Origin of the sequence: Rickettsia asembonensis, assembly GCF_000828125.2 — a bacterium.
GTDB lineage: Bacteria > Pseudomonadota > Alphaproteobacteria > Rickettsiales > Rickettsiaceae > Rickettsia > Rickettsia asembonensis.
In genome coordinates this window covers 1-57,671 of sequence record NZ_JWSW01000003.1, presented here as the reverse complement: position 1 = coordinate 57,671, position 57,671 = coordinate 1, and the positions used below count along the sequence as shown (strand labels likewise).

The window sequence follows — 57,671 nt, the reverse complement described above, 5'->3', positions numbered from 1 at the left end:
AGAAAAAGAATTAATTTATAAAAATGATAGATTTACTGATTGCGTAGTTGATGAAAATTTAAATTTAAGATTCGGTAGTTTACTAGATAAAGACGGAGCTGTTGAATATTATGAATTAAGAGACGGCGAACCTAAATTATATACTAAAATCTCAATGGAAGATTCTTTCAATACTTCTATACTCGGTTTTGATGCTAGCGGCGAAATTCTTTATATGCTTGAGGGGCGTAACCGCAATACTTCAGCCCTTAAGGCGATAACACTCGCTACAGGCAGAGAAGAAATATTAGCTGAAGATTCAAAAGCCGATATCAGCTTATTTACAGTTCATCCCACAAGGCAAACTCTGCAAGCAGTATCTATAGATTATGATAGAGTCTCATATAAAATATTAGATAAAGATATTGAAGATGATATTAAATATTTGCAAGCTCTCGATCTCGGTGATTTAATTATTAATAGTAGGACGCTAGACGATAAAATTTGGATCGTTGCTTATATGGCTGATAATGCACCGGTGAAATATTATAAATATGATAGGGCAAATAAAAAAGCCGAATTTTTATTTACTAATCGCAAAGAACTTGAGCAATATAATCTTACTAAGATGATACCGGTAATTATCAAGTCACGTGACGGACTTGATTTAGTTAGCTATATCACTTTTCCAAATGATGTAAAACTTGATAAAAATAATATTCCTGATAAAAAAGTACCGCTAATAATTAATGTTCACGGCGGTCCGTGGGTTCGTGATAGCTGGGGATACAATCCTGAGCATCAATGGCTTGCGAATCGTGGTTACGCAGTTTTAAGTATAAATTACCGTGGTTCTACCGGTTTTGGGAAAGATTTCTTAAACGCCGGTAATTTAGAATATGCCGGTAAAATGCACACCGATTTAATTGACGGTGTTAACTGGGCTATTAAGAATAATATAGTTGATTCTGATAAAGTTTGTATTATGGGCGGAAGTTATGGCGGTTATGCTACACTCGTCGGTCTTACCATGACCCCTGACATATTTGCTTGTGGTGTTGACGTTGTCGGTATGTCTAATTTATTAACTCATGTGCAATCTAAAGCTCCTTATATGACACCATTGTTAAGTATATATAAAACACGTATAGGACCTTGGGATACTGAAGAAGAAAAAGAGTTTTTAAGACAAAAATCACCCATTAATTTTGTTGATAATATCAAAAAGCCTTTATTTATAGCCCAAGGTGCTCACGATGTGAGAGTCGTACAGGCAGAATCAGAACAGATTGTAAATAGAATGAAAGCAAAGCATATACCGGTAGTTTATGCACTTTATAAAGACGAAGGACACGGCTTTGCAAAACCCGGTAATAGAATTTCATATTATGCTCTTGCCGAGCAGTTTTTAGCTAAGATTTTAAAAGGAAGAGCGGAAGCAATAGGAGATGACTTAAAGAATGCTAATCTTATTCTGAATGATAAAGAAAAAATTAGCGGTACAGAGGCAGAAAAGATTATAGATACGGCGGTTGGGAATTAAGAACAAACTATTATACTACGACTCGGTGTCATCCCGTGGCTTGTCCACTGGATCCAGTAAAAATATTAACATGTTCGCAAGTTGTTTTCTAGATACCGTGGACAAGCCACGGGATGACAATACAACCAATTTTGGGGGTATCATGCTACTTACAAATACTGAAAATTCTTACGGCTTAATTGCAAAACTTTTTCACTGGCTCATGAGTATTATAGTTATAGTAATGCTCATTGTCGGTTTCTCAATGGATAATTTCATAGAGCCTCCTTTAAAATGGCAACTATACGGGATACATGAAGCAACCGGTATAGTTGTTTTATCTTTAGTAATAATAAGGCTTTTATGGAAATTCTATAACGCTAATGTTTTGCTACCGGAAGATATGCCGAATTGGCAGAAAAAAGCTGCTAATATTAATATAAATTTGCTATATCTTTTAATGTTATTAATGCCAATAAGCGGCTTTTTTATGACCATCCTATCAAATCATCATATTGATTTTTACGGTTTGTTTACTATAAATTCTTTTGCTCAAGATTTACAATTTGCTAAAATCTTTAAGAAAATCCATAAAAAGGTTGCTTTGTTATTTACTGCTTTAATTATTTTGCATATACTAGCTGCGTTATATCACCATTTTATTAGAAAAGATAACGTACTTAAGAGGATGTGGAATGAGTAAAATGATGTCATCCCGTGGGCTTGTCCACAGGATCCAGTATAAAGCAAGATAAATCGAGCTTTTAATCTTTAAAATTTATTTTATTTGTATTTTTTAATTACTGGATCCCGTGGACAAGCCACGGGATGACAAATCGACAAAAAACTCTCTACTTTACAGTTTAAAGATTAATTATTATACTGTGCTTTAATTATTTAAATAAATTATTTAAAATGAATATTCATGAATATCAAGCAAAAGAGATTTTAAGAAAATACGGCGTACCTACTTCCACTGGACTCGTTGTTACGAAAACCGAAAAGATTAATGAAACCATAGATAAGTTAAATACGGAAGTATACGTGGTTAAAGCACAAATACATGCCGGCGGTAGAGGTAAAGCAGGCGGTGTTAAGGTTGTTAAGAGTAAAGAAGAAGCTAAGAAAGTTGCCCATGATATGTTTGGGATTAATTTAGTAACGCATCAAACAAGACCTCAAGGACAAAAAGTAAACCGTCTTTATATTGAATCAGGTTGTGATATTTTAAAAGAATATTATTTCAGTATCGTATTTGATAGATCAGCTAGCTGTATTACTTTCATAGCTTCTACCGAAGGAGGAGTTGATATTGAAGAAGTAGCAGAAAAAACTCCGGAAAAAATTGTTAAATTTTCTGTTGATCCTGCAACCGGTTTACAAGATTTTCATATGCGAGGCATAGCTTATGAGTTAGGCTTTAAGGATAACCAAGCAAAACAGATGAAAGAAATAGTAAAATCAGTCTATAATGCTTTTATTGAAACCGATGCAGCACAAATTGAAATCAACCCGTTAATTGTAAATAGCGACGGGAACTTATTAGCTTTAGATGCAAAAATTACTTTTGACGATAATGGCTTATTTAAGCATCCGAATATTACAGCAATGCGTGATCACGATGAAGAATATCCTTTAGAAACTAGAGCGGCAAACGCAGGACTTAGCTATGTAAAAATGGACGGTAATATCGGTTGTATGGTTAACGGTGCCGGTCTTGCTATGGCTACTATGGATATTATTAAGCTTTACGGTGCGTCACCTGCAAATTTCTTAGATGTTGGCGGTGGGGCTAATCGTGAGCGTGTAAAAGAAGCTTTAAAAATAATTTTATCCGATAAAGAAGTACAAGGAATTCTAGTTAATATTTTCGGCGGTATTATGCGTTGTGATATTATAGCGGAAGGGATTATTGCAGCAGCAAAAGACATAGGTATAAAAGTACCGTTAGTGGTTCGTTTAGCCGGTACAAACGTTGAAAAAGGGAAAGAAATTTTATCAAATTCCGGTTTAGAAATAATACCGGCCCATGATTTAGCAGATGCTGCAAATAAGATAGTCGAGGCTATTAGGTAGGTAAGCGTCATTGCGAGTGGGTATTGCCTACGTGGATACCAAAACCGTCATTGCGAGGAGCAAAGCAACGTGGCAATCCAGAAAAAGATTAAAAAAATTCTGTAAATCAGAATTTTTTACTGGATTGCTTCGTCAAATTACTTCGTAAATTTCCTCGCAATGACGATTATACAAAATAAAAACATAATACATATAAAACAAATTATTTAACATGGCAATATTAATAAATAAAAAAACAAAAGTTATCTGTCAGGGCTTTACTGGTTCACAAGGAACTTTTCACTCTGAACAAGCGATAGCTTACGGCACTAACATGGTTGGCGGTGTTACACCCGGCAAAGGCGGTCATACTCACCTTGATTTACCTGTATATAATACCGTACATGAAGCAAAAGCAAAAACTGGTGCAAATGCAAGCGTTATATATGTTCCGCCCGGCTTTGCCGCTGATTCGATATTAGAAGCAATCGATGCCGAAATCGAAGTAGTAGTATGTATAACGGAAGGAATTCCGGTACTTGATATGGTGAAAGTAAAACGTGCTTTAGTCGGTTCTAAAACTAGATTAATCGGTCCTAACTGCCCTGGAGTTATCACACCGGGTGAATGTAAAATCGGTATTATGCCTGGGCATATTCATAAAAGAGGAACGATAGGTATTGTTTCAAGATCAGGCACTCTAACTTATGAAGCAGTAGCACAGACAACAGCCGTAGGACTTGGACAATCTACATGTGTCGGTATAGGCGGTGATCCTGTTAACGGCACTAATTTTGTTGATTGTATTGATATGTTTTTGAAAGATGATGAAACAAAAGCAATTATTATGATTGGTGAAATTGGCGGTAATGCAGAAGAAGATGCAGCCGAGTTTATCAAGCAATCGAAAATCAAGAAACCTATTGTTAGCTTTATTGCAGGTATTACAGCACCTCCCGGTAAAAGAATGGGGCATGCCGGTGCTATTATTGCCGGAGGGAAAGGAAGTGCCGAAGATAAGCTTGAAGCTCTACAAAGTGCCGGCGTAACTATCACTAGATCCCCTGCCGATATCGGTAAAACTATGTTAGATTTACTGAATAAAGGCTAATCATTATACGAAGAGCTATTATTGCGTGGATCAATTTCACCTCTGTCATCCCGTGGCTTGACCACGGGATCTAGTTAAAATACTAAAATTATTAGTATTTCTTATTGTTTTTATGGACCATGTGGTTAAGGTTATAGTACCGGACATTTTTTTAAAAAATCTCGATGTCATCGTCACGAAAGCAGGGATCCATATTAAAAAAGCTTTACTTTACTGGATTCCCGCCTACGCGGGAATGACATAAAACAAGCCATGCAATAACACCAAGCCCCTACAAGTTCCTTAAGAACTCTTATTATCCCTAATTTCTTTAACTATATTTAGTAACTGTGAGAAATCTATTAACCCGGGTATTAATTTTGAATCAATTATATACGCAGGTACTCCTTGGATTCTAAGGCTTCTAGCTATTTTCATATTTTGAGTAATTAACTCTTTAATCTCATTGCTATCGGCAGTTTCTTCAATTTCCGTAGCATTTAAGCCATTCTCGGTTAATAATTCTTTTATAGATTCCTTAGAAACATCTCTTATTTTTATTAGTTCATCATGAACAGCTTTAAATTTACTTGGATTAACCTTATAAACGGCTAAAACTATTCTTACAAGATATTCGGAAGCATCTCCAAGGATAGGTAGCGGTCGTAATATAACTTTAACTTTTGGATCGTTTTGCAATAATTCGTTTATAGAAACATCGCCTTTTTTACAATAAGAACAATTGTAATCATAAAAAGCAATTATTATTATATCACCGTCTTTATTTCCTATAATAGGAAAGATTGTGCTATCTTCAATACCTAACTTATTATCTTTTAGATAGTTATTAACTTTAGTCTCATTTTCCTGTACTTTACGTTTTTGCAAGCCTTCTATTGATTCTATTATTATTTCCGGAGTTTTAAGCAAATAATCTTTGATTATTTCTTGGACTCTTTCCTCTTCACATTTCCTTGCATCCTCGCTTTGTTTAACCTCAACGGAAACCGGATTTGTAGAATAAGTTTTCATTGTTTTGAAAACAAATAAAACTCCTATAACAACTACAAATATAACCAATATTTTACCTATAATATGCTGCATAAATACCTATATTTAATTTTTATATTGTTTTTACTTTATTTCATTGTTACATGTCGATATGTCATTCCTAGCTAAAAGCGGGAATGACATAAAATGAGCTATGTAACAAAGACGGCTTGACATTCGGTGTAGCAAAATCCCTTACTTCTGTCTTATTAATCTGCTCTGATCTCTTTTCCAATCTTTTTCTTTAATTGATTCTCTTTTATCATGTAATTTCTTACCTTTAGCAATACCAAGCTCAACTTTCACTTTATTTTTTTTATTAAAATACATAGAAAGAGCTACTAGCGTATAGCCTTTTATTCTAATTCTACCGATAATTTTCTTTATCTCTTTAGTATGCAACAATAATTTACGAGGTCTACGAGTAGAATGATTAAATCTATTCGCTTTCTCATATTCCGCAATATGGCAGTTATACAAAAATACCTCATGCCCGGTATCTGCCGCATGGCTTTCCTCTATAGAAGCTTTGCCTTGACGCAAAGACTGTACTTCACTACCCTTTAATACAATACCTGCTTCTAATCTTTCTTCAATAAAATAATTAAAAAGGGCTTTCTTATTTTGTGCAATAACTTTCTTATACTCGGTCATAATTTTATGGATAGTGATGTTATAATGTTTTCAATTTGTTTTTTAGCACTATCGCTTGCTTCAGTTAATGGTAGTCTAATTTCATTTTCACATAAACCTAAATAATATGCAGCATATTTTATCGGAATCGGATTAGACTCTACAAATAATGCTTTATATAAAGGCAGTAATTTCTGATGGATTTCTAATGCTCCTTTAGTGTCATTCTTATTCCATTTCTCCAATAACTTTTTACACATATCAGGAGCAATATTAGAAGCTACGGAAGTCCACCCTACCCCACCTTGTGCGTTAAAAGCTAAGACTACTTCATCGTTACCGGTTAAAATGTTGAAATCCTTTTTAACTATTGCTCTAATCCGCAATGGACGTTCTAAATCTACGCTGCAATCTTTTAATGCTAAGATACGCGGTAGCTCGCTAAGTCTCAATATCGTCTCATCAGAAAAATCTACTCCGCTTCTAGTTGGAGCTGAATATAACATAATAGGTAGATTACACGCTTCATGTAATGCTTCAAAATGCTTATAAATCCCTTCATGAATAGGTTTTACATAAGATGGCGGACTAGCCATAAAACCATCAACCTTGATTTTTGTAGATTCCGCTGCAAGCTCTCTTGCATAAGCAGTATTATTTGATGAACATCCGCTTATTATAGGAATACGCTTATTAACGATTTCTACGCTAGTTTGCAGTAATAACTTATATTCTTCAAAGCTTAAGCTACTACCTTCTCCGGTTGAGCCTGCAATTAATACTGCATCGACTTCATGCTTTATTTGATGTTTTAAAATTCTCTCTAAAGCATATAAGTCTAACTTATTATCTTTAAAAGGTGTTATAGCTGCGGTAATTAAACCTTTAAATATATTGTTCATTGTTTTTTATTTTTTTATTAATTTGCCATTGCGAGCGACCATAAGCATTGTTGCATGTCTTGAAAAATCCGTTCGGTGTCACCCCGTGGCTTGACCACGGTATCCAGAAAACAACTAAAAAATACTAATATTATTAGTATTTTTAACTAGACCCCGTGGACAAGCCACGGGGTGACAATAGTAAAATCGAGCCACGCAATGACGCTTTTCCTACTCCCTAACAATACGCCCATATTCTTTTTTCAAACGATCTGCAATTTGATGATCATCGAAAGTAATCTTTTTATTGCCTAAATCTATAGAATCAATATTTTGCACCTCGATTGCCGTGCCTGTAACAAAACATCCGGTAAAATTCTCTATTTGCTCTAATTTCAAACGCTCTTCTTTTACTTTTAGACCTAAATCTTTTGCAATTTCAATAATAGTCTGTCTTGTTATACCGTTTAAAAATCTATCGGCAATTGGAGTATATAATGTTTTATCTTTAACAAAGAAAATATTTGTTGTAGTGCATTCAGCAATATATCCTTCATAATCAAGTAATAAGGCATCATCATAGCCAAGAGCTTTAGCTTCTTTTTTACTCGTTATTGCCATATTATATTGAGCGGCGGATTTAGATTGTACCGGGGTGCTATCAGGTATTGCTTTACGCCAGCGGCTTACATGCAAATTTATACCTTTCTCAAAAGACCTTGGCATTGATGGAATACCGGCAATCAAAAGATTAGTAGACAAATCAGGATTAGTAATATTTAGCGATTCGTCTCCACACCAAATAAGCGGTCTTATATATGCATCCTTAATATTATTTTGTTTTATTACAAGTTCATGAGCTTTTATTATCTCGTCCACACTATAAGGTACTTTCAAACCTAATGCTTCTGCTGACTTTATTAATCTTTCCGTATGTTCTTTTAACTTAAAAACTTTACCGTTATAAGCTCTCTCACCCCCAAATACCGATCCTGAATAATGCAGGCTATGAGTTAAAACATGAATCCTTGCGAATTGATAAGGAACTAAATCACCGTTAATCCAAACATGCCAAAAAATTTGTTCTAGTTTTATCATTGTCATTAACCTATATTTATATTAAAGTAGACATAATTTAAGATGTCATCCCGTGGCTTGACCACGGGATCTCAGGACTCAGTTTGTGATACAAGATCCCGTGGTCAAGCCACGGGATGACACATAAAAGACCAATTTTTCAAATTACAAAGAGTATACATGTATACATACAAAGCACATATTTTAATCGTTGATGATGATAGCAGAATATTAGCACTTTTAAAGCAGTTTTTAAATAAAAACGAGTTTTTAGTATCAACGGCAAGCTCAGTCATAGAAGCTAAAAATCTATTAAAAACTTCTAATTATGATTTAATTATTTTAGATATTATGTTACCTGAAATAACAGGAATTGATTTTGCTACTACTATAAGGGATGCCGGTAATAATATTCCTATAGTTATGCTTACTGCTTTATCGGAAGCCGATGACCGTGTTAAAGGACTTGAAGCCGGTGCCTCTGATTATATAACTAAACCTTTTGAACCGAGAGAATTATTACTTCGGATAAATAATTTAATTAATAATTATAATAACTTTAAAAAAGAAACGAATATAATTAAATTCGGCAATAATTTCTATAATTTTGATACAAAGGAATTCACTAAGAACGATCAAATTATATCTCTTAGCTCTACCGAACAAAAATTACTTGAGATATTAATAAAAAATTCCGGTAAATCTACTAGTCGTTTTGAGCTTTCAAAAATTATGGGCGGGCTTAGTATGCGTTCTATCGACGTACAAATTACAAGAATAAGAAGTAAACTAGAAGATAATCCAAAAGAGCCGAAATATTTAAAAACCGTGCGTAATGAGGGCTATGCACTTTATATCTAAATTATTACCAAGAACATTATTTGTACGATTTATGTTCATTATAATCATTCCGATTTTAATAGGGCAAATTGTTGCTATATTTTTGTTTTACGATCGTCATTGGTATAATGTTTCATATTATACTAGTACTATTATTATTAATGAAATAGAATCCCTGATTAAAGAACATAGAAATAATTCAAGAGAGATAACTCATTTATCGGAAAATTATCTTAATTTATCTTATCAATTTCAGCTTAATAAAAAGTTATCTATAAAACAACCTAAATTAAGCGAGCCTCTAACTATATTTAAAAATATTTTAGCTACAAAAATCCATGAAAAAAATATAGTTAAACTAAATAAAGAAAATAAAATCGAAGTATTTTTAGAATTAAAAGATGGAATATTATATATTACTTTTCCTGCAAAATTACTACTTAATCCTACAGTATATATATTTGTTTTATGGATTATATCTTTAACTGTTATATTACTTTCTGTTTCTATTATTTTCTCCAAAAATCAAATTAAATCAATAATCACTCTTGCGGATAGCATGGATAAATTTGGTCGAGGTGTTTTAAAAGGTAAAAATTTCAAACCTTCGGGAGCCTTAGAAATAAGAAAAGCAGGGCTTGCTTTTTTAAAAATGAAAGCCCGTATTGAAAAACAAATTACTAAAAGAACCACTATGCTTGCTATGATTTCGCATGACCTTAGAACTCCTTTAACAAGAATGAAGCTACAACTTGAATTGATGGAAGGAAGTGAAGAAATTAAAGGATTAAAACAAGATATATTAACTATGCAACAAATGATAAATTCTTATTTAGATTTTGCTAAAGGCGAAAGTACAGAAGAATTTGAAGAAATTTTATTATTACCTTGGATAGAACATTTTTTAAACAAATGGTCACATGTAGATATTGAATTTATAAAACTTAATAATATAGATAATTCAAAAGTACGAATTAAACCGAATTCTTTTGAAAGAGCCTTGTCTAATTTAATCGGTAACGCTATAAAATATGGAACTAAAATTAAAATATCTTTGACAGATAATCCATCTACCGTAGCTATAATTATTGAGGATAACGGTATCGGTATAGATGATACGGAAAAACACCTTGTATTTAAACCGTTTTATAGATCAGATAAAGCAAGACAGCTTGATAATGCAAGTAACGTAGGACTTGGGCTTGCTATTACTAAAGAAATAATAAACGATCATAAAAGCTCTATTTATTTAGAAGATAGCAAGGATTTAGGCGGGTTATCGGTAAGAATTGAAATACCTAAAATATGAATACTGATGTCATTTATGCGTGGACTGAAAAACGCACTCGATGTCATACCGTGGCTTGACCATGGTATCCAAAAACAACTAAAAATACGAATATATTAGTATTTTTAACTGGATCCAGCTACAAGCTCGCGGGATGACAACAGTGGAATTGTTCCACGCAACAATGCCCCGCGGGAATGACATAAATCGACCCATGCAGCAACATCTAAAATATAAAATAATGACTAACATAAAACATTTAGCAATAATAATGGACGGTAATGCTCGTTGGGCTGATCGGCATAACTTAACAAAATCTGAAGGACATAAGCTAGGTGCCGATAAAATTCGTGAATTACTGCCTGAGTTTATTAATCTTAATATACCTTATATAACTTTATATACTTTCTCTTCCGAAAATTGGCAACGTTCAAGCACGGAGGTAGATTTCTTAATAAAATTATTAAGTATTTATTTAAAAAATGAATTAAACAGTTTACATAAAAACGGCGTTAAAATAAAAGTAATAGGTAGGCTTAATTTATTAAGTAGCTCATTGCAAAAACAAATAAATAATGCTATAGAATTAACAAAAAATAATAATAAAATAACGCTTTGTATAGCTTTTAGTTATGGAAGTCGTCAAGAAATAGTTGATGCCTGCACAAAAATTATTGCAAGCGGTAAAAAAGAAATAAGTGAAAGCGATATAGGACACGCTTTATATGATCCTGAAATGCCGGATGTAGATTTATTAATAAGACCGGGCGGGGTTTATCGCATCAGTAATTTCTTGCTTTGGCAAGCAGCTTATGCTGAATTATATTTCTCACCCAAATATTGGCCCGATTTTAATAAAGATGATATAATAGAAGCTATAAATGATTACTCAAAAAGGAAAAGAACATTTGGCAAAAGATAAACAAAATATATATTTAAGAATCCTGTCCGGTATAGTTTTAGTGCCGTTATTTGTTGTAGCTATATTATGGTTTAAGACTTTATTCTATATTCTAATGATATTAGTGGGTATGGGAATGTTAAGTGAATGGTATAATATGACCTATTCTTCTATTCTTTATCTATTAATCGGTCTAATTATTATTCCGATTCCTATAAGCCTATTGATATTTTTAAGTATGGAAGATACCAATAGATGGCTTATTATGCTTTATTTTTGCATAATTTGGTCGGTAGATAGTTTTGCAATGATTGGCGGCAAAACTTTTAAAGGAACAAAACTTGCTCCAAAAATCAGTCCTAAAAAAACTTGGAGCGGTCTGATTACGGGAACATTATCAGCAGGTTTGGTTGCGGTATTAGTTAGTTTTATACCAAACTTTCATATTGAAAATTACTATTTTTCAAATAAAATTTATTTGTTTATAATTAGTTATATATTAGCATTAATAGCTCAATCAAGTGATCTATTTATTTCATATTTTAAGCGAAAATTTAATATTAAAGATAGCGGTCATATAATACCCGGTCATGGAGGAGTTTTGGATAGATTTGATAGTATTATTTTAACTGCTCCGGTATTATTTCTTATGAAGATATATTTATGATAATACATTTAAATAATCATTCTAAAAAAATAATTTTAAATATCTTTTTAGCTTTACTGCTTGGATATTTTGTTTTTCATTGCATATATGGTAACAAAGGGATTATTGCATATTTAAAAGTAAATAGGCAGCTTGAAAAAGCTTATGATGAACTAAAAGGCTTACGAGCAGAAAGAGTAGAACTTGAACATAACGTCAAATTACTCCGAACGGAATCGCTAAATAAGGATATGTTAGAAGAACAAGCAAAGAAAGTTTTAGGAGTAGCAGATCCTAAAGAACAGGTGTTTACAATAAAAGATACACCTAGTCAAAGGTAAACATCGTCATTGCGAGGAGGCAGACCGGTAAAACCTACGGTGTCACCCCGTGGCTTGACCACGGGGTCCAAAAATATAACTTAAAATACTAATAATTATTAGTATTTTTAACTGGATCCCGTGAATAAATCACGGGATGAGAATAGAAAATCGATCCACACAACAACATTATTGATTAAAAGGAATTGAACATAATTTATGAACATTAAAATTTATCAAGACGACCTACCTAATAATTTTGAACTTGAAGGGGATATTGCTATAGATACCGAGACAATGGGGTTAAATCTACATAGAGATAAACTCTGTTTGCTACAATTTAGTAACGGCAACGGTGAAGCCCATCTTGTTCATTTTGTAAATCAAGATTATACTGCTCCTAATTTAAAAGCATTATTGTTAGATAAAACTAGATGCAAGATATTTCATTTTGCTAGATTTGATTTAGCAGCTATAAAAAAATATTTGAGTATAGATTTAGAAAATATCTTTTGTACTAAAATATCTTCAAAGCTCGTTAGAACCTATACTGATAGCCATGGTCTTAAGGATTTATGTCGGGAGCTACTTTCCATAAATATTTCCAAACAACAACAATCTTCTTACTGGGGAGCTAAAAATTTATCTCTGGAACAACAAGAATACGCAGCAAAAGATGTGCTTTATTTGCATCAGTTAAAAGATATTTTACAAAAAATGCTACTTAGAGAAAATAGGCTTGAACTTGCCCAAGATATTTTACGCTTTTTACCGACAAGAGCTAATTTAGACCTTATAGGTTGGAATGAAATCGATATTTTCATGCATTAATTTAAATTAATATAAGTTAATAAAAAGATTAAATTATTAACTTAATAAATTGACTTCAAGTATAAAATCCTGCACACTATTTAAAGAGACTATATATAGTACCTTATGATTTTGACTCTATGTCTTTGCTGCAGAAAAGGCGTTGTTGCGTGTATCAGAAAACGCACTCGGTTTCATCCCGTGGCTTGACCACGGGATCCCAAAATATAACTTAAAATACTAATAATTATTAGTATTTTTAACTGGATCCCGTGAATAAATCACGGGATGACAGCGGTGGAATTGATACACGCAACAATGTCACGCGGGGATGACATTAATCGTAGAGTACTATAGCTAACCTCTTAGTAGCTAATTGATTTTTTAAATTACTTAGTCTACATAATTAATCACTAAAAAGTGGATCTATATGACTAAACAGACAAAACCAATAAAAAAACCACAAAAAGAAATAGTGGACTTAGATAACATTCCACTAGAAATGACTCTAAGTGATATAATAAAAAATAATTTTGAGAAACCTGATGTAACAGATTATGGAGTAGTAGAAGTTATAACACCGGAAAAACAAGATACTTTAAATGCTGTTAACGATTTTAAATTACTAAAACAAGAAGAAAGTACTTTAAATATTGATATTGTTGTCGCATTTTGTTGGTGGGCAGTAAATTATATAGTAAAATCATTAGTAGACAATATTTGTAATTACCTTGTAGAGAATCCACTCCATCATGACACTGTTGCATCATCACATCAAGAAAAACTAGCGGGTGCTGACTCTAAAATGGATGTTATGGCCGGGATACTAGCATGTTAAAAAAATAATGACAGACGTTCGGCATTGCGAACGAGCTTGCCTTGCATGGATCAGTTTGCCCACTGTCATACCGTGGCTTGTCCGATCTTGTTGCATGGCTTGTTTATGTCATTCCCGCGTAGGCGGGAATCCAGTAAAACCTACTATGTCACCCCGTGGCTTGACCACGGGGTCCACAGAAAAAAATTAACAAAGACTGGATACCGCGATCAAGTCGCGGTATGACACTAAATGTTACTGGATTCCCGCCTATGCGGGAATGACATCAAGGACATTTTTTGATTCACACAGGCACCTCTTCTCGCAATGACGGAAAAAAACATCAAACAATAATATTCACAATTTTACGAGGCACAAGAATAATCTTCTTAGGCTCTTTCCCTTCTAAAAACTTTTGTACCTTTGGCAGACTAACGGTAATTTGCTTTATTTCATCTTCACTTGCGGCAGTTTTAAACTCATAAGTATCACGGAGTTTGCCGTTAACCTGCACTGCCATAATATATGTATCTAACTCTAATATTGATTCATCAAATGCAGGAAAAGCTGAATTATATAACCACTCTTTATTGCCGAGCTTCTGCCAAATTTCTTCGGTAATATGGGGTATGAACGGGTTTAGTAGCTGAATTAAAATATTAAAGCTATGCCTTACCGTTTTTACATCGATCTTATCTTTAGATATTTCAGAGGATATAGCATTAGAAAGCTCACGCATACGTGCTATTGCTCTATTTAGAGCAAAATGCTTTATATCGTCTGCGACGTGCTTTATGGTAAAATGCACTAATCTATTGAGTTCCTTGTTAATTTCACTATTCACATCATCTGTTAAAGAAGCTATCGCCTCAAACATATGCTCAAGCTTATTAATAAAACGTGAGCAGCCTTCAATACCGCTTGCCGACCATTCTAGATCTTTCTCAGGCGGACTATCGGACAGTACAAAAAGCCTAATAGCATCAGCCCCATATTGCTCTTGCATCGTCTCAAGATCGATGAGATTCTTTTTAGACTTACTCATCTTTTCAATGCGTCCCTGCACTACTCTATTATTGCTTTCTTTATGAAAAAATTCATTACCTTTTTTAACTACTTCTTCAGGATATAACCAATTATTATGTTCATCTTTATAAGTAGCATGCAGCACCATCCCTTGAGTAAATAGCCCTTTAAAAGGCTTACGAACGCTTACATAATTCTGTTCGTTCATTACTTTTGTGAAAAACCTTGCATATAATAGATGCATTACTGCATGTTCTATACCGCCTATATATTTATCCACCGGTAGCCAATAATCACAAGCTTTTTTATCGGTCATCTCTGTAGCATTGCTATTGCAATATCTCGTAAAATACCAAGATGACTCGAAAAATGTATCAAAAGTATCAGTTTCACGAATAGCCGACTTATCGCATTTTGGACAATTAACATGTTTCCAACTAGGATGATGATCAAGCGGATTACCGTGACCGTCAAAACTAACATCATCAGGTAACGTAACGGGTAAGTCTTTGTAAGGTACGGGAACTATGCCGCAAGCTTCGCATTGAATCATAGGAATAGGACATCCCCAAAAACGTTGACGAGAAATTCCCCAATCTTTTAGACGATAATTTACACTGCGTTTACCTATGCCTAGTTTCTCAAATTCATCGATTACTTTTTGTTTTGCTTCATTACTAGTTAAGCCGTTTAGAAAATCTGAGTTAACCAAAATTCTATCTTCCGTATAAGCGGTCTTTTGTACATCAATATCCGTTTCAATTACCTGCTTAATAGGCAAATTCATTTTAACAGCTAATTCATGGTCACGTTCGTCATGAGCAGGACAACCAAAAACAGCACCAGTGCCGTAATCCATTAACACAAAATTCGTAATAATAACCGGTAAAACTATATTTGAATCGAAAGGATGAATGACATAAAGACCGGTAAAGACTCCCTCTTTTTCATCCTTTTCTAGTTTGCTACTTCCTGTAATATGCGAACATTTAGTTATAAAACTCAATATTTCAGGTGTCTTAGAAATTAATTTCTCTATTATCGGATGATTAAAGGCAATTCCTATAAAACCAGCTCCGAAAATAGTTTCAGGTTTGGTTGAGAATATTTCTATAGTATTATCTTCATTATCCTTAATTTTGAAATGAAAGTTGGCACCTATCGATTTACCTATCCATTTCTCTTGCATAGAGCGAACGGCTTCAGGCCATTCTTTTAAATTCTGAATTTCATTTAATAACTCTTCGGCATAATCGGTGATTTTTAAGAACCATTGCTTTAAATAACGTTTCTCAACAATTGCACCTGAACGCCAACCACGCCCATCTACAACTTGCTCATTTGCAAGAACGGTATTATCAACCGGATCCCAATTAACAAGCGATTCTTTTTGATAAGCAAGGTTTCTCTCATAAAGCTCTAAAAAGAATTTCTGCTCATGTTTATAATACTGCGGATCACAACTATTTATCTCTCTAGACCAATCATAAGAAAAGCCCATAGATTTTAGCTGCTTTTTCATATTCTCAATATTAGAATAAGTCCAATCTTTCGGATGAGAATTATTTTTTATTGCGGCATTTTCGGCAGGTAGCCCGAAAGCATCCCAGCCCATCGGATGAAGCACATTAAAACCTTGCATAGTCATAAACCTTGCAATAACATCACCTATAGAATAGTTGCGTACGTGACCTACATGGATTTTACCGGAAGGATAAGGCAACATTTCAAGTACGTAATATTTTGGCTTGCTACTCTCGTTTGATACCTCAAAAGCTTTCTCATCGTGCCAAATTTGTTGCCATTTTTGTTCTATTTGATTCATATTTTTTTATTTGTTATGTCTTTATTAGTGTCATCCCGTGGCTTGACCACGGTATCCAGTCCTTTTTTTTTACTTTATTTTATTTTTTTTGGATACCGTGGTCAAGCTACGGGATGACACCGAATGCGTTTTTCAATCCATGCGGGCAATGCCGGTTTGACACCGAGAGGAATATTACCTAGCACTATTAATATATATATCTCTAGCTTTTCTTAAAATTTTATCTTCAAGCGTGATAGCAAGATTTGAGGTGTTTTCATTAAGTACCCATTGTTTATTTTTAAGCATTTCTTCAAATACTTTCACTTCAATTGAATCAGGGCTTATTACATCGTCTTTGATAAATATATTGATTTTAAATCGAAAATTAGGATTAGAGCGTGGGCTATACCATTCCGTAATAATCACACCGCCGTTTGAGTCAGCTGATGCAAGAGGAGCAAAACTTATAGTCTCTAATGCTGCTTGCCAAAGATATTTATTAACCGAGCCTCCTACAGCTTTAGTAGATTCGTTTTTTACCCTGCCCGGTCTAAAAACTAATCCTTCTTCACCTGCTATAGAACCTACTTCGTCCCATTTCTGCTCTCGTTCTGTTTTTGGATAATCATCCGCTAAGATACTAGTACTTATTGCACTAAGTATAATTACAAAAAATAATCCGATAATTTTTTTCATAACCAATATTTTAATTAGGGTGCTTGAGGGAAATAATAGAGAAGCTTTGGCTATTAGTCAAAAATTATTTGAACTAATTGTATGTCATTCTCACCGCCTTTTATGTCATTCCTATACCCCTCTATGTCATTCATAGCTAGAAGCGGGAATCTTTCGTTGTCATACCGCGACTTGATCGCGGTATCCAGCTAAAAATACTAAAATTATTAATACTTTAAGTGTTTTTTTGGATCCCATGGTCAAGCCACGGGATGACACCGAGTGTGCTTTTTGATCCACGCAACAATGCCTTGCATGAATGACATATAACTACTCTACACCTTAACTGGCATGACGACAAAAATATCTTTAGGATTCTCAGGAAATTTAATAAGTACCGGTGCTGAAACATCTGAAAAATATAGTTCTACTAAATCCGACTTCACGGCTTTTAAGACATCTTCCAAATATTGCGGATTAAAGCCTATAGCTAAAGACTCATCACTATTATATTCATAAAAACTTTCCTTACCTTGTGAAGAATTAATAACCTCTTTTGCGTTACCTCTTGCTTCACCGATGGCACTAATCTCTAAGGTTTCACGAGATAACGATAATTTTACCGCTCTAAATTTTTCAACGGTTATTATCGCTATCCTTTCTATACTATCTGCAAATATTTTTCTATTAATTACTAATTTTGAGCTGCTGCTTTCCGGAATAAAAGCACTATAATCAGGGAAAGTACCGTCTATAAGCTTTGATAGCATAATAGTATTTTCGTTACATATAAATTTAATCTTATTGCTACTTAATAAAATTTCTATATCTTCATTTATATTTTTAGGATCTTTAACTATTTTTAAAATTTCCTCTGCACTTTTTTGCGGTAATATAACTCCAAAATTCTTTATTTGTTTTTCTAATGTTACCCATGAAATCGAAAGCCTATGCCCATCGGTACTTGCCGAACAAAACTCTTTGTCTTTTATGTGTAAATAAACACCGTTTAAATTATAACGAGTTTCATCTAAAGAAATCGAAAATTTTGTCGATTCGATTATTTTAGCAAAATCCATGCAGGAAATTTTAAAACTTGCTTCAGGATTAATACTATCCATTGGAGGAAAAGAACTAACCGGCAAAGTGAATAAATTAAATTTACAATTTTTTCCTTTGATTTCAAGTCCCGTTGTACCGAGATCTGTTAATGTAAGCTCGGAATCCGGAAGTTTTCGGACTATATCATTTAGAGTTTTCGTAGAAACGGTAAATTCACCTTCACTTACTACCTGTACTGCTATTTTTTGACTTAAGTACAAATCCATATTAGTAGAACTAAGCTCTAGATTACCGTCTTTTGCCGATAATTTAATGTTTGCATATTCAGGTATTACATTACGTTTTTCAACAACGGAACTTGCAAACCCTAGGGACTGAACTAACGTTTTTGTTTCAACTATTAATTTTAACATATTGTTATTCTCTTAATGTTCCTTGAAATTTTTGCGAGATGGCAGTAACTAAATCTTTACTGAACGAATTTAAATCAGTATCAGATAATGTCCGATCATCTGCTTGTAGCTCTATTTTAACCGCTATAGATTTTTTACCTTCAGGTAATTTATCACCACTATAAATATCAAATAATATAACTGATTTGACAAGCTTTTTATTAAAATTATTTATATATGATATTATTTCACCAACTCTATGATCTTGATCAACAATGAATGCGTAATCTCTAAAATTAGCTTGGAAATCCGATACTGCAAATTCGTCTCTTTTACCGAATTTAGCTTTTATCAACGACAAATTTGTAATATTTAGCTCGAATGCAAATATTTCCTGATTAATATCGTAATATTTCAAGATTTTAGGGTGTATCTGTCCAAAATGACCTAATAAATTTTTACCAAGCCCTATATTTACTGCTCTAGTTGGATGATAATATTGTGGCAACGCTGTCCCATTTGTTGCTATACATTTATCTATAGATAGTCCTGCATAATCCACTACTAGCTCTAAATCGCCTTTAAGATCAAAAACATCATAGCCTCGTCCAAGTGAATGAGGATTTTTATTATTATATGAACCGCTTATAATTGCCGTTAAATAAGTTACTTCCGTATTTAAATCTATAAAACTCGGTCCAACTTCAAAAAAAGCCATATCTTTTATAGAGCGTGCTAGATTTTTACTTATTATACTTAACAAATTCGGCAGTATAGTAGGACGCATATAATTGTCTCCTATGCTAATAGGATTAAGCAAAAATAACTCTTCTTTTAATTCAGCAAATAACTTTGCATCTTCACTACTCATAAAAGAGTTAGTTACTACCTCATCATAGCCTTTGCTTGCTAATATCCTTTTAAAACTAGATATTCTTTTATACTCTCTTAGCTTATTATTATCTTGGTCTAGTTCGGGTAGTTTTATACTCTCTATTTTATCATAACCGTAAATACGAGCGATTTCTTCAGCTATATCTTCTAAAATAGTTATATCATGACGCCAAGAGGGAGCTATTACCTTTATAATCTCACCTTTAACATCCGTAATAAATCCTAGTTCATTTAATATAGCTTCTATCTCTTTGATATTTAATTTAATTCCCGTAATTTTTTCTAAATAGTATGCTGAAAAATCTAAAGGTTTTTTTTGAGGCTCTTTCTCACCGAATTTCACTACTTCCGATACTTCACCATTTCCGCATATTGATAAAATAAGATTAGTAGCTATGTCTAAAGATTTTTCCGTAAAATTTCTATCGATATTACGCTCATTACGATATCTAGCATCCGTATCAATTTGAAATCTTCGCCCGCTAGCTGCAACCATTTTAGCATTAAAACATGCAACTTCCAGTATTATATTAGTCGTACTATCAGTACAACTACTCTTAGCCCCGCCAATGACACCGGCAAGACCTTGGATACCGCTTTCATCTTTTATAGCTAAATCATTTTCGGTAAGTAAATATTCTTTGCCGTTTAGAGCGTGGAATCGATCAGTGTCATCCCGCAATCCGGTTTCCTTGTCATCCCGCGGCTTGACCGCGGGATCCATAGAATAACTTACCGCATTAGTAATTTCATTGGATCCCGCGGTCAAGCCGCGGGATGACAATTGCCCTTCCTTGCAATGGCGTGCTACACTAATTCCCCCTTTTATCTTATCCGCATCATAAGCATGCATCGGCTGCCCAAAGCTATAAGAAATATAATTTGTTACATCCACTAAGCTTGAAATAGTTTTTACCCCGACATTTTTTAATAATTTCTGTAACCAATAAGGACTTGGTTTATTTTCTAAATTTCTTATTTCTCTAAAAGTAAATAAAGGGCAGGCTTCTTTGTCTTGCACGTTAAGCTTCATTTTAGAAGTAAATGTACTCTTTATTTCTGGAATTTCTAGCTCTTTAAGTGTTCCTATTCCTTTAGCTGCTAAATCTCTTGCAATGCCGTAAACTCCAAGTGCATCACCACGATTAGGAGTAACGTTAATAACAAATATAGGATCATCTAAACCGTAATATTTAGTAAAATTCTCTCCAACTACAGCATCTTCAGATAGCTCTATAATCCCTTCAGACTCTGAAGCTAGCAGTAATTCTTCTTCAGAGCAAAGCATACCACAGCTTTTTTCGCCTCTAATAATAGATTCCTTAATTTTAAACTTACCGTTTGGTATTTCTATTCCGATATTTGCAAGTACTACTTTTATACCTGCTCTTGCATTACTCGCACCGCAAACTATTTGTCGCATACCGCTTTTAGTCTCAACATCACAAAGTTTTAACTTATCGGCTGACGGGTGAGGTTTAGTACTTGCTATATATGCTACTTCAAACTTTTGTAGTTCTGCCGCTTTATCTATTACCTCTTCTACTTCAAGACCAATAGCTGTTAGGGCTTCGGCAATTTCAATAACTGTGCTAGAAGTCTCTAAAAATTGTTTTAACCATGATAATGTAAATTTCATTTCGTAAGCCCTCCTGCTAAATTCGGTATATCAAAGCTCCCAAAATTATAATGTTTAAGCCAACGCATATCTCCCTCAAAAAATTGTCTTAAATCTTTGATATTATATTTTAGCATTGCAAAACGCTCTACCCCAAGCCCAAAAGCAAAACCTTGATACTCGCTACTATCGATACCGACATTTTTAAGCACGTTGGGATGAGTCATCCCACAACCGAGTACCTCAAGCCATTTATCGTTTTTATTCATCCGAATATCAACTTCGGCAGAAGGTTCTGTAAAGGGGAAAAAGCTAGGTCTAAAACGTAGTTCAACATTAGAATTTTCAAAAAAGCTTTTTATAAATTCCGTGATAACATATTTTAAATGTCCCATATTGATATTTTTATCCACAACTAGCCCTTCTATTTGATGAAACATCGGCGTATGCGTCATATCTGAATCAGACCTATAAGTCCTACCCGGAGCTATAAATCTAAAAGGCGGTTTGCCGTTTTTCATCGCCCTAATCTCTACTGTTGAAGTATGAGTACGAAGTAACAATGGTTTATTATTTTCCTGACCTTTTAAATAAAAAGTATCATGCATTTGCCTTGCCGGATGATCATCCTCAAAATTAAGAGCAGTAAAATTATGAAAATCATCTTCAATATTCGGTCCGTCATAGATAGTAAAACCAAACTGCGAAAATACTTGTATTAACTCCTCCATACATTGTGTTATTGGATGAATAGAGCCTTGCTTATATCTTCTTGCAGGGATTGTTAAATCAATTTTATCGGCAGCAAGTTTTAAATTTAGTTCCTGCTCCTCTAAAATTTCTTCTTTTGCTTTTATTATATTCTGTATTTTATCTTTTAATTTATTGATTTTTAAGCCAAATTCTTTACGTTCTTGTTCATTTAAACTACCTAGTTTTTTAAGCTCACCGGTCACTATACCGTTTTTGCCTAAAAACTCTACTTTATATTCTTGTAGATCTTTTAAGTTTTGTACTAATAAGATTTTTTCCTCAGCAAGTCTTAATATTGTTTCTATATTTTCCATGATTATTTTTTGTTTGTTTTATGTTAACACTGTCATCCCATAGCTTGTCCACGGGATCCAGTAATAAAAAATACAGCTATAAAAAGCTCGATTTATCTCGCTTTATGCTGGATCACGTGGACAAGCCACGGGATGACACAGAGGACGTTTTTTGATCGACGCGGCAATCTCAGGAATTAGTATTATTTCATGAGATTGCCACGTCGCCTACGGCTCCTCGTAATGACGAGGTGGTTAAATCAACATACACTTCATATAATTCTCTTCTACCCCCACCAACTTCGCTTTAAATATCTGCCCTATTTCTAAAGGTTTATCTAACTTCACCGGAATAAAATTCTCGGTATGGGCGATATTATTATTCTCTACCAATAACTCTAATTTCTGACCTATATGCTTCTTAAAGAACTCAGATAACTGATTCTGCCCCTCTTGTCTTAGAATTTCAGCTCTTTCTTTCCTTATAGCTTTCGGTACTTGCGGCATACGTGCTGCAGGTGTTCCTTCTCTTTCCGAATAAGGAAAAACATGTAAATATTGTAATTCCGCTTCTGAAATTAATTTTCTTGTATTTTCAAACATTTCAGGAGTTTCAGTCGGGAAACCTGCTATAATATCAGCTCCAAACGATACTTCCGGTCTTATAGCCCGCAACTTTCGACAAAACTCTATTACATTTGCCCTATTATGACGTCTTTTCATACGTTTTAATATCATATCATCGCCTGCTTGCAAGCTAATATGAAAATGCGGCATTATTCTCTCACTATAAGCTATAAGCTCAAAAAGTTCATCATCTATTTCTGCAACATCTATTGAAGATAAACGAAGCCTTTTTAGTTCAGGCACTAAATTTAAAACTCGTTTAATCATTTGTGCAAATGTTGGGCTTCCTGGTAAATCTGAACCGTAAGCCGTAACGTCAACACCGGTAAAAACTACTTCTTTAAAGCCGTTTAGTACTAAATGCTTTACCTGCTCTGCTATAGCTCCTATCGGTACTGATCTACTTTTACCTCTACCGTAAGGGATAATACAGAAAGTACAAAAATGATCACAACCGTTTTGTACCTGAATAAAAGCACGAGATTTACCGTCAAAGCTACTTACTAAATGACCTGCCGTCTCTTTCACCGACATTATATCGTTAACTGCTATTTTTTCATCCGTAATTTGGTAATAGCTAGGCAATAACTTCTCTTCATTACCTATAACTTTGTCAACTTCCGGCATATTACCATACATTTGTGGACTTGTTTGAGCGCTACAACCGGTAACGATAATTTTTAAATCAGGATTATTTTTTTTAGCCTTGCGGATAGCTTGTCTTGCTTGTTTCTCAGCTGCTTTAGTTACTGCACAAGTATTGAATATTGCTACATTATCGATACCCGATAATTCCAAATTTTTTCGTATTATCTCACTTTCGTAAATATTAAGTCTACAGCCGAATGTTACTACTTCTTGTCTTAAATTATTGCTCACAATAATATTTCCCACGTGCTACAAGCGTAGCTGCTCCTTGCATTATTATATTACCGTTTTCTTCTTTCATAGTAAGGCTGCCATGCTTAAATACTAACATACTCGGTGAATGGATAAAACCGAGCTTTAAACCGGCAGCAAAACTACCGCAAGCCCCACTTCCGCAAGCAAGAGTTAATCCTGCCCCTCGCTCCCAAACGGATAAATAGATTTTATTATCTTTTACTTCAGCAAAATTAACGTTTACCCCATCTGCGAATAATTCCTTAGCCTGTAATTTTTCACCGACGATTTTTTGATCTTGAGGTTCTAACTTACTAAAAATAACCAAATGTGGATTACCTATATCAACGCAAATAGTTTCCTTTAAATCAATCATATAACGCTCTGCGAGTTCCCAAATTTTATCACGGCTTGGCATCCAAGCTTCATTAAAACTAACACTTCCTACATTAACACTAATATTATTTTCATCCTCCACATTACATAGCAATTTTTTATTGCCTACCATTACAGTAATATCTTTCTTTCCCGTATCAAGATAAATTAACTTGGCTAAACATCTTGTAGCATTACCGCATAATTTAGCACTAGAGCCGTCTATATTATAGATAATCATCTCATAAAAATCATCATGCTCTTCATAAATAATAAACTGATCACAACCTATACCCATATGACGATCAGCCATATTTTTTGCTAACTGCGATAAATCATATGAACTTAATAAATCTCGTTCGTTAACAACAACAAAATCATTACCGAGACCATGCATTTTTACAAAGTTAATTTTACTAATCATAATGTTTTACATATTAGGAAATTGTATTATAGCAAATTTCTTGGAATTTGCTATAATGAAGTGATGATATATAAAAATATAGACTATTATGCTAATTTCACGTTTCTTAGACCCTAAAAATAACTACGCATTTTTAAAAATTTTCGGTACAGAAAAAAACAAGGATATACTTATTCATTTTCTAAATGATATTTTGGGTTATACGGGAGAAGAAATAATTACCGAAGTTACTTTTTTAAAAACTAACCAAGATCCTGATATTGCAGCTTATAGACAATCTATAGTAGATGTATTGTGCAAAGATAAACACGGTACTCAATTCATCGTAGAGATGCAAGTAAGTAAACATCCGGGCTTTGAGAAAAGAGCTCAACTTTATGCGGCAAAAGCCTATTCAAGGCAAATACTCAAAGAGGATGAGAATCATAAGAAAATGGCAGTATACGCAAAACTCCGAGGAGTAATATTCTTAGCTATTGCCGATTTTATTTTATTTCCCGATAAAAAAGATTGGAGATCAAATCATAGGCTTCTTGATACCAAGACTTACGAGAACGACTTACAAGATTTTTATTTTATTTTTTTAGAACTTGAGAAATTTAATAAAGAATTAGATCAATTAGAGAATCTTCAAGAAAAATGGGCATATTTCTTTAAACATGCACATGAAAGCACTCTAGAAGAAATGGAGAGTTTAATAGGTCATGATTTTATTATTAAAAAAGCTTTTTATGCTTTAGATCAAGCTAGTTGGTCTGAAGAAGAGTTAAATACTTATGAAAAAATGATAAAAACCGAAATGGATAATTTAGCCGTAGAAGAACAAAAAATTATGGATGCCGAAGCTAAAGGAGAAGCAAGAGGAGAGACCAAAGGAGAAGCCAGGCAAAAAATTTCTATGGCTAAAAAAATGTTAGCAAAAAATAGACCTTTAGATGAAATTATGGAATTTACCGATTTAACAGAAGAAGAAATCGAAAAGTTAAAGTAATGAAGATACTTAATATTATGCTAAGTCGTGATCTTGGCGGAATTCAACAAGCATTTTTAGATTATAATGCAGCTCTTGAAATGCAAAAAATTGAGGTTATAAATATCACTTCTTACAAAGCAAAAATAAATTCTTTTCTACATAAGACAAGTTTTAAACTACCTAACTTAGTACCGATTGATCCGTTATCGGTACTTATTCTTAAATATATAATCTACAAAATTAAACCCAATATAATTATAGCACACGGTAATAGAGCAATAAATTTTAGTAAATTTGCTAAATCACAAAATATAAAATTAATCGGTATCGCTCATAATTATAGTTTAAAAGGACTACGTAAATGTGATTTTATTATTGCCTTGACGCATCATATGAAAAAATTTTTACTAAAAAATAACTTTGCCGAATCTAGGATATGCACCTTACCGAATATGATAAATATTTCTAAAGACTTTACTCCAAATAAAACATATAGAAAACCTATCGTAATTGGTGTACTAGCAAGATTTGTAGCTAAAAAAGGTGTTGATGTTTTTATTAATGCTATAAAAATTTTAAAAGAAAAAAAATATGATATTAAAGTTGTTATAGGTGGAAGCGGTGAAGAAAAAGATAATTTAATTGCTTTAGCACGTAAACTTAATTTACAAGATCAAATATCATTTACGGGATGGGTTAATGATAGAGATAATTTTTTTAAACAAATAGATATTTTTTGTTTACCGTCTCTTCATGAACCGTTTGGAATTATAGTGCTTGAAGCAATGGAGGCAAGCATTCCTATCGTTAGTACAGATACTGAAGGACCTGCAGAAATCTTAAGCGACATGCAAGACGGGCTTATTTGTAAAGCCGGCTCTGCTGAAGATTTAGCAGAAAAAATCGCCTATCTAATAGATAACCCTATAAAAGCAAAGGAATTTTCTAAAAACGCCTATCTTACTCTCAAACAAAATTATAATATTAAAGTTATTTCTGAAAAGTTAGCAACATTATTACACAGTTACAAAAATAGTTAGTTGAAAAAACAATAGTCTATATTGACATAGTAGTTTAAAAATTCATAATTAAAATTAAGTAATGTTAATTTATTTTATGAACCTACTAAAGAATTTTATGTCATTCCTGCAAAGGCTAGGCATTGCTGTACAAAATCGTCATTGCGAGCGACCAAAGAAAGGGAGCGTGGCAATCCAGAAAAATAATAAAAATGTTAAAAATTAGCATTTTTAACTGGATTGCTTCGTCGAAACTTACAGTTTCTTCTCGCAATGACGATGAAAATCAATCCACACAACAATGCCCTTATAGAAATAACATACCTGCTATATCAATTTTTATATTCCTGTTATGTAGTTGTAGTACTAAACAAAATAATACTATCCCTAACCTCCCATTACCTACTACTTGGAATAATTATTCTATAGCACAGAAAGATAATACATCCTCCAAGTGGTGGTTGCAATTTAACGACACAATGTTAAATGAGCTAATTAAAGAATCATTAGACAATAACTCCGATATTGAACTAGCAATGAGTAATGTGCTAGCAGCAAAAGCTCAACTTAACCTTGTTAATTCTTATAGATTTCCACAAATCAATTTACAGGGAGGAGCAAATCGAACAAAAAATAGCAAGGAAACAAAAGCACCGAATTAGCCAAAATTTTCTAATAATTTTGGGCTAGCAAGCGTGCTTAATTATGAACTGGATTTATGGGTGGCAGCTGCAAACGCTAGCGAATCGGCTAAAAAAACTTTCCTTGCAAGCGAGTATAGCAAGGCAGCGGTACGTTTATCGGTTATAAGTAACGTCACTATAAGTTACTTTAACCTTTTAGCATTAGACAAACAAATCTATCTAACTGAAAAGCTAATTGAGGCTCAAACGGAAATTTATAAATTAAATCAGAAATTATATAATCTTGGTGTGGGTGATTTAATATCGGTTAGTGAAGCTGCTTCCGAGCTTGCACTTACTAATTTATCATTACCGCCTTTAAAACAACAAAGACATGAGCAGGAAACCGCTTTGAAAATTTTAGTAGGTAGGACTCCTGAAAATATAGTAAACGGCTTAATTTATCGTAATAAACCAATAGATTACTTTCCTGCTATACCGGTATCACCTAAAATATTACCGTCAGAACTTTTAGAGCAAAGACCGGATATTAAAGCAGCAGAGCAGAATTTACTAGCAGCAGATGCAAACTTAAAAGCAATAAAAGCTACTTATTTTCCGCAAATTTCTTTAATAGGTTTATTAGGATTCGGTAGCAATAAACTTAATACTCTATTTACTAACTCAGCTGAGACTTGGCAGGTGGGCGGCAACATAGCAGGACCTATTTTTGATTTTGGCAAAACTAGAGCTAATGTACAAATTGCCGAAAGTGTTAAAGAACAATATATAGCACAATATAAATCAGTAGTACGCACAGCTTTTTAGGAAGTTATGGATGCTTTATCGTTTGAACAAACATCAAACAGTAATTTTCATATTTGGCAACAAAATGAAGCAGCTTTAACATCTATATTTAAGCTTGCTGATCAGCGTTATAAACGAGGTAATATAGATTACTTAACAGTGCTTACAGCTAAACAAAACGTACTACAAAACGAAATTGACGGGGTGGCTATAAAACTTTCACAGCTAAGTTCTATGGTTAATATTTTCCATACACTCGGAGGGGAGTGGTAGTACAAGCAACGTCATTGCGAGCGTTCACCGACTTTGTTGCAGGAATCGAAAAATGCACTCGGTGTCATACCGTGGCTTGACTGGTCTTGTTGCATGGCTCAGTTTTTCGTCATTACAAGAAAGCATTGTTGCGTGGATCAATTTTACCTCTATCATCCCACGAGCTTGTAGCGGGTTCCAGTTAAAAATACTAAAATTATTAGTATTTTTTATTGTTTTTATGGACCCCGTGGTCAAGCCACAGGGTGACACCGTAGGTTTTACCAGTCCACACAACAATGCCTCCTTGCAATGACGATTTGGTAGCCATGCAACAAGGCTAGCACTTTACAGGAATGATTATATTATATCGAACAAGCATTACTGCCGTTATCATCATCTTCACGGATAAATTTTTGCTTTACTTTAGAATTATTATTATACGGCTTACTATTTTTTACCGGTGGATAATTTACAGGTTCATAATTTGTAACGGGCGGTGCATAATTTTGGTTTACGGTAGCATTTGGACAAGTATATTTTGATATATCACGCTTAGTTTCTCTAAGCATTGCTTTTATCTGATTTAATTCCTCTTGCATCTTTTTTTCTTTATCGCTATCGTCTTTTCTAACTTTTTTATTCGCTCTACTTAAAGTCATATCATCATCGGATTCAGCGAAGCCGGATTCTGCTTTTTGCCTTGCTATATCCCTTTTAATCATCTTAAGATACATTTCACGATTTCTCTTTACAGGATCGATTCTTTCTCCTCTTAAAGGACTATCGCTATCATAGTCATCATCATCGTCGTTATCATAATCAAGATTATCTTCTACTATATTCTTTTTAGCCAAAGTAATATATTTATTATTATATACAGGTTTTCTTTTGCCGCCTTTAGCACCTTTACTATCAACTAATCTATTATTTGCGGATCTTTGAAAATAGCTTCTAAAATTATCGGTACAAGCCGAAAGTAAAAACATTCCTAAAAATAATATTATAATTTTTTTTAACATATATTTATATTATTCCAAAACTTTTATTATGATTAATGCCACATAATAGCTAAACTTGCAAGGATAAAGTACTAAAGTTCTGTGTGCTTAATTAAATTATTGTTATTCTGAGGTATTTTTGGTCTTGTTGTATGTTTCCCATTACGTCATTGCGAGCTGACATTGTTGTATGAATCGTTTTATGTCATTCCCGCGTGGACTTTCCGTCATTGCAAGAAGAATTACTTAGTAATTCGACGAAGCAAGGAAGAAAAAAAATTCTGATTTACAGAGTTTTTTTATTATTTTTTCTGGATTGCAGCAAGGCTTTGCTCCTCGCAATGACGATTAGATATCCACGCAACAAGGCCTTCCCGCGTGGATTGAAAAACACTTTCAGTGTTACCCCGTGGCTTGTCCACGGTATCCAGTAAAACAACTAATATTTTTAATTGGACCCCGTGGTCAAGCCACGGGGTGACAAATCACTTTTTCTATTAAATCACTTAATAACACCTGCCCTTCTTTTCTTCTTTTTAATAAATTTTGTGAAGCATCCTCTAATATCTTAGGATTATTTATCAAATCGAGTATTTTATCTGCTAATTTTCCTGCAGAGATATTATTCTGCTCTAAACACCATCCGGCTTTTTTATCTGCAAGCAATTTTGCATTGTAATATTGATGATTATTTGCAGCACTAGGCAGCGGGATAAAAATTGCCGGCAACCCTATATAGGTCAATTCCTCTATAGTAGATGCTCCTGCTCTTGAAATCACTAAATCAGTTTCTTTATATTTTAATGCCATATTATCAAAGAATTCGGCAAATTCATAATTAATGTTTAATTTAGAGTATATATCTTTTATTTTTACTTGATCATCTAATGCTGCTTGCTGGATTATATTTAATTTAAGATTTGGCTGTTTTTGCATTAAAATTTGAATACTTGCAGGTATCAGCTCTGAAAATAGCTTAGCTCCTTGACTACCGCCAAAGATGAATATAGTAAAAAGCTTGTCATTCTGTGGCTTGACCATAGAATCCAGTCTTTTTTTTATTTTTTTGGACACCGTGGTCAAGCCACGGGGTGACACTGAGTACACTACAGAATCCAACTCCCTAATATTCCTTCTAACTACTCCACCAGTAACTACTATTTTACTTTTTATAAATTCCGGTAAATTTTTTACGTCTTCATAAGAAATAGCTATCTTTTTAGCAAAGCTTGCAAAAAATTTATTAACTTTTCCAAGATAAGAATTCTGTTCATGAATTATAATCGGTACTCTTAAAAAAATTGCCGCAAACATTGGAGCTATAACAGGATAACCGCCAAATCCTATAATAGCTGAAGATTTGATATTATATAATAATTTAATAGCTTTTAAGATCGCAATTGATAAATTTGGTAAAAATAAAAAAATATTATCTGAGCGTTTTAAATCTAAGATATGAAAAATTAACCCCATATTCTGACTTATATATTTTTGGCATCTTAAATCAGTAATAAAATGAACTTCATATCCACGCTTGATTAATTCTTCTCCAAGAGCAACAGCCGGAAAAAAATGCCCGCCCGTACCACCTGCTACTAAAATTATTTTTTTCATATTTCAATATTACGAATTTTGTACGAATTTAAAGGTGTTCTGTGTCTTGTAAAGCCAAGAAGCATACCGGTAGCGATAGCAATTGCAAGCGTCGAAGAACCACCGTAACTAATAAACGGTAATGTCATACCTTTAGTAGGAAGTAAATGCAAAGTCACCCCCATGTTAATTATTGCCTGAAGCCCTAATTGTGCAATTATACCGCTAGCAGCGAATTGTACAAATTTATCTGTTTCGTTTAATAACTTAATAAGACTTCTTAATACTATAAAAGCAAATATACCTATAACAATAAGGCAAATAATAGCACCAAATTCCTCACCTGCTACGGCAAAAATAAAATCCGTATGCGAATCGGGTAGTACCTGCTTTACTGCTCCCTCCCCTGGACCTCGTCCATATAATCCGCCATGCTCAAAAGCCTTAAGAGACTTACTAACTTGATAATTCTCGCTACTATCGGGATCTAAAAATGAATTAATTCTTTGCGTGACGTGCGGTAACCAAAAATAAGCGATAGTTACTCCTATCATTCCTAAAAAACCGGCTAGAACAATCCAAAATATCGGCATACCCGCAATAAACAGCTGAATACCGAAAACTGCCGTAATCATTACAAGCATTCCAAAATCCGGCTGAATAATTAAGAGAATAGCAACAATAGAATAAAGTATTACACAAATCGTAAAACTTGGAAAATCATCATTAAATTTTAGCGATAATATCCAGCCTATAACAACCGCAAAAAACGGTTTGATAAATTCCGAAGGCTGAATAGATAGACCTAAAATATTAATCCATCGCACTGCCCCTTTTACTTCATAACCAAAAAATTTAACTGCTATTAATAAAACTATACTAGCAATAAACCCAACTATTGCAAAACGCCTTAACCATTTTTTATTAAGACATGAAAATAATAATATAAGCCCTGAAGCGGCAGCTAAATAAAATATTTGTCTAGATGCAAAATAACTTTCTTCAAGCCCTATTCTACTTGCTACTGCTGAACCTGAGGTAGTAACAAGCATTAGACTAAAAGCAAATAAGATAATTAAAGAAATTATTATTTGCCTATCGGTACTCCGCCACCATAATTTTATAAAATTATTAGATATTTCGTTATTTATAATAAACATTTGATGTTATTCCTAGCTAAAAGCGGGCTTGTTGCATGGCTCAAAAAACGCCCTCGATGTCACCCCGTGGCTTGACCACGGTATCCAGAAAAATAATTAAAAATATCAATATTATTGATATTTTTAACTGGATCCCGTGAATAAATCATGGGATGACAGGAAGAAAATCGAGCCATGCAACAACACAGCTAAAAGCAGAAATCCATAAAAAATAGTAATATAATATTAGTATATAATTTGTTTAAAAACTGGATTCCCGCTTTCGCAGGAATGACACAAGATTACTACACAACCTCATAAACAACTCGCCACGCTCTTCAAAATTTTTAAACTGATCATATGAGCTACAGCTAGGTGCTAACAAGATATTTTTCACCTCCGCGTTATCACCTACTGCATCCTTATAAGCAAGCTCAAAAGCCTGCTCAAGATTATCACATATTACAAAATCTACTATATTCTTAGCAGTATTTGCAAATATTTCTTTAGCTTGACCGTAAAAATAAGCTTTCTTAATTTTACTAAAATAAGGCTTTATTTCCTCAATACCGCCCTCTTTAGGGATTCCTCCAGCAAGCCAGTAAATATTATCTAATGCTTTAATTGATTGCACGGCAGATATGGCATTTGTTGCTTTACTATCATTATAAAAACTTATATTATTTATACTACCGATATATTGCATTCTATGAGGTAAACTTTGAAAACTACTTATAGACTCAAGTATTTTTTTAGACTCTACTCCTATTATTTTAGCTACTGCATAGCTTGCAGCGATATTCTCATAATTATGAGTTCCTTGCAAATTTTTATTAAAAAATAATTTATAACTTATATCATTATCGTTAATTTTATTATCAACTACCGAAATGCCGTTTTCAAGAATTTTAGTAACCGAAAAAGGAATTAGTTTTATACGCTGCTCTTGCTGCAATGTTATAAAAATTTCACGACAATAATCATTATCAATATTAATTACTGCATAACTATCTTTATCCATTCGATCAAAAAGCTTAGATTTTGCTGCAATATAACCGGTCATGTCTTGATGTCTATCCAAATGGTCGGGAGTTATATTAAGAAGCACGGCTATTTTAGCTGTAAAGGTTTTTACTAGATCTAGCTGAAAAGAAGACAATTCAAGTATATATCCATCCTTACTTGCTTTAGCTTCCAAAGCAGGAACTCCAATATTACCGGCAACCGGATAGTCTAAACCGTTACTATTTAAGATATGGCTTATTAAAGCAGCAGTAGTACTTTTACCGTTTGTACCGGTTACGACGATAAAGTTTAAATTTTTTGATTTTTCAAATAATAAATCTATATCGGAAATGATTGGAATATTAAAATTTTTTGCAATACCTACTATCTTATGCGTTAAAGGAATTCCAGGGCTTAAGACAATTTTATCTAAATTTTGCCATCTTGAATCAGATAAAGCAGCAATTGAGTTGTTGGTATATAATTCTTCAAATATATCTCTATTTGCTTTTAAATCATCATAAACAATTACGTCACATTTACCTTGCAGCTCTTCATAAACCGATATACCGGTTTTACCAAGCCCAAAAACACCTATTTTTTGTTTTGTATGAGAATTCATGATTTTATAATTGAAAGGGTGAGCGAGAAACTGTCATCCCGTGGCTTGACCGACGTTGTTGCATGGCTCGTTTTATGTCATTCCCGCGTAGGCAGGAATCCAGTAACCTTTACTGTCACCCCGTGGCTCGACCACGGGGTCCATAAAAATAATTTTAAATACTAATAGCTATTAGTATTTAAAGCTGGATCCCGCGATCAAGTCGCGGGATGACAAAGTGGATTCCCGCCTACGCGGGAATGACATAGAAAAACCTTAGTTTATCTCTTGCATTAAAGCTTGTTCACCTTCATTAAATTCACCCTGTCCTTTTATATTATTATAGGTCGATTTACTATTCCCGGGATCAGGCAAATAATAATGAAGCGGAACTTCTAGTGCTTTAGCACGCTGTACTTGATACTCATTAGGTCCGGCTGTTGATATACCTACGGTTTCTTTTAACTTTTTACTACAAGCAGAAGTAATTAATAAGACAGTAACTAATAAAAAAATCTTTTTCACTTATACACCTTTAATTTAAATTATATTTTATCGTCATTGCCTTATTCGACATTACGAATTTTTTCAGCCATAGCTTCAATTTGAGCATTATTATAATTCCCTTTAGCCTTTTCTTCAATAACTTTTTTAGTACTATAATAATCTTCTATTAAGATAATTACTCCTATTGTAATAAAGCAATCAGCTAAATTAAATACGGGAAAGCTATAATTCTGATAATGAAAATGGATGAAGTCAAAAACTGCTCCTCTAAAAAATCTATCAATTAGATTACCAACAGCTCCGCCGATTACAAAGCTATAACCTGCAAAACTCACTATTGTTTTTGAACGTATCATCAAATAATATAAATAACAGACAATAAGCGTGTTAGTTATTAAAAAAACAGCATTGCTATATTGATAATATTCACGCATTAGACCAAAACTAATACCGTAATTCCAAGTATAAACCATATTTAAGAAAGAAGTAACCTTGAGCATTAAGCCTGGTTTCCATCTCAAATTATCAATAAACCACCATTTACTTAACTGATCAATAATCACTAAGGTTATTATTATACGACTACTACGAGCAAATGTTATATATATTTTTTTTAGGAGTAGGAACATAGATGTTTATGAAATATTAAATGTATGGGAGTGGTTATGCAAATCGTCATTGCGAGGGAAAACTGTAAGTTTTGACGAAGCAATCCAGTAAAAAATTCTGATTTACAGAATTTTTTATTGTTTTTCTGGATTCCCGCTTTTAGCTAGGAATGACATAGATGCCTAGTAATAAACGATACTACAAAGAAGTTTCAACTGCTTTACTTACTTGCAATTCCTTATCAAGCTTAATATTCAAAGCTTTTATTTCTTTTTTTAATTGTTTAAATTTCTCTAAATTTTTTCCGTTTAATTCTACACCCGGTGTTGTTTTAACCGACATAGGATTAACATATTTGCCGTCAATTTTAACTTCATAATGCAAATGTGGACCTGTAGCTCTGCCGGTACTCCCAACATATGCTATAACCTGCCCCTGTTTTACGATACTTCCCACTTTTAAATTTTTTGCAAAATTTGAAGCATGAGCATAAGCAGTAGATAGCGTACCACTATGTTTTACCTGAATAAATTTTCCATAACCCGACTTCCAACCTATCTCCGTTATAACTCCGTTTCCTGCGGAATATATAGGCGTACCGGTTGGAGCTGCAAAGTCAACTCCCTTATGTATTTTAGTATAACCGAGTATCGGATGCTTTCTATTACCGTAATGTGAAGAAACTTTTATAACTTTTAGCGGAGTTTTAAGTAAGCTTCTTTTTACGCTTTTACCGTCTTCGGAAAAAAATGCATGATTATTTGCATTATTGTCATGAGAATAACGATATATATTATATTCTTTTCCTGAAAGATTTAATGAAACATATAAAATTTTACCGTGGTGAGAAAATTTACCGTCTTCCGTTACGTATTTTTCCGTTATTACGGTTGCGGTATCACCGCTTTTTATTTGACGCTGAAAATCGATTTGATAAGCATAAGCATTAATCAGCTCTATTATACTATTATTCGATAAACCTAGTTTTTTAAGGGCTAACATAAAATTTGATTCAATACTTACCGACGATTTAGCAACTTTTTTACTTAAAGGTACTATAATTTCTTCAACTTTAAAATTATCACCTTCTCTAATTACTTCAATAGTTTTTAGCTTATCGATAATTATAACGATTTTATTTAAGAATGTTACCTCTGAAGTTAAATCTTCATCTTCGTTTTCGGTAATTTTTGTTTCATATTCAAAAGTAATTTGCTGCCCTATTTTAAGAGCAGAAGATAATTTTCCCTCTTTTATTAAACTTACAATTTTTTCTATTTCATTTTTAGGGATATGTTGTTCTATCAAAATTGACTTTATAGTATCGCCTTTTTTTACTACTACTTCTTTAAATGAAATTGTTTCTTCTTCACTACTATCAGGTTGTACTAAAGTTATGGATAAAGTGTCGTTAACATAATTATTAACGGCAAAAGAGACAAAAACAACTAATGCTATAAATAATAATAAGGAGGAAGAGGTGAGAATTTTCCTGAGACGTGCACTAATAAGAGATGATGGTAATATGTCATTAAAATCATAAGATAGTGCTGTATCATTCATTAAAATTGCTCTGAAGATTATTTGAATCAATTTTCATTACTAATAATAATATGAACTATATACAAACAAATTACAATAGAAAATTGTAAAATTTTGTTTTATTTCTGTTTTATTAGTTTTTTATTGATTAAAATTAAATTTTTTATATAAGTTAATTTTCATTAACTTATATAGAGAAAGATTATGCCTAGACTTTTCCTATTCCTATTAATTTTTATAAATCTTATGTCCTGCTCATCTAACCATAATACTGTCAAATTGCCCAAAATAGAATATTATGAGAATATTTCTTTAAATAAAAACTGTCCTATAAATAGTGAAATAGTTCTAGTAGGCGGTTGTTTTGATTTATTACATTACGGTCATATAGAATTTCTACGCAAAGCTAAAAAACAAGGTAAATACTTAATCGTTGCTTTAGAGCCTGATGAAACAATTATTAAATATAAAAAACGTCAACCTATTCATAATCAATTACAACGAGCAAAAATTTTAAGTTCTTTCACATTTGTTGATAAAGTACTTATATTACCTAAACTAAAAGATTTTAATGATTACGCTCGGTTAGTGCAAAATATTTGTCCTTCTGTAATCGCTGTAACAAAGCACGATCCTCAGTTAATAAATAAACAAATTCAAGCAAAATTAATAAATGCGAAAGTAATAAAAGTTATTGACTTACTGCAATATCCTAATATAGGCACACTTTCTAGCTCAAATATTATTAAAAATATGTAGTTTTTACAAAAATTTATCGATTTTTACTTTAATAAAACTGTATATACATTTATATTATATATAGAAATAACTTTATATGTGCTATGAAAAATATTAATAGACATCTTTCCAAACCAGCTTATAGAGAGGAATTTAAAGGAGACACGAAAGCGCTTGCCACTGCAGCGTACATAAGCAATCATGCAGATGCGAATCTAGGCTCGATGTATAAATTACCTCTAGAAGCGAAGTTTTGGAAGATGTCTATTGCTTTAATTTGTTTTTTGATTGTTAGTAGTAATTGCTTTGCTTCCGAGCCGTTACCTTGGCAGGTAACGTTCCAGCCGCCGGCAAGCCCGATTATGGAGGAATTACATCATTTTCATAATTTTCTGCTTTATATCTCAACAGCTATTGTTTTATTCGTTGCCGGATTACTTGGCTTTGTATGTATCAGATTTAATGCAAAAAATAATCCAGTACCGGCAAAATTTTCACATAATGTTTTAATAGAAATAATTTGGACTGTAATACCTATAATAATTTTAGTTATTATTGCAGTGCCGTCTTTTAGAATATTGCGTCATGCCGAAAAAATACCCGAAACAGATTTAACTATTAAAGTAGTAGGTTATCAATGGTATTGGCATTATATATATCCTGATCATGATAATTTAGAATTTGATAGCGTAATGATCTCTGATGAGAATTTAAAACCTGACCAAAAAAGATTATTAGATGTCGATAATCGAATTGTTATCCCTGAAAATGCTACCGTAAGGTTTCTCATTACCGCAGGTGACGTAATACATAGTTTTGCCGTTCCGTCACTTGGATTTAAAATAGATGCAGTGCCTGGAAGAATTAATGAAACATGGACAAGAGTTGCCAAGAAAGGTGTATATTACGGACAATGCTCGGAGCTTTGCGGCATCAATCACGGCTTCATGCCGATTGCTATAGAAGTAGTAAGCAAAGAGGATTTCGACAATTGGATTGCAAGCAAGAACAAGGCAGCCATGAATGGCAAGAATCCAAAATTGGCGGCTAGCTAATTATATGATAATGAGTGAGGAAGAACATAAAAATCACCCTGATATAATTGACCTACCTGAATGGGAAAGAACTTTTTATTATCTTATATATGTAGGGCGTTATGAAGATTATGACTATGCAATAGATTACCTTACCAAAAATTTAAGGAATCCGGAAGAATTAATACAAGCTGGAGCAATTGAAGCTATAAGTCTTTTGGTCAATAGATTTTATAATATTAAAGAGGATTTAATATTACCTTTATTACTTAAAAATTTGAAAAGTACCAATGAAAAAATTTTAAATGTAACTTTGGAAACGTTAGGTGACATTGCCCATTATGTACCAAGATTAAAAAGAAAAATTTGTTTAGCACATTATTTATTAAAAGTTTTTCAAAATATTCTATAAAATGGGGTGAACCTATATATGCTGAGCCACTTTTGCAGGATATAGCAATTGTAATACCGAAATTAAGAATAAACGCAATTTTACTGTTAAAGAGATACGCATATTCTTTAGGACCAATATCTTTTATAAATTACATAATGACTAAAAATAAACAAAAGGATTAAATAAAGCTTAAGAAAATGCTAAAATTATACCTAAATAATTTTGAAAGAGAAAAGATTAAGTATAACATTCCTGATTTTTAGGAAAAATAATACAATATTTTTATGTCATTCCCGTGAAAACGGGAATCCAGAAAAATTTATAGTCATCTTGAATTTATTTCAGTATCTACTAATTAAGAGAGAGATACGGCAAACTTGTTTAGCATGACAAAGAAAAGCCTGGATTCCTGCTTTTGCAGGAATGACATACAGCACTTTTTTAGAGCCAAACAACAATGACATAATTGCATACAAGAACAAACAAAGTGAAAAATTAAAACAGGCAGAATAATAATTATGGATATAACTACTACCGAAATTTATCACGATGACCACCACACTCCGCACGGTTGGAGGCGGTGGCTTTTTTCTACCAATCATAAAGATATCGGTATTATGTATATCATATTTGCCGTTTTTGCCGGAATTGTCGGCGGTTTGTTCTCACTGCTTTTTAGGTTAGAGCTTGCAATGCCCGGCGGCACTTTCTTAAATCACGATTTCCAGCTATATAACGTGCTTATCACGGCACATGCGGTTATTATGGTATTCTTTATGATTATGCCGGCTTTGTTCGGTGGTTTTGGTAACTATTTCGTACCTCTGTTAATAGGGGCTCCCGATATGGCATTTCCACGCCTTAACAATATCAGTTTTTGGCTGTTAGTTCCTGCTTTCATCCTACTTATTGGTTCTGCTTTTGTTGACGGCGGTCCCGGAACGGGCTGGACGCTTTACCCTCCTTTAAGTAATTTGAGCGGCCACCCTGGTGCAGCAGTCGATATGGCTATTTTCAGCTTACATTTAACCGGTCTATCGTCAATCCTCGGATCAATTAACTTAATTGTTACTATCTTTAATATGAGAGCTCCGGGCATGGGGCTTTTCAAGATGCCGTTATTCGTTTGGTCTATATTAGTTACTGCATTCCTTATAATCTTAGCCATGCCGGTACTTGGCGGAGCTATAACTATGCTGCTTACCGACCGTAACTTTGGAACTAATTTCTTTAAACCGGACGGCGGCGGCGATCCCGTATTATTTCAACATCTATTTTGGTTTTTTGGTCATCCTGAAGTATATATCGTAATACTTCCGGGCTTTGGTATAGTTAGCCAGGTTATCTCAACTTTTTCACGCAAACCTATATTCGGCTATCAAGGAATGGTCGGAGCTATGGTAATAATCGGATTCGTCGGGTTTATCGTATGGGCTCACCATATGTTTACTGTTGGTCTTTCTTATAATGCACTTATATATTTCACTGCCGGAACAATGATTATAGCAGTTCCGACGGGCATTAAAATATTTAGCTGGATAGCAACTATGTGGGGTGGCTCGATTACATTCCCGACTCCTATGCTATTTTCAATAGGATTTATTATATTATTCACGATTGGCGGCGTAACTGGCATAATCCTATCAAATTCGGCACTTGATAGGGTACTGCACGATACATATTATGTTGTGGCACATTTCCATTATACGATGTCGCTCGGTGCTTTATTTACGGCATTTGTAGGCTTTTACTACTGGTTCGGCAAAATTTCCGGTAAACAATACCCGGAAATTTTAGGCAAAATCCATTTTTGGATTACCTTTATAGGCGTTAATTTAACTTTCTTCCCGCAGCACTTTTTAGGGCTTGCGGGTATGCCAAGAAGAATACCGGACTACCCTGAAGCTTTTGCCGGCTGGAATATGGTTTCATCGATAGGAGCAGGTATCTCTATGGCGGCGGCTCTTTATTTTGTATTTATCGTTTTCTATACACTAAAATACGGAAAAGATTGTCCTAACAATCCTTGGGGTAACGATGCTGATACGCTTGAGTGGGCACTTACCTCACCACCGCCGTTCCATACTTTTGAAACACCACCACATATTGAGGGGTAATTTGTGATATTATATATCATTCCTACGGAGATGTTATTGCATGGATTATTTTACCTGCTGTCACCCCGTGACTTGATCACGGGGTCCAGCTTAAAATACTAATATTATTAGTATTTTAAATTGTTTTTCTGGATACCGTGGTCAAGCCACGGTATGACACCGAACACATTTTTTGATCCACGCAAGAATGACATAGCTGAAAGAAAAATAATAAAACGATAACAAAATGAAAAAGAAACCGATAATAGGTGTTACACCTGATTTAGCTCAAAATTGTGAAAAATATACTTACGCTGCTTTTCCATGGTACGCCTTGCGAAGAAACTATACCGATGCGATTATTGCAGCCGGTGGTGTACCGCTATTATTACCTTATCAAACTGATACAATAAATCAGCTTATGGAACTTGTTGACGGCGTTGTAATTCCAGGCGGTGATGAGGACATACATCCTAAATTTTATGAACCGGAATACGCCGAAGATGTAGTAATTTCTAATGAAGAACGTGATAATTTTGAGATATTAGTTTTAAAGAAAGCATTAGAGAGAGATATTCCGGTTTTAGGAATATGCCGAGGTATGCAGTTATTAAACGTTATTTTTAAGGGCACGCTTATTAAACATATTCCTGATTATATTGACACTGTAATTAACCATACACAACCTTCGCCTAAAAACATAGTTTCGCATGCAATTAATATAGAAGCAAATACTAAACTTGCTAAAATAGCTAATAATCAGCTACAAACTATGGTTAATTCGACTCATCACCAGGCTGCTAAACAACTTGGTAATAATCTTATCGTATCTGCAAAAGCAGAAGACGGTATAATTGAAGCCATTGAATCAACGAAACATAAATTTGTTATCGGCGTTCAATGGCATCCTGAATATCTTAACGATAATGGAGTAGATTTAGAATTATTTAAAGAACTCGTAAAAGTTAGTAAGTAAATATTAGTTTTCAATATAATTAGATGAACATATTACAAACGCTTTATTATATTCATATCCAAGTGGCCAACAACATACGGAATTTTTAGAGCGTTCACATACGAAAGTAGAACCTCTACCATTGTCTTCCAGTTGATACTGACCATAAATTACAGGTCCCCATTGTTCTTGCCAAGCAATTGAATATTTTACTCGATTATCTTGCACATCCCATTGTTGTAAACAGCCGCTAATAATACAATTCATTTCAGCCGCAAATAGTTTAACCAATTTTTGTATTATCAAATCTTCTTGTTGTTCTACTTGTATATTATCACAATAAGCTATATGTGAGTTTAAATTATTAGCATAAGCTCGTGATGTTATAGAGACTATAATAGTAAATAATATAATAAAAATTTTCATATGATACTTTATTTATAAAATTTAAATTAATATATTTTAAGATACTTAATAAGAAACTAATAATCAAATATTATTTATTGTACTATATTATCGTTTTAAATAAGATTTGTTTCGGACCTTGGATCTGCTATATTATCGTAAAAAACATTATTTATGACTGCTGATTATTCTTTTTTGAAAAGTTTTGCTGAGTATATCATTGATAAATTAGAGAAAGGTACAGAAGTTCAAATAATATTGCCTAATAATTTCTCATGCCTAGAATTAAAGAAAATTTTAACCGATAAATATAAAATTAAATTACCTATAATTATTCCTTTTAATTCTCTTATTTCAAAAAAAACCGATTCGGATTATGTATCTAAAATAGAAGAACTTCTTATTATATCAAAAATAATTACAGAATATAAAGACTTACAATTTAATAAAAATGAATCATTAAAAGCTGCAGAAACTCTAAGAAAATTGTTTAATGATCTTATAATCAATAATATCGATATAAAATTAATTGAAGTCTATAACAATTCTAACTATTGGCAAAAGATTTATAAATTTCTAGAATATTGCTTTTTAAGATGGCAAGAAGAAATATCGTTTACTCAAAAACAAACTAAAGCAGTTTATAAGCTAAAGTTATTACAAGAAGCAATAATAAGGATAAAGAATAGGGATAAGAAAGTAATACTTGCCGGAATGTTCAAACCTAATGTTTTTTTTAAAAGATTTGAGGAAGACTTAAAGGACTATATAGTTCACTATCACCCTGTCTCAAAGCAGATTAGCAACGATATATCTTATTTAGAACCCGCAAATATTTATGAAGAGGCTAAACAAATAGCTTATATATGTAGCCGTAATAAAGATAAACGAATAGCAATCGTTACGGATAATAATAAGCTTAAAAGAGTATATTGTAATTTTTTAGACAGATACGAAGATCTACTAGGTAATGACTTAAGGCTTACTAATATAGGTGAATTACTAATTTCCATTATTAAAATATTATGTAATAATTTTGATTTAAAACTCCTATTTTTATTACTTAAAAATCCTTTAATTAACTGCTCTGCCGTACAAAAGTTAGAGATGATACTATCTAATAAAAACCGTTTTATATCCTCGCCTAAATATTTATTGCAATTACAATTTGATAACGAGGATACAAAAGAATATTGCCGTAACTTAATAGATATTTTATTTACCGATAACCCGCATAATATACTAGATATTCTGACCTTAACTAAAGAAATAGCTAAAAAACTTTTGCCTACTATTTGGGAAAAAGAAGGAGGAGCAGAACTAGTTAATTTTTTAACAAATTTAACTGCATATAGCAAATATATAAATTCAACGGATAAAAAGGATTTTCCTAAAATTTTTTCTTTTTTACTCTCTAATATCAAATATTATAAAAATACTGACTCTGCCAATATTATTATAGCACCACCGGAAGATTTAGCATTATGTGCATTCGACTTAATTATATTACCGCATTTTAATAATGAAAACTGGACACCTACCGCTAAATCTCACCCATGGCTTAGCAAGAAAGCCTTGCAGATACTAAATATAGATTACAATGAAATTGCCTCTACTCTATATTCAGATTACTTCAATTTATTTCTACAAAATAAACAAGTAATTATACTAAACGCTAAAAAATATGATGGTAAGTTGTCAGTGCCGTGTAATTTATTTTTGAAATTACAGGATGTCATTCCTGCCCCCTATTATGTCATTCCTGCGGAAGCAGGAATCCACCTAGACATGGATTCCTGCTTCCGCAGGAATGACATAAGGAAAGATGACATAGGGGACGAGTCCACAGCACATAGCCACTCTTTTCCAAGCATCTTATCAGTAACCGACATAGAAACATTAATAAGAAACCCATACGGGTTTTATGCTAAGAAAATCCTTGGACTACGTAAAAAAGATAATATATGGGAAGAGCCTAAAATATCGGATTTTGGTAATTTTATTCATAAAGTTTTAGAGGAATATTCTAAAAATTACGACAAACAATTTATTAATTTAAATTTGCTTGATAAACAAAATGCTTTAATAAATATCGGTAATCATATTTTATATGGCACTATTTTACCAAACTACACAAAAAAAACTTGGAAAATAAAACTCACGGCTTTCAGCAAAGCCTTTATTTTATTTGATATAGAACGCCGAAAAAACTGCAAAGAAATCTATTTTGAAACTAAAGGGGAATTACGACTAAATATTACAGGTCAAGATATAAAAATAATCGGTATAGCTGACCGAATTGAAATAAGTAAATCAAATAATATAACTATACTGGATTATAAAACCGGTACTATCCCAACTAAAAAAGAAATAGAACTAGGACTATCTCCGCAACTTATTATAGAAAGTTTGATGTTACTAGAAAACGGATTCCTGGAATGTCATTCCCAGCCTCTTTTATGTCATTCCCGCGAAAGCGGGAATCCAATTACCATTGCCTATGTAAAAATAACCAGTACCGAACCTTATGTGCAAACAACAGAAATAGCTTTAAGCATCGAGACTTTAAATAAACATAAAGCAGGACTCGTAAAATTACTTGAATATTACGTTATAAATAAGTCTTTTTCTTATGATTTGAATTTATCAAAATATAATGATTACTTGCATTTGAGTCGATGTCACCCCGTGACTTGATCACGGGGTTCAGTTAAAAATACTAATATTATTAGTATTTTTAGTTGTTTTTTGGATACCGTGGTCAAGCCAAGGTATGACACCGAGCGAGTTTTTTGATTAATTTACAATGAATCTTACAATCCCATCACTAACTTAAATCCTTTATTCTTCCCCATGATAATCTTACTATCTGTATTATAAATAATCGGATCATTAATTTTTTCATGACCGAATCTATTTGTTTTAAATACCGGAATATTTAAATTATCTGCAAAATTACGAAGCACTAACATTGTGGCGTCAAGATCTTTACCAAATGAACCAAATATTATAGCCTTAACATCCTCAAGTAACCCTGCTTGCTTTAAGTGTAAAAGCTCACGATCTAATCTAAAAGGAGCTACATTCGTATCTTCTAAGAAAAGAATTTTGCCTTTAGTCTTTATTTGCCAACTCGTTCCTATACTAGTCTGCACCATAGTTAAGTTACCGCCTGTTAGTTTACCGTTAACAAGATCACTTGATTTTGCTATATCGTTAAACGGACTCAATTTATCTATAGTAACCTGCTTTACCTTACCTTTTAATATTTCAGCAAGCTTGGTAAAATTACTTTGTTCTTTATCAGGTTTTAATAAATCAGCTATATTACTGCCGTGAATAGTTTTCCATCCCCATTCTTGTGATAGAAAAAGATGTAAAGCCGTTATATCGCTATATCCTATAAAGAATTTCTCTTTATTTGGTTTTGATAGCTTTAGTAAACCTGGAATTATTCTAGCAGAACCGTAACCGCCTCGTAAACTCCATACTACATTATCAGACTCATCAAATAATATATCCCGCAGGCAATTAAATCTTACTTCATCGCTACTTGCAAGAAAGGGTAACTTACCTTTAGCAAAACATTTAGAAGGAATTTGTAAATTTAATCCATTAATATTTTTTAAATCCGATAAAGTCTTATTATCAGCACCTGTTGCCGGAGCAACAACAGTAATAGGGATATTTTTTAGGTTAGTAGCAGCAGAAAAAGCTGATATTGAAAAGAATAATATTATTAGTAAAGATAAGTTTTTAAGAATCATGAATATAATTGATAGGTATTTGAGAATCCTGTTATATGAATCAGTAAACCCTACTATGTCATGCCGTGGATAAACCACAGTATAACAGAGGAAAGAAATTATTCTAAATAAGAAGCACCGCCGGTAATTTCTACTTCTTTGGCTCTTATTTCATCAATACTCAAATTATTATTTGCTAGCCAACCATCTGATAAATCAAAATCATCATTAAAAGAATAAATTATCTTGCCTGCATCCCTTTTAGTAATAAGACCTTTTTGTACATCATATACAAGCTTTAATACTATTTCTTTTTCTACCAGTTCAGCAATATCAGGGTTCACTCTTTTTAAAACCATATTTACAAACTCTTTATCAGATAGATCTTTTAGAATAGCCTTAACTTCAATTGTAGTACCATTATTAAGCGTTACTTTAAATTCTAGTAATTGTGATATAACCTCTATATCATCATTAGAATCTTCATCTGACTTTTGTTACCTTTAAAGTCACTAGAATTTATACTCTCTGATGAAGCCTGAGAGGTTGTAGCTTTATTTGAATCATCGCTTATTCTAAGATTTTCCATTTTAGTCCATAGCTACTCAGCTGAATCACAACCACTATCAGCTAGATATTTGTTACTTTCCTCTCTAGGTGGTACAAAAGCATTATCAATAAATTCTTTAACTATCCATTTATTGTTAAATTTATTAAAAGCACTTTCTATAAACTCTTCTAAATTATTAGAACCTAACTCTAAGAATTTTTGCTTAAGTTTTAGAGGGATATGACTTTTTGTATCTAGCCATGTTTGCATTCCTGATAATATTTCTGATATTACCTTATTAGTGTCTTGTGTCGGTACAGTAATATTATGCTTCTTAATATTAACATCAAGTGCATTTTTGGTACTAGCATCCAATTTAGATACTAAGTTTTCATACTGGGCTGGGTTATTTTTAGCTTCTTTTAAAGTTCTTACTATTTTCTTAAATATTTGTACTATTTCTGAATAACTACTCGTAGTGCTTGTCATCCAATCCCATTTAAAATATTCAAACCCGCCGGTAGCATGATTTGGAACTTCAACATATGCAGATTTATGGTCATATCTAATGCCGATTACATCAAGATCTTTTTTATATTTCTTTACTTGAGTATCGGTATCATTATGCTGTTTCTTAAAGTGTTGCTCTAATTTTTTTATACTCTCCTCCTTAATTCATATTGTTAATTAGTTTCCATATCATACTTATATATTACTATATGTCAAAATAAAACACTAGTAAAAATTAACTTTTTACTATATCACAAGCATGTAAGTCATGCTTAAAGTACAAGTTACTATTCTTATTTAAGATTACCCTATAAATCTGAACATTTTCAAGTACTCTTTGAACGTAATCTCTTGTTTCTCTAAATGGTATAAGTTCTATCCAGTCAATAATTTTTCTTGTATCTTTTATATCCCTTGGATCACCAAACCTATCTATCCATTTTACTACGTTATGCCTTCCGGCATTATAAGAAGCAATGGATAGAATATAAGAACCTTTATGATCATCTAATAATTTTTTGAAATGATGCGAACCAAGTTTAATATTATATACCGGATTCCTAGTTAAATCTGCTACATTACATTTCATATTTATAGATTTTGCGGTATCACAAGCAGTACCCTTAATAAGTTGCATCAGCCCCATGGCATTTGCATAACTCACAGCCCTATGGTCAAAGACCGATTCTTGTCTAATTATTCCATAAGTTAAATGAGGTGTGATAGGCAAACCTCCTAGATTATAAGGCGTTGGAAAAGCACAATCCGGAATAAAAGCGTTATTTTGGGCAGCAATTTTTGCCACCTCAACCATATGGTTAGTATTATTATTTGCTTTAATAATATTCGCAATTATTTGAATTTCTGCAGGATTTTTAGTGTTTTTAATTGCTGCTTTGGAATATATCATTGCTAAATTATTCTTATTATATTTAACCAGTAACCTTATTGCTTTAATAATTTCTTTATTTTCTATAGTTTTCCTTTCTTCAGAAGTTATTACGGGAATAGGAGGTAAAACTAATTTTGTCCTATTTAATTCAATATTTGCTACCTGCCCATAAAAGGTAAAAGAATATTTGGCCGCCTGCTCGTAAAATTTTCTAGCCGTTTGCTTATCGCCTTTTGCTTCATAAGTACGACCGAGCCAATAAAATCCACGTGCCAAACTAATCGGGGTTTTAACAACTTTGATAAACTTATTAAAATGTACTAATGCTTGATCAGGCTTTTTTAAAAAGCTTAAAGAAAGCCAGCCCGCAAGCCACTCCTGCTCTCTTATAGTTTCAGGGCAGGTAGCAAAGGGCATCGTTGCCATTCTATAGCTATTAGCAAAATCTTTGTAATCGATGAATTCACGAGCATAATAGGATTGAATACGACACCATTTAGCAAAATGTTTACGGTTATTTTTAGCTTTCTTAAACAAAGTAATAACTTCCTTTGTCGGCTTTTGCATTTTTTTAAAATCTAAATAACGATATAATAAACCGGAACTATAGTATTTTTCAGGAACACTTTTAAAAAGCTTTTCAGCATTTGGCGATTTACCTATAATCGCAATTTGGACTTTAAAAGAATTACGGTAACCTTGATCTACATATTTTAGTGACTGCTCAGCAGATCTAATATCATTTTTCCATAAATATTCTTCTATTCGCTCTAAATGATCATTTGCAGTTAAATATTTATGCCACTTATTGTAATATACATTTTCTTCTTCAGGAGTGAAATTGGCATATACCCAAGCTTCTTTAATAATAGGTAGTAATATCTTCTGATCTTTGATTAAACTACTTGCAGCTGCCGCATAAAATTTATAACCTTTGCCGGTAAGAGGAGGATGTTTACTAAACCAATCAAAAATTACTTTTTTATTTGTATTATTATTTAGATATTCTTCCGCTCTTTCTTCAAGCAGCTTGTTTTGAGGCCAATCCGGGTTATTGCGTGAAAATCTTATTACATGTTCAAAACTATTATCTGAATATTTATTATCTAAATATTTCTGAGAAAGTACAATTTTTGTTAAAACTTTACTATTTACCTCTAGAGCTAAATCTTCAGCTTGTGACCAATTTTTTTGATCGATATAGGTAAAAACTTGCTTAACATTATCTACAGAATCAGAATTTACCCCAGTTGTCATCCCGTAGCTTGACCACGGGATCCAGTTCAAAGCTAATAAAAATATAGAAGTTAATAATTTTATTGTGATTTTCATAAGTTTTATGATTTGTTGCATGGATACTGGAGTCGTCATTGCGAGGAGGTCTTGTTGCGTGAACCAATTTTCCGTCATTGCGAGAAGAATTACGTAGTAATTCGACGAAGCAATCCAGTTAAAAATTCTAATTTACAGAATTTTTTAAATCTTTTTCTAGATTGCCACGCTCCCTACGGTCGCTCGCAATGACGATTAGGGCAATACCCACTCGCAATGACGTTTTTAGAACCATTAAACACCCGTAGAGCCGAAGCCGCCGCTACCACGCATCGTTTCCTCAAGGCTACTACTTTCTTCCCATAATATGCGTTCGTACTTAGAAATTATCATCTGAGCAATTCGCATCCCTTTTTCTATAACGAAATCTTCTTTACCGAGATTAATAAGAATCACCTTTATTTCGCCTCGATAATCTGCATCAATAGTACCGGGTGAATTAGCAACCGTAATACCGTGTTTAACGGCAAGACCCGAACGAGGTCTTATCTGTGCTTCAAATGAGTCAGGTAATGCTATAGCGATGCCGGTTGGAATTAGTTGTATTTCACCTGTTTTTATTGTTATAGGTTGCTCATTTGCGGCTATTAAATCTATCCCCGCACTATGCTCTGTAGCATATTCCGGCAAACTACCTGAAAAATTTTCTAATTTCTTAATTTTAACTTGCGTTATATTCATAATACTTCTCATAAGTGAAGAGTTGATATACGAAGATCAACTTGGAAAAGAGCAAGGAGTCTGTAAGCCGAGGAACGGAGCGTACAAAAGTACGTGAGCATCCGAGGACTTACAAAGACGACGTAGCCAATTTTTCAAGTTCATCGAGTATATTTATTTTATATCAAATTTATCGTTAACAATTTTATTTTCTACTGCATCAATTAAAGAATTAGCAAGATTATCGGTTAATATCTTACTCCCCATGCCAAGTTTCTTTTTAAGCCAAGGCTGTTTAGCACACAGATATTGAAACTTAATATTATCGCCGAATTTTTCTTTCATTACACTATACATATCACCTATGCCGTCAATTAAGCCGTAATCAAGAGCCGTTTGTCCTGCCCAAAATTTACCGTTAAATAAAATCTCGTCTTGCTGTGTTAACTTCCCTACTCTTCTTGTTTTTACATATTCTACAAAATGCTCGTAAACCTGCTTTTGCAAATCTTTGATAATTTTAAGGTCCTCTTTATTAATAGGTTTAAAAGGATCTAAAATTGCTTTATTTTTTCCTTCCGTATAAACTCTACGCTCTATTCCAAGTTTATTAATCGCTTCATGGAATCCGAATCCGCTTGACACTACTCCGATACTACCTATAACCGAACTATAAGAAGCATATATCCAGTCACCGCTGCAAGCAAGCCAATATCCGCCTGAAGCCGCAATATCTTCAATAAAACTATAAATTTTTATTTTATTTTCTTTAGCAAGGTCACGAATACGTTTCGCAATAAGTTCAGATTGTACCGGAGAACCGCCGGGAGAATTAATAATTAAACATAATACTTTTAATTTCTTTATTTTAAAAGCTTTTTCTATTAATTCATTTAATGATTCTAAAGTAAGTCCCGATTGCATAGTACTTACTTTACCAATAACACCGCTAAGGCGTAAAACGGCAATCACTTCTTTAGAATCACCAAAAACCGAAGCAAATAATTGATCTAATTTACTTATCTGCCGTTTGGTTATTATCTGATCAAATTCTGCATTCGCCATAGTTGATTTATTTACTTCATTCATTATTCTGCTCGTTTTTAATTATATCCTTTTTTATTGGCGGCAAAGGCTTAGCCGGTTTATTCAGAGATTGCTCATTATAACTATTTTTAGGTTCAGGATAATTTCCGGGAATGGCAGATAAAATAGTATCTCTAACTTTTTCGTCATACCAATTTGTATTGCCGACAAAGCTAGTTACTATTTTGCCGTTTGGGTCTATTAATATACTAGTCGGTAAACTAATAACCCCTAAGGCTTTAAATAATTCATTTCTATAATCATGATAAATCGGCAAATATCTTATTTGATAGCTCTTAAAATATTCTTTAACAACTTTTATGTCTTGATAATCTTCTGAAATCGGAATTACTGAAAAAGGTAATTTCCTAAAATCTTTTTGCAACATATCAAGGTCAGGCATTTCTTTAACACAAGGAGCACTCCAAGTAGCCCAAAACACTAACAATATAGTCTTTCCTTCAAACTGATCAAGAGAATATTGATTTTTTTCTTCATCAAAAAAAATTATATTATCAGGAACGCTTGAACCTCTTAAAAATTCTAATTTATCCTTAGGCTTCTCATAGAGCTTAGCATGAATTTTAGGAATAAAAATTATTATAGATAATAAAAACACTATAATATATATAAGATATTTATTATAATTTCTTAATGTCATATAATAATTTATAATAATGAAAACATTTTATTTATTCGTATTAGCACTTACATTATGTAGTTGTGGTATAAAAAAACCTTTAGAAGCACCAAATGATGTCATTCCCGCGAAGGCGGGAATCCAGAGTAAAGCGAGATAAATCGAGCTTTTAATTTTAAAAATTTGTTGTATTTATACTTTTTTCTGGATTCCCGCTTCTAGCTAAGAATGACATAAAGAGCATTTACCGATCCATGCAACAAGACCGGTCAAGCCGCGGGATGACAAATAAAATCTTCTAATACCTCTTCAGTGTCGTACCTTGTAATACTAAGTCAAAACAATAAGACGGCATATTTTCTTGCGGTTCGATTAATATCGGATTTACTTCACCGCACTCATTATCACACATATTTTTATCAGATAAATCTAAGCGTGTTTCAAGAGTAGTAAGACTGGGATGCTCTATTCTTATGTTTGCACTTCTCAAATAACGAGAAGATTTATAAGGCAACATGCTAATAAAGTAATATTCTCCTTTATTATTAGTAGTAGCAATACCGGAACCGGTAAAGCTTGAATCGTTTTTACTTGTAAATCTTCTTTTATCAACTCTAGTTTTTAAAGGTTCATAAGGGTATTTACCTCCACTTCCTACTTGCCATAAATAAACTTTAGCATCTGCAACCGGCACACAATTTTGATCTAATATTTTTCCTTTAATTAATATCCTTTCACCGTAAAATTTTGATAATCTTCCTGTTTTACGTAATAAATTATTAGTAGTCTCAAAAACTTTCGGTTCATAATCATTAAATATATTTCTAGTAATTTTACAACGATTAAGCTTATTAGGGTAAGTTTTAGAAGCAGCAAATATGTTTAATGTCCATAAACATAAAAAACAAAATATAAATTTTTTCACTTTTCACCACTATATTTATAAAATTCTGCATCTAAATTTAAATCAATTATTTTTATTAATCAAATTATTTTTATTCTCATTTGATTATTAAGTAATTGATTGTTATAGTAAACTTTGTTGTACTAAAACATATACTCCTGATAAATGACAGAGTGGATAGACGAAGTTTAATTTGGAAAAGAGCAAGGAGTATATAAGGCAAGGAGCGGAACGTAGATAAACTACGTGAGCACCGCAGACTTATAATACGACATACAGCTTATTTCAGAAAGTTCTAGACAAGATGAATTTCAAGGCGAGCCTGCGGAGCGTATAATAATACGTGAGCAAAGGCGAGTCCTGCAAAATTTGCTTGTATTGAGCTTTCTGAAATAAGCTGTAGCGAATTTTTCAAATTAAACGAGTATATATGCAAAAATTTTTATCTTTAATAATTGTAATCCTAATACTTTACAATATAGTAAAGTTAAAAATATCTCCCGACAACAATAATCCTACAACTATAGAGCAAACGGCTTCAAATAATTCATCTACTGATGAAAATCAAACTAGTATAAATAATGAACCCCCTATTTCATTAAACGGTAATTTATTTGAACGTATGGTTTCAAAAATAGTAATAAATGCTCTTAAAACCGAAGAAGGGAAAGCATTTTTTGAAAATATTTTACAACCGTTAAATGGACCTATCAATCCTAATGATTACACTATTGAAGTACGTAAGGATTTAGTAAAAACACTGTTCAAAATTAATACGCTCGGTAGCGGTAATATCGGTCCCGCTTCTTGCGGACATGTAGTTACCGTATTTTATCAAATATCAGATATGAACAATACTTTAATATCTGAAGATACTAAAACTTTTACTTTAGGCTCTGCTCCTGTAATGCTTGGCTTAGATAATGTAATAATCGGTATGATGGTAGGAGAAGCACGAGAAGCTATTATTCCGGCAAAATACACTGTTAATAATAGTAATAATATTATCTTCGATGATGCTTATAATTATAAAGTTAATGTAATTTTAAAATCCATATTACCGCAAAATTTTGTCAAAAATAATGAAGTAAAAATTTATGATGATGAGATAGCTTATCGTGTTCCTTTATTATGTGGTAAAAAAGTAAGCTTTAATGCTAAAATTACTCGCTTATCAAACGGTAAAGTATTATATGATTCTAAAGAAAAAGGACAACAAATAGATATGAAAATCGGCGATATTACATATCCTTTAATTTTTTCTTACGCCTTGCAAGGTAAAGTAACGGTTGGAACACGCAGTGTTATTGCTGAAGGCAAAACATTTAAAGCTTTAGGTTCTAACATAAATAAAATTATTTCTCATGAATCATTACCGATAAATGAATATCTTTTGCTTGAACTAGGAGACTTTAAACAAAATTAAATAAATATGAAACAAAATAAAATTCAAAGACAAAAAAATTATATTTTATTATCTATCCTTGTCATAATGATAATAATTGTATATCTTATAGCATTAATAAAAATTGCAGGATAAATTTTGTAATTATTAAAAATTTAAAACTCAAATTAAATGAGTATATAAGAATCTTACTTTAAACTTTTATTAAGCTAGGAGTTTAGTATGGAAATTATTAAAAAAAACAAAAATATTATTGTACTAGTAGGTTTGATATTTTTGGCAGTAATTATTTATATCTCTATAAATAAGAGTTCCGATAATAAAACAAACGATAATATATTAGAAGTAAAGATAACTATAAAAGATCATAAATTTGTTCCGAATATAGTTGAAGTACCAAAATCTACTAAGATAAGGTTAATTGTTCATAATGAAGATGATACAGTAGAAGAGTTTGAAAGTCATGATTTACATCGTGAAAAAATAGTTATGCCGAATGAGTCAATAAATATTATACTTGCACCGCTTAAACCCGGAAAATATGAAATTTTTGGGGATTTTCATCAAGATACGGCTCAGGGTATTATAATTGTTAATGATTAGATAAAAAATATGTTTAAAATTGCTTTAGTAGTGTTTCGTGAATGTTTAGAAATATCCTTATTACTTGGTGTAATACTTGCCGTAACAAAACAAATAGAAAAATCTCGTCTTTATATTATTGCCGGAGTAATGCTTGGAGTAGTATTTGCTTCAATTTTTGCATTTTTTACCCGTAAATTATCTTTATCTTTTGGCGGAATAGGCGACGAGCTATTCGATTCCGGAATTATGATACTAATAACAATTCTGATTAGCTGGACAATAATATGGATGCAAGGTTACAGTATAAAAGTAAAGCAACATATAAACGACTTATCAGTAAAAATTCATGAAGGTAACGCCAGTTATTTCATGTTGGTTTTTTTAGTTGCCACTACCATATTACGAGAAGGTGCAGAAATTATTATTTTAGTATATAGCATATCTTCAGTTGAAACAATATCAAGCAGTATTTACTTGCAAGGAGTGATAATAGGTGCTACAAGTGGCTTCTTACTTGGTTTAGTAATATATTTCGGTTTAATTAAGATTGCTAATCAAAAATATATTTTTAAAATCTCTACTGTATTATTAATGCTAATAACAGGCGGATTTGCAGCAAGTGCTGCAGGTATTTTAACCTCTTCCGGTCTAGTTATGTTTTTATCCGATCAACTTTGGGATAGTTCATGGTTAGTAGCAGATAGAAGTATGATAGGTAAAATCTTACATATTGTTACCGGTTATATTGCAAGACCTAACGGGCTACAAGTACTTGCCTATTTTACTACTATATTACTGATAAATATTTTCATACAAATAAAATTAAGATATTCCAAAAATAACTTAATATCAGTACAAAAAAATAAATCAAATTAATTTTATCAAAGAGAACAATTAAATTAAATATGTTAAAACTTTTATCAGAAATTGGTCCGGTAATAGCATTTTTTGTAGGATTTTTTTATGGAGGCGGTACACAAAACGCTACTCTTTATATGCTTATTACCTCTGTTATTTGTATTACCCTTTGTTATGTTATCGATAAGAAAGTATCCAAGCTTTCTATTATTTCTACAACTGTTTTATTAGTTTCAGGAAGCATTACTTTAATTAGCGGCGATTCAATGTATATAAAAATCAAACCTACTATATTATATGTTATTTTTGGAATAATATTTCTCATGAGCGGTATAAGAAAAAATCCTTTTATCAAATATGCTTTAGAGAGTATAGTACGTATTAAAGAAGAAAGCTGGATAACCTTAAGCTATAGAACAGCGGCTTTTTTCTTTTTTATGGCTGTAGTTAATGAAATAGTTTGGCGTAATTTCTCAGATGAAACATGGGTAAAATTCAAAGTATTCGGTGTAATACCTATTACTTTTATATTTATTTTACTGCAATTACCTCTTTTATTAAAGAATAAATTACCGGATAGTAAAATATAATACCTTACTATTTTTACTCTATATCATTACCGCGTGGCATTATTGCATAGACCGGTAAAACTTACTGTGTTACCTAGTTCGTTTGCTAACTAGGTCCATAAAAACAATAAAAAATACTAATAATTTTAGTATTTTTAACTGGATCCCGTGGAGGGGCCACGGGGGATGACAGAGGTGAAATTGATCCACGCGGGCAATGCCTCCTCGCAATGACGACTCGGTATGTACGCAACAAGGTCCGGTACTATAGGGAATGACATAAACAAACAGTTAATTCTTAAACAAATATAATCTTTTTAAAAATCGTAGGGTATTATTATTATGATGTTACGAGTTCTAATTTTTATAGCTCTTTCTTTTAGTCTATCTGCTTGTTTACCTGCTATTTTTACTGCAGCAACCACTACCGGCATTGTTGCTTCAAAAGATCAACCAATGTCTGAAACATTAAATGATTCAAGGATTTCTACCGGTATTAAAGCTGATTTAGTAAAAAATAATTTTAGAGATTTAGGAGCTAAAATAAAGGTTGAAGTATCACAAGGAAGAGTATTATTAACAGGAAATATTCAAAAAGAATCTGATGCGTTAAAAGCCGTAGAAATTGCTTGGAATCAAAAAGGCGTAAAAGAAGTTATTAATGAGTTGAAAGTAAATAAAAATAGTAATCATTTTGACTTAGCCCAATATATTAAAGATAGTATGATAACCACACAAATTAAAGCTAAAAACTTAGTCAGAAAAGATATTAAATTTGCTAATTATACTATTCTAACTATAGATAATATTGTTTATTTATTTGGAGTTGCAAGATCAGAAGAAGAGCTAGAAAAGCTTGCTTCTATTGCATCAAAAATAAAAGGTGTTGAAAAAGTTGTGTGTTACGCTAAAATAATGGATAATTTTAATAAGCATGATGATGATACAACGCCATAAACTTATTGTATTAATTTTTTTATTGATTTTTTGTCTAAGCGGTTGTAATACCTCAAAAAGATTACCTTATTCCCATAAATATTCTTACAAAGAATTATCAAAGGATGATCCTCATAATCTAACTTATAAAGGACATTATAAAGTTGGAAAAAATTATAAAATAAAAGGAAAGACTTACAAACCTCACAGTCCTAAATCTTTTACCGAAACAGGTTATGCTTCATGGTACGGTGGACGTAAAGACGGTTTTCACGGTAAAAAAACAGCTAACGGTGATAGATTTAATAGAAATTTACTAACTGCCGCACATAAAACTCTTCCGCTTCCTTGCTTAGTTAAAGTTACCAACAAAGCCAATAATAAATCAGTAATTTTAATGGTTAATGATAGAGGTCCTTTTAAGAAAAATCGTATAATAGATGTTTCTCAAAAAGCAGCCGAAATTTTAGCATTTAAAAATCAAGGCATAACTAAAGTAAAAATAGAATATTTACCTAATGAAACTGAGAAATTTCTAAAAAATATTAATCTAAAAAAACCACAAAATAAAACTTTAGCTAAAAACTCTAAAAGATCTTCATCTACTAAAGTTACAAAAAACGCTAAATGTAGTGTTAATTGTCATATAAAACTTGTAAATCTAAAATATAAGCTAGCAGTGAATCCTTAGGTAAGTCAATAGACTTCTTGCATAACTTGCTTCTAAGGGCAATTTGTACGTCGAGCCTAGACTCGAATCCTCGAATCCTCGTGTACCAAGTGTATGCTGCGGTTCGAGGTGAAGTGTCTCCTTCAAATTTCTCCTTATTAGCTACGTTATGCAAGAAGTCTAATATTGATACCGCCTTTATGTCATTCCCGCATAGGCAGGAATCCAGTAACCTCATTGTCATCCCATGGCTTGACCATGGGATCTTTGCCACAAATTGTATCCTAAGATCCAGCGC

58 protein-coding genes and 4 pseudogenes (1 of these 62 running past the window's edge) are annotated in these 57,671 nt (G+C 32.7%); 33 read left to right on the top strand and 29 right to left on the bottom strand.

Annotation, left to right across the window (positions count from 1 at the left end; all coding sequences use genetic code 11):
• The 4 genes from SB78_RS00830 to sucD all read left to right on the top strand — a co-directional run.
• Positions 1-1,522: the 3' portion of a S9 family peptidase gene (locus SB78_RS00830; protein ID WP_041077748.1), read on the top strand. 512 nt of this gene lie to the left of the window's left edge; 1,522 of the gene's 2,034 nt are visible here — the last part of the coding sequence; the start codon falls outside the window, past its left edge; it ends in the stop codon at positions 1,520-1,522.
• Between the two features lie 142 nt (positions 1,523-1,664).
• Positions 1,665-2,204, top strand: a complete 540-nt coding sequence (locus SB78_RS07195; RefSeq protein ID WP_066027616.1) for a cytochrome b — start codon at positions 1,665-1,667, stop codon at positions 2,202-2,204.
• A gap of 212 nt (positions 2,205-2,416) precedes the next feature.
• Positions 2,417-3,577 (top strand): ADP-forming succinate--CoA ligase subunit beta, encoded by a 1,161-nt coding sequence (gene sucC, locus SB78_RS00815; RefSeq protein WP_041077730.1) that lies wholly within the window; start codon positions 2,417-2,419, stop codon positions 3,575-3,577.
• 211 nt (positions 3,578-3,788) lie between these two features.
• A complete protein-coding gene (sucD, locus tag SB78_RS00810; RefSeq protein ID WP_040257675.1) occupies positions 3,789-4,667 on the top strand; it encodes a succinate--CoA ligase subunit alpha in 879 nt (292 codons plus the stop codon).
• 282 nt (positions 4,668-4,949) lie between these two features.
• Here sucD and SB78_RS00805 read toward each other — a convergent pair whose 3' ends face one another.
• From SB78_RS00805 to SB78_RS00790, 4 genes are all read right to left on the bottom strand, one after another.
• On the bottom strand, positions 4,950-5,750 hold the full coding sequence (locus SB78_RS00805; RefSeq protein WP_041077726.1) for a DsbA family protein: 801 nt from the start codon (positions 5,748-5,750) through the stop codon (positions 4,950-4,952).
• 141 nt (positions 5,751-5,891) lie between these two features.
• Positions 5,892-6,350 carry an SsrA-binding protein SmpB gene (smpB, locus tag SB78_RS00800; RefSeq protein WP_011270991.1) on the bottom strand — a complete coding sequence of 153 codons (459 nt, stop codon included), beginning with the start codon at positions 6,348-6,350 and terminating at the stop codon, positions 5,892-5,894.
• Entirely contained in the window at positions 6,347-7,231 is an 885-nt protein-coding gene (dapA, locus tag SB78_RS00795) for a 4-hydroxy-tetrahydrodipicolinate synthase (RefSeq protein WP_041077723.1), read from the bottom strand. The genes smpB and dapA overlap by 4 nt, the downstream gene beginning before the upstream one ends.
• A gap of 210 nt (positions 7,232-7,441) precedes the next feature.
• Positions 7,442-8,314 carry a branched-chain amino acid transaminase gene (locus SB78_RS00790; protein WP_041077721.1) on the bottom strand — a complete coding sequence of 291 codons (873 nt, stop codon included), beginning with the start codon at positions 8,312-8,314 and terminating at the stop codon, positions 7,442-7,444.
• A gap of 153 nt (positions 8,315-8,467) precedes the next feature.
• Here SB78_RS00790 and SB78_RS00785 point away from each other — a divergent pair, with 153 nt between their 5' ends.
• The 8 genes from SB78_RS00785 to SB78_RS09850 all read left to right on the top strand — a co-directional run bounded on the left by SB78_RS00785 (position 8,468) and on the right by SB78_RS09850 (position 14,120).
• Entirely contained in the window at positions 8,468-9,148 is a 681-nt protein-coding gene (locus SB78_RS00785) for a response regulator transcription factor (RefSeq protein WP_041077718.1), read from the top strand.
• On the top strand, positions 9,132-10,436 hold the full coding sequence (locus tag SB78_RS00780) for a sensor histidine kinase (protein ID WP_041077742.1): 1,305 nt from the start codon (positions 9,132-9,134) through the stop codon (positions 10,434-10,436). The genes SB78_RS00785 and SB78_RS00780 overlap by 17 nt, the downstream gene beginning before the upstream one ends.
• A 193-nt stretch (positions 10,437-10,629) precedes the next feature.
• The gene (gene uppS / locus SB78_RS00775) at positions 10,630-11,337 is read left to right on the top strand and encodes a polyprenyl diphosphate synthase (RefSeq protein ID WP_199402672.1); all 708 of its coding nucleotides are present in this window, start codon (positions 10,630-10,632) and stop codon (positions 11,335-11,337) included.
• Positions 11,297-11,983 (top strand): phosphatidate cytidylyltransferase, encoded by a 687-nt coding sequence (locus SB78_RS00770; RefSeq protein WP_041077716.1) that lies wholly within the window; start codon positions 11,297-11,299, stop codon positions 11,981-11,983. The genes uppS and SB78_RS00770 overlap by 41 nt, the downstream gene beginning before the upstream one ends.
• Positions 11,980-12,303 (top strand): FtsB family cell division protein, encoded by a 324-nt coding sequence (locus SB78_RS00765; protein ID WP_011270984.1) that lies wholly within the window; start codon positions 11,980-11,982, stop codon positions 12,301-12,303. The genes SB78_RS00770 and SB78_RS00765 overlap by 4 nt, the downstream gene beginning before the upstream one ends.
• A gap of 198 nt (positions 12,304-12,501) precedes the next feature.
• Positions 12,502-13,113 carry a ribonuclease D gene (locus SB78_RS00760; RefSeq protein WP_041077713.1) on the top strand — a complete coding sequence of 204 codons (612 nt, stop codon included), beginning with the start codon at positions 12,502-12,504 and terminating at the stop codon, positions 13,111-13,113.
• Positions 13,114-13,522: 409 nt separating this feature from the next.
• Complete coding sequence (locus SB78_RS00755) at positions 13,523-13,930, top strand: hypothetical protein (RefSeq protein ID WP_041077710.1); 408 nt, start codon at positions 13,523-13,525, stop codon at positions 13,928-13,930.
• A 7-nt stretch (positions 13,931-13,937) separates the two neighbouring features.
• Positions 13,938-14,120: a hypothetical protein gene (locus SB78_RS09850; RefSeq protein WP_199402676.1), complete on the top strand. Its 183-nt coding sequence runs from the start codon at positions 13,938-13,940 to the stop codon at positions 14,118-14,120.
• Positions 14,121-14,252: 132 nt separating this feature from the next.
• Here SB78_RS09850 and leuS read toward each other — a convergent pair whose 3' ends face one another.
• The 5 genes from leuS to pheS form a co-directional block, all read right to left on the bottom strand.
• Positions 14,253-16,760, bottom strand: a complete 2,508-nt coding sequence (leuS, locus tag SB78_RS00750; protein WP_041077708.1) for a leucine--tRNA ligase — start codon at positions 16,758-16,760, stop codon at positions 14,253-14,255.
• Between the two features lie 174 nt (positions 16,761-16,934).
• The gene (locus SB78_RS00745; protein WP_008579838.1) at positions 16,935-17,438 is read right to left on the bottom strand and encodes a DUF3576 domain-containing protein; all 504 of its coding nucleotides are present in this window, start codon (positions 17,436-17,438) and stop codon (positions 16,935-16,937) included.
• A 314-nt stretch (positions 17,439-17,752) separates the two neighbouring features.
• On the bottom strand, positions 17,753-18,892 hold the full coding sequence (gene dnaN, locus SB78_RS00740; protein ID WP_041077705.1) for a DNA polymerase III subunit beta: 1,140 nt from the start codon (positions 18,890-18,892) through the stop codon (positions 17,753-17,755).
• Between the two features lie 4 nt (positions 18,893-18,896).
• Complete coding sequence (gene pheT, locus SB78_RS00735) at positions 18,897-21,404, bottom strand: phenylalanine--tRNA ligase subunit beta (RefSeq protein ID WP_041077703.1); 2,508 nt, start codon at positions 21,402-21,404, stop codon at positions 18,897-18,899.
• A complete protein-coding gene (gene pheS / locus SB78_RS00730; RefSeq protein ID WP_041077701.1) occupies positions 21,401-22,450 on the bottom strand; it encodes a phenylalanine--tRNA ligase subunit alpha in 1,050 nt (349 codons plus the stop codon). The genes pheT and pheS overlap by 4 nt, the downstream gene beginning before the upstream one ends.
• Before the next feature lie 20 nt (positions 22,451-22,470).
• On the opposite strand from pheS, the gene SB78_RS07435 reads away from it, so the two are divergent.
• On the top strand, positions 22,471-22,605 hold the full coding sequence (locus tag SB78_RS07435) for a palindromic element RPE4 domain-containing protein (protein ID WP_081420874.1): 135 nt from the start codon (positions 22,471-22,473) through the stop codon (positions 22,603-22,605).
• 79 nt (positions 22,606-22,684) lie between these two features.
• On the opposite strand, the gene mtaB is transcribed toward SB78_RS07435, so the two are convergent.
• Complete coding sequence (mtaB, locus tag SB78_RS00725) at positions 22,685-23,950, bottom strand: tRNA (N(6)-L-threonylcarbamoyladenosine(37)-C(2))-methylthiotransferase MtaB (RefSeq protein ID WP_081420873.1); 1,266 nt, start codon at positions 23,948-23,950, stop codon at positions 22,685-22,687.
• Positions 23,925-24,737, bottom strand: coding sequence for a diaminopimelate epimerase (gene dapF / locus SB78_RS00720; protein WP_041077697.1), 813 nt, complete (start codon positions 24,735-24,737; stop codon positions 23,925-23,927). Before dapF ends, mtaB begins: the two co-directional genes overlap by 26 nt.
• A gap of 88 nt (positions 24,738-24,825) precedes the next feature.
• Here dapF and SB78_RS07430 point away from each other — a divergent pair, with 88 nt between their 5' ends.
• The 3 genes and pseudogenes from SB78_RS07430 (at position 24,826) to SB78_RS07425 (ending at position 28,432) form a co-directional block, all read left to right on the top strand.
• A complete protein-coding gene (locus SB78_RS07430; protein ID WP_081420872.1) occupies positions 24,826-25,728 on the top strand; it encodes an Rpn family recombination-promoting nuclease/putative transposase in 903 nt (300 codons plus the stop codon).
• Positions 25,728-26,750, top strand: a complete 1,023-nt coding sequence (locus SB78_RS00710) for a glycosyltransferase family 4 protein (protein ID WP_041077696.1) — start codon at positions 25,728-25,730, stop codon at positions 26,748-26,750. The genes SB78_RS07430 and SB78_RS00710 overlap by 1 nt, the downstream gene beginning before the upstream one ends.
• Positions 26,751-26,941: 191 nt before the next feature.
• A pseudogene (locus SB78_RS07425) lies at positions 26,942-28,432 on the top strand (efflux transporter outer membrane subunit).
• A gap of 24 nt (positions 28,433-28,456) precedes the next feature.
• Here SB78_RS07425 and SB78_RS09845 read toward each other — a convergent pair.
• Together SB78_RS09845 and SB78_RS00690 are read right to left on the bottom strand one after the other, a co-directional pair.
• Positions 28,457-28,708 (bottom strand): hypothetical protein, encoded by a 252-nt coding sequence (locus SB78_RS09845; protein WP_199402674.1) that lies wholly within the window; start codon positions 28,706-28,708, stop codon positions 28,457-28,459.
• A gap of 68 nt (positions 28,709-28,776) precedes the next feature.
• Positions 28,777-29,433, bottom strand: coding sequence for a hypothetical protein (locus SB78_RS00690; protein ID WP_041077694.1), 657 nt, complete (start codon positions 29,431-29,433; stop codon positions 28,777-28,779).
• A gap of 378 nt (positions 29,434-29,811) precedes the next feature.
• Here SB78_RS00690 and SB78_RS08995 point away from each other — a divergent pair, with 378 nt between their 5' ends.
• Positions 29,812-29,913, top strand: coding sequence for a proline/betaine transporter (locus SB78_RS08995; protein WP_146624983.1), 102 nt, complete (start codon positions 29,812-29,814; stop codon positions 29,911-29,913).
• Here the strand turns inward: SB78_RS08995 and murG are convergent.
• Both murG and ftsW read right to left on the bottom strand, forming a co-directional pair.
• Entirely contained in the window at positions 29,878-31,026 is a 1,149-nt protein-coding gene (murG, locus tag SB78_RS00685; RefSeq protein WP_041077691.1) for an undecaprenyldiphospho-muramoylpentapeptide beta-N-acetylglucosaminyltransferase, read from the bottom strand. The two genes, SB78_RS08995 and murG, sit on opposite strands and share 36 nt — an antisense overlap.
• Positions 31,023-32,156, bottom strand: coding sequence for a putative lipid II flippase FtsW (gene ftsW, locus SB78_RS00680; protein ID WP_041077736.1), 1,134 nt, complete (start codon positions 32,154-32,156; stop codon positions 31,023-31,025). The genes murG and ftsW overlap by 4 nt, the downstream gene beginning before the upstream one ends.
• A gap of 44 nt (positions 32,157-32,200) precedes the next feature.
• Here ftsW and SB78_RS11875 point away from each other — a divergent pair, with 44 nt between their 5' ends.
• Positions 32,201-32,305 carry a proline/betaine transporter gene (locus tag SB78_RS11875; RefSeq protein WP_410524486.1) on the top strand — a complete coding sequence of 35 codons (105 nt, stop codon included), beginning with the start codon at positions 32,201-32,203 and terminating at the stop codon, positions 32,303-32,305.
• A gap of 101 nt (positions 32,306-32,406) precedes the next feature.
• Here the strand turns inward: SB78_RS11875 and murD are convergent, their stop codons facing one another.
• Positions 32,407-33,771 (bottom strand): UDP-N-acetylmuramoyl-L-alanine--D-glutamate ligase, encoded by a 1,365-nt coding sequence (murD, locus tag SB78_RS00675; protein WP_041077689.1) that lies wholly within the window; start codon positions 33,769-33,771, stop codon positions 32,407-32,409.
• Here murD and SB78_RS09540 point away from each other — a divergent pair.
• The gene (locus SB78_RS09540; protein WP_158510070.1) at positions 33,760-33,936 is read left to right on the top strand and encodes a hypothetical protein; all 177 of its coding nucleotides are present in this window, start codon (positions 33,760-33,762) and stop codon (positions 33,934-33,936) included. The two genes, murD and SB78_RS09540, sit on opposite strands and share 12 nt — an antisense overlap.
• Before the next feature lie 90 nt (positions 33,937-34,026).
• On the opposite strand, the gene SB78_RS00670 is transcribed toward SB78_RS09540, so the two are convergent.
• The 3 genes from SB78_RS00670 to SB78_RS00660 form a co-directional block, all read right to left on the bottom strand.
• Complete coding sequence (locus SB78_RS00670; RefSeq protein WP_041077687.1) at positions 34,027-34,275, bottom strand: DUF3035 domain-containing protein; 249 nt, start codon at positions 34,273-34,275, stop codon at positions 34,027-34,029.
• A 41-nt stretch (positions 34,276-34,316) separates the two neighbouring features.
• On the bottom strand, positions 34,317-34,886 hold the full coding sequence (gene lspA / locus SB78_RS00665; RefSeq protein WP_041077685.1) for a signal peptidase II: 570 nt from the start codon (positions 34,884-34,886) through the stop codon (positions 34,317-34,319).
• Positions 34,887-35,064: 178 nt separating this feature from the next.
• Positions 35,065-36,429 carry a M23 family metallopeptidase gene (locus tag SB78_RS00660; RefSeq protein WP_041077683.1) on the bottom strand — a complete coding sequence of 455 codons (1,365 nt, stop codon included), beginning with the start codon at positions 36,427-36,429 and terminating at the stop codon, positions 35,065-35,067.
• Positions 36,430-36,654: 225 nt separating this feature from the next.
• Here SB78_RS00660 and SB78_RS00655 point away from each other — a divergent pair, with 225 nt between their 5' ends.
• From SB78_RS00655 to SB78_RS00635, 5 genes are all read left to right on the top strand, one after another.
• On the top strand, positions 36,655-37,167 hold the full coding sequence (locus SB78_RS00655; protein WP_338112025.1) for an adenylyltransferase/cytidyltransferase family protein: 513 nt from the start codon (positions 36,655-36,657) through the stop codon (positions 37,165-37,167).
• An 83-nt stretch (positions 37,168-37,250) separates the two neighbouring features.
• Positions 37,251-38,201 carry a cytochrome c oxidase subunit II gene (gene coxB / locus SB78_RS00650; RefSeq protein ID WP_041077679.1) on the top strand — a complete coding sequence of 317 codons (951 nt, stop codon included), beginning with the start codon at positions 37,251-37,253 and terminating at the stop codon, positions 38,199-38,201.
• Positions 38,170-38,592, top strand: a complete 423-nt coding sequence (locus tag SB78_RS10450) for a hypothetical protein (protein WP_241773632.1) — start codon at positions 38,170-38,172, stop codon at positions 38,590-38,592. The genes coxB and SB78_RS10450 overlap by 32 nt, the downstream gene beginning before the upstream one ends.
• A gap of 500 nt (positions 38,593-39,092) precedes the next feature.
• On the top strand, positions 39,093-40,691 hold the full coding sequence (gene ctaD / locus SB78_RS00640) for a cytochrome c oxidase subunit I (protein WP_041077674.1): 1,599 nt from the start codon (positions 39,093-39,095) through the stop codon (positions 40,689-40,691).
• A 226-nt stretch (positions 40,692-40,917) separates the two neighbouring features.
• A complete protein-coding gene (locus tag SB78_RS00635; protein ID WP_041077672.1) occupies positions 40,918-41,646 on the top strand; it encodes a gamma-glutamyl-gamma-aminobutyrate hydrolase family protein in 729 nt (242 codons plus the stop codon).
• A gap of 3 nt (positions 41,647-41,649) precedes the next feature.
• Here the strand turns inward: SB78_RS00635 and SB78_RS00630 are convergent, their stop codons facing one another.
• On the bottom strand, positions 41,650-42,051 hold the full coding sequence (locus tag SB78_RS00630; RefSeq protein ID WP_041077670.1) for a hypothetical protein: 402 nt from the start codon (positions 42,049-42,051) through the stop codon (positions 41,650-41,652).
• Between the two features lie 153 nt (positions 42,052-42,204).
• Here SB78_RS00630 and SB78_RS00625 point away from each other — a divergent pair, with 153 nt between their 5' ends.
• On the top strand, positions 42,205-44,727 hold the full coding sequence (locus SB78_RS00625; RefSeq protein ID WP_041077668.1) for a PD-(D/E)XK nuclease family protein: 2,523 nt from the start codon (positions 42,205-42,207) through the stop codon (positions 44,725-44,727).
• 116 nt (positions 44,728-44,843) lie between these two features.
• Here the strand turns inward: SB78_RS00625 and SB78_RS00620 are convergent, their stop codons facing one another.
• From SB78_RS00620 to SB78_RS00610, 3 genes and pseudogenes are all read right to left on the bottom strand, one after another.
• Positions 44,844-45,797: an LD-carboxypeptidase gene (locus tag SB78_RS00620; protein WP_041077666.1), complete on the bottom strand. Its 954-nt coding sequence runs from the start codon at positions 45,795-45,797 to the stop codon at positions 44,844-44,846.
• Positions 45,798-45,895: 98 nt separating this feature from the next.
• Positions 45,896-46,986: pseudogene (locus SB78_RS11870) on the bottom strand (hypothetical protein).
• A gap of 85 nt (positions 46,987-47,071) precedes the next feature.
• Complete coding sequence (locus tag SB78_RS00610) at positions 47,072-49,060, bottom strand: lytic transglycosylase domain-containing protein (protein ID WP_041077734.1); 1,989 nt, start codon at positions 49,058-49,060, stop codon at positions 47,072-47,074.
• A gap of 54 nt (positions 49,061-49,114) precedes the next feature.
• Here SB78_RS00610 and SB78_RS09535 point away from each other — a divergent pair, with 54 nt between their 5' ends.
• Positions 49,115-49,252, top strand: a complete 138-nt coding sequence (locus tag SB78_RS09535; protein ID WP_158510069.1) for a hypothetical protein — start codon at positions 49,115-49,117, stop codon at positions 49,250-49,252.
• Positions 49,253-49,294: 42 nt separating this feature from the next.
• Here the strand turns inward: SB78_RS09535 and dut are convergent, their stop codons facing one another.
• From dut to SB78_RS00590, 4 genes are all read right to left on the bottom strand, one after another.
• The gene (gene dut / locus SB78_RS00605) at positions 49,295-49,741 is read right to left on the bottom strand and encodes a dUTP diphosphatase (protein WP_041077662.1); all 447 of its coding nucleotides are present in this window, start codon (positions 49,739-49,741) and stop codon (positions 49,295-49,297) included.
• Positions 49,742-49,894: 153 nt separating this feature from the next.
• Positions 49,895-50,809, bottom strand: a complete 915-nt coding sequence (locus tag SB78_RS00600; protein WP_041077660.1) for a S49 family peptidase — start codon at positions 50,807-50,809, stop codon at positions 49,895-49,897.
• On the bottom strand, positions 50,802-51,467 hold the full coding sequence (locus SB78_RS00595; RefSeq protein ID WP_041077658.1) for a TlpA disulfide reductase family protein: 666 nt from the start codon (positions 51,465-51,467) through the stop codon (positions 50,802-50,804). Before SB78_RS00595 ends, SB78_RS00600 begins: the two co-directional genes overlap by 8 nt.
• 277 nt (positions 51,468-51,744) lie before the next feature.
• Positions 51,745-52,371, bottom strand: coding sequence for a dioxygenase family protein (locus SB78_RS00590; protein WP_041077656.1), 627 nt, complete (start codon positions 52,369-52,371; stop codon positions 51,745-51,747).
• 252 nt (positions 52,372-52,623) lie between these two features.
• Between SB78_RS00590 and SB78_RS11865 the strand changes: the two are divergent.
• From SB78_RS11865 to SB78_RS00570, 5 genes and pseudogenes are all read left to right on the top strand, one after another.
• Positions 52,624-52,743 (top strand): annotated as a pseudogene (locus SB78_RS11865) (palindromic element RPE3 domain-containing protein); the annotation flags it as partial.
• Between the two features lie 37 nt (positions 52,744-52,780).
• Positions 52,781-53,776, top strand: a complete 996-nt coding sequence (locus SB78_RS00585; protein ID WP_041077654.1) for an FKBP-type peptidyl-prolyl cis-trans isomerase — start codon at positions 52,781-52,783, stop codon at positions 53,774-53,776.
• Between the two features lie 201 nt (positions 53,777-53,977).
• Entirely contained in the window at positions 53,978-54,358 is a 381-nt protein-coding gene (locus SB78_RS00580; protein WP_041077652.1) for a cupredoxin domain-containing protein, read from the top strand.
• Between the two features lie 9 nt (positions 54,359-54,367).
• Entirely contained in the window at positions 54,368-55,216 is an 849-nt protein-coding gene (locus SB78_RS00575; protein WP_041077650.1) for an FTR1 family protein, read from the top strand.
• A 29-nt stretch (positions 55,217-55,245) separates the two neighbouring features.
• On the top strand, positions 55,246-55,788 hold the full coding sequence (locus SB78_RS00570) for a septation protein A (RefSeq protein WP_041077648.1): 543 nt from the start codon (positions 55,246-55,248) through the stop codon (positions 55,786-55,788).
• Positions 55,789-55,922: 134 nt separating this feature from the next.
• On the opposite strand, the gene SB78_RS11400 is transcribed toward SB78_RS00570, so the two are convergent.
• On the bottom strand, positions 55,923-56,048 hold the full coding sequence (locus SB78_RS11400; RefSeq protein WP_277813926.1) for a hypothetical protein: 126 nt from the start codon (positions 56,046-56,048) through the stop codon (positions 55,923-55,925).
• Between the two features lie 61 nt (positions 56,049-56,109).
• On the opposite strand from SB78_RS11400, the gene SB78_RS00565 reads away from it, so the two are divergent.
• Entirely contained in the window at positions 56,110-56,724 is a 615-nt protein-coding gene (locus tag SB78_RS00565) for a BON domain-containing protein (RefSeq protein WP_041077646.1), read from the top strand.
• Positions 56,725-56,746: 22 nt separating this feature from the next.
• Positions 56,747-57,394 (top strand): septal ring lytic transglycosylase RlpA family protein, encoded by a 648-nt coding sequence (locus tag SB78_RS00560; protein ID WP_241773631.1) that lies wholly within the window; start codon positions 56,747-56,749, stop codon positions 57,392-57,394.
• Positions 57,395-57,400: 6 nt separating this feature from the next.
• Here the strand turns inward: SB78_RS00560 and SB78_RS00555 are convergent.
• A pseudogene (locus tag SB78_RS00555) lies at positions 57,401-57,617 on the bottom strand (palindromic element RPE1 domain-containing protein); the annotation flags it as partial.
• Positions 57,618-57,671 lie beyond the last annotated feature (54 nt).

Bases quoted from the DNA above. Each gene is read 5' to 3' on its own strand.
- SB78_RS07195 (WP_066027616.1), top strand. From the start codon at position 1,665: ATGCTACTTACAAATACTGAAAATTCTTACGGCTTAATTGCAAAACTT.
- sucC (WP_041077730.1), top strand. From the start codon at position 2,417: ATGAATATTCATGAATATCAAGCAAAAGAGATTTTAAGAAAATACGGC.
- sucD (WP_040257675.1), top strand. From the start codon at position 3,789: ATGGCAATATTAATAAATAAAAAAACAAAAGTTATCTGTCAGGGCTTT.
- SB78_RS00805 (WP_041077726.1), bottom strand. From the start codon at position 5,750: ATGCAGCATATTATAGGTAAAATATTGGTTATATTTGTAGTTGTTATA.
- smpB (WP_011270991.1), bottom strand. From the start codon at position 6,350: ATGACCGAGTATAAGAAAGTTATTGCACAAAATAAGAAAGCCCTTTTT.
- dapA (WP_041077723.1), bottom strand. From the start codon at position 7,231: ATGAACAATATATTTAAAGGTTTAATTACCGCAGCTATAACACCTTTT.
- SB78_RS00790 (WP_041077721.1), bottom strand. From the start codon at position 8,314: ATGACAATGATAAAACTAGAACAAATTTTTTGGCATGTTTGGATTAAC.
- SB78_RS00785 (WP_041077718.1), top strand. From the start codon at position 8,468: ATGTATACATACAAAGCACATATTTTAATCGTTGATGATGATAGCAGA.
- SB78_RS00780 (WP_041077742.1), top strand. From the start codon at position 9,132: ATGCACTTTATATCTAAATTATTACCAAGAACATTATTTGTACGATTT.
- uppS (WP_199402672.1), top strand. From the start codon at position 10,630: ATGCAGCAACATCTAAAATATAAAATAATGACTAACATAAAACATTTA.
- SB78_RS00770 (WP_041077716.1), top strand. From the start codon at position 11,297: ATGATTACTCAAAAAGGAAAAGAACATTTGGCAAAAGATAAACAAAAT.
- SB78_RS00765 (WP_011270984.1), top strand. From the start codon at position 11,980: ATGATAATACATTTAAATAATCATTCTAAAAAAATAATTTTAAATATC.
- SB78_RS00760 (WP_041077713.1), top strand. From the start codon at position 12,502: ATGAACATTAAAATTTATCAAGACGACCTACCTAATAATTTTGAACTT.
- SB78_RS00755 (WP_041077710.1), top strand. From the start codon at position 13,523: ATGACTAAACAGACAAAACCAATAAAAAAACCACAAAAAGAAATAGTG.
- SB78_RS09850 (WP_199402676.1), top strand. From the start codon at position 13,938: ATGACAGACGTTCGGCATTGCGAACGAGCTTGCCTTGCATGGATCAGT.
- leuS (WP_041077708.1), bottom strand. From the start codon at position 16,760: ATGAATCAAATAGAACAAAAATGGCAACAAATTTGGCACGATGAGAAA.
- SB78_RS00745 (WP_008579838.1), bottom strand. From the start codon at position 17,438: ATGAAAAAAATTATCGGATTATTTTTTGTAATTATACTTAGTGCAATA.
- dnaN (WP_041077705.1), bottom strand. From the start codon at position 18,892: ATGTTAAAATTAATAGTTGAAACAAAAACGTTAGTTCAGTCCCTAGGG.
- pheT (WP_041077703.1), bottom strand. From the start codon at position 21,404: ATGAAATTTACATTATCATGGTTAAAACAATTTTTAGAGACTTCTAGC.
- pheS (WP_041077701.1), bottom strand. From the start codon at position 22,450: ATGGAAAATATAGAAACAATATTAAGACTTGCTGAGGAAAAAATCTTA.
- SB78_RS07435 (WP_081420874.1), top strand. From the start codon at position 22,471: ATGTTAACACTGTCATCCCATAGCTTGTCCACGGGATCCAGTAATAAA.
- dapF (WP_041077697.1), bottom strand. From the start codon at position 24,737: ATGATTAGTAAAATTAACTTTGTAAAAATGCATGGTCTCGGTAATGAT.
- SB78_RS07430 (WP_081420872.1), top strand. From the start codon at position 24,826: ATGCTAATTTCACGTTTCTTAGACCCTAAAAATAACTACGCATTTTTA.
- SB78_RS00710 (WP_041077696.1), top strand. From the start codon at position 25,728: ATGAAGATACTTAATATTATGCTAAGTCGTGATCTTGGCGGAATTCAA.
- SB78_RS00690 (WP_041077694.1), bottom strand. From the start codon at position 29,433: ATGTTAAAAAAAATTATAATATTATTTTTAGGAATGTTTTTACTTTCG.
- murG (WP_041077691.1), bottom strand. From the start codon at position 31,026: ATGAAAAAAATAATTTTAGTAGCAGGTGGTACGGGCGGGCATTTTTTT.
- SB78_RS11875 (WP_410524486.1), top strand. From the start codon at position 32,201: ATGGCTCAAAAAACGCCCTCGATGTCACCCCGTGGCTTGACCACGGTA.
- SB78_RS09540 (WP_158510070.1), top strand. From the start codon at position 33,760: ATGAGAATTCATGATTTTATAATTGAAAGGGTGAGCGAGAAACTGTCA.
- murD (WP_041077689.1), bottom strand. From the start codon at position 33,771: ATGAATTCTCATACAAAACAAAAAATAGGTGTTTTTGGGCTTGGTAAA.
- lspA (WP_041077685.1), bottom strand. From the start codon at position 34,886: ATGTTCCTACTCCTAAAAAAAATATATATAACATTTGCTCGTAGTAGT.
- SB78_RS00660 (WP_041077683.1), bottom strand. From the start codon at position 36,429: ATGAATGATACAGCACTATCTTATGATTTTAATGACATATTACCATCA.
- SB78_RS00655 (WP_338112025.1), top strand. From the start codon at position 36,655: ATGTCCTGCTCATCTAACCATAATACTGTCAAATTGCCCAAAATAGAA.
- coxB (WP_041077679.1), top strand. From the start codon at position 37,251: ATGAAAAATATTAATAGACATCTTTCCAAACCAGCTTATAGAGAGGAA.
- SB78_RS10450 (WP_241773632.1), top strand. From the start codon at position 38,170: ATGGCAAGAATCCAAAATTGGCGGCTAGCTAATTATATGATAATGAGT.
- ctaD (WP_041077674.1), top strand. From the start codon at position 39,093: ATGGATATAACTACTACCGAAATTTATCACGATGACCACCACACTCCG.
- SB78_RS00635 (WP_041077672.1), top strand. From the start codon at position 40,918: ATGAAAAAGAAACCGATAATAGGTGTTACACCTGATTTAGCTCAAAAT.
- SB78_RS00630 (WP_041077670.1), bottom strand. From the start codon at position 42,051: ATGAAAATTTTTATTATATTATTTACTATTATAGTCTCTATAACATCA.
- SB78_RS00625 (WP_041077668.1), top strand. From the start codon at position 42,205: ATGACTGCTGATTATTCTTTTTTGAAAAGTTTTGCTGAGTATATCATT.
- SB78_RS00620 (WP_041077666.1), bottom strand. From the start codon at position 45,797: ATGATTCTTAAAAACTTATCTTTACTAATAATATTATTCTTTTCAATA.
- SB78_RS00610 (WP_041077734.1), bottom strand. From the start codon at position 49,060: ATGAAAATCACAATAAAATTATTAACTTCTATATTTTTATTAGCTTTG.
- dut (WP_041077662.1), bottom strand. From the start codon at position 49,741: ATGAATATAACGCAAGTTAAAATTAAGAAATTAGAAAATTTTTCAGGT.
- SB78_RS00600 (WP_041077660.1), bottom strand. From the start codon at position 50,809: ATGAATGAAGTAAATAAATCAACTATGGCGAATGCAGAATTTGATCAG.
- SB78_RS00595 (WP_041077658.1), bottom strand. From the start codon at position 51,467: ATGACATTAAGAAATTATAATAAATATCTTATATATATTATAGTGTTT.
- SB78_RS00585 (WP_041077654.1), top strand. From the start codon at position 52,781: ATGCAAAAATTTTTATCTTTAATAATTGTAATCCTAATACTTTACAAT.
- SB78_RS00580 (WP_041077652.1), top strand. From the start codon at position 53,978: ATGGAAATTATTAAAAAAAACAAAAATATTATTGTACTAGTAGGTTTG.
- SB78_RS00575 (WP_041077650.1), top strand. From the start codon at position 54,368: ATGTTTAAAATTGCTTTAGTAGTGTTTCGTGAATGTTTAGAAATATCC.
- SB78_RS00570 (WP_041077648.1), top strand. From the start codon at position 55,246: ATGTTAAAACTTTTATCAGAAATTGGTCCGGTAATAGCATTTTTTGTA.
- SB78_RS11400 (WP_277813926.1), bottom strand. From the start codon at position 56,048: ATGTCATTCCCTATAGTACCGGACCTTGTTGCGTACATACCGAGTCGT.
- SB78_RS00565 (WP_041077646.1), top strand. From the start codon at position 56,110: ATGATGTTACGAGTTCTAATTTTTATAGCTCTTTCTTTTAGTCTATCT.